The 57,671-nt window shown below is 32.7% G+C and carries 52 protein-coding genes (1 of these 52 running past the window's edge); 25 read left to right on the forward strand and 27 right to left on the reverse strand.

All coding sequences use genetic code 11. The features are described from left to right. The first annotated feature begins 69 nt into the window (after nucleotides 1-69). From Q0050_RS05090 to Q0050_RS05115, 6 genes are all read left to right on the forward strand, one after another. Nucleotides 70-864 carry a hypothetical protein gene (locus Q0050_RS05090; protein ID WP_298392964.1) on the forward strand — a complete coding sequence of 265 codons (795 nt, stop codon included), beginning with the start codon at nucleotides 70-72 and terminating at the stop codon, nucleotides 862-864. Nucleotides 865-939: 75 nt separating this feature from the next. Beyond that, the gene (ribH, locus tag Q0050_RS05095; protein ID WP_298392966.1) at nucleotides 940-1,437 is read left to right on the forward strand and encodes a 6,7-dimethyl-8-ribityllumazine synthase; all 498 of its coding nucleotides are present in this window, start codon (nucleotides 940-942) and stop codon (nucleotides 1,435-1,437) included. A 174-nt stretch (nucleotides 1,438-1,611) separates the two neighbouring features. Beyond that, nucleotides 1,612-3,465, forward strand: coding sequence for a DNA mismatch repair endonuclease MutL (mutL, locus tag Q0050_RS05100; RefSeq protein ID WP_298392968.1), 1,854 nt, complete (start codon nucleotides 1,612-1,614; stop codon nucleotides 3,463-3,465). Continuing rightward, the gene (locus tag Q0050_RS05105) at nucleotides 3,462-4,265 is read left to right on the forward strand and encodes a rhomboid family intramembrane serine protease (protein WP_298392970.1); all 804 of its coding nucleotides are present in this window, start codon (nucleotides 3,462-3,464) and stop codon (nucleotides 4,263-4,265) included. Before mutL ends, Q0050_RS05105 begins: the two co-directional genes overlap by 4 nt. Next, on the forward strand, nucleotides 4,265-5,131 hold the full coding sequence (locus tag Q0050_RS05110; protein ID WP_298392972.1) for a rhomboid family intramembrane serine protease: 867 nt from the start codon (nucleotides 4,265-4,267) through the stop codon (nucleotides 5,129-5,131). Before Q0050_RS05105 ends, Q0050_RS05110 begins: the two co-directional genes overlap by 1 nt. A gap of 98 nt (nucleotides 5,132-5,229) precedes the next feature. Further along, on the forward strand, nucleotides 5,230-6,276 hold the full coding sequence (locus Q0050_RS05115) for an endonuclease/exonuclease/phosphatase family protein (RefSeq protein ID WP_298392974.1): 1,047 nt from the start codon (nucleotides 5,230-5,232) through the stop codon (nucleotides 6,274-6,276). On the opposite strand, the gene Q0050_RS05120 is transcribed toward Q0050_RS05115, so the two are convergent. The 8 genes from Q0050_RS05120 to Q0050_RS05155 all read right to left on the reverse strand — a co-directional run bounded on the left by Q0050_RS05120 (nucleotide 6,277) and on the right by Q0050_RS05155 (nucleotide 13,870). Next, nucleotides 6,277-6,891, reverse strand: a complete 615-nt coding sequence (locus Q0050_RS05120) for a WbqC family protein (RefSeq protein ID WP_298392976.1) — start codon at nucleotides 6,889-6,891, stop codon at nucleotides 6,277-6,279. Between the two features lie 52 nt (nucleotides 6,892-6,943). Continuing rightward, on the reverse strand, nucleotides 6,944-8,530 hold the full coding sequence (gene lepB, locus Q0050_RS05125) for a signal peptidase I (protein ID WP_298392978.1): 1,587 nt from the start codon (nucleotides 8,528-8,530) through the stop codon (nucleotides 6,944-6,946). 64 nt (nucleotides 8,531-8,594) lie between these two features. Next, nucleotides 8,595-9,296 (reverse strand): 4-hydroxy-tetrahydrodipicolinate reductase, encoded by a 702-nt coding sequence (gene dapB, locus Q0050_RS05130; protein WP_298392980.1) that lies wholly within the window; start codon nucleotides 9,294-9,296, stop codon nucleotides 8,595-8,597. 49 nt (nucleotides 9,297-9,345) lie between these two features. After that, the gene (locus Q0050_RS05135; RefSeq protein ID WP_298392982.1) at nucleotides 9,346-9,906 is read right to left on the reverse strand and encodes a DUF5683 domain-containing protein; all 561 of its coding nucleotides are present in this window, start codon (nucleotides 9,904-9,906) and stop codon (nucleotides 9,346-9,348) included. Continuing rightward, on the reverse strand, nucleotides 9,906-10,805 hold the full coding sequence (locus tag Q0050_RS05140; protein ID WP_298392984.1) for a ParB/RepB/Spo0J family partition protein: 900 nt from the start codon (nucleotides 10,803-10,805) through the stop codon (nucleotides 9,906-9,908). The genes Q0050_RS05135 and Q0050_RS05140 overlap by 1 nt, the downstream gene beginning before the upstream one ends. A 3-nt stretch (nucleotides 10,806-10,808) precedes the next feature. Then, on the reverse strand, nucleotides 10,809-11,576 hold the full coding sequence (locus Q0050_RS05145) for a ParA family protein (protein ID WP_298392986.1): 768 nt from the start codon (nucleotides 11,574-11,576) through the stop codon (nucleotides 10,809-10,811). Between the two features lie 227 nt (nucleotides 11,577-11,803). Continuing rightward, nucleotides 11,804-12,685, reverse strand: a complete 882-nt coding sequence (locus tag Q0050_RS05150; protein WP_298392988.1) for an SDR family oxidoreductase — start codon at nucleotides 12,683-12,685, stop codon at nucleotides 11,804-11,806. A gap of 57 nt (nucleotides 12,686-12,742) precedes the next feature. Next, nucleotides 12,743-13,870 carry a methionine aminotransferase gene (locus Q0050_RS05155; protein ID WP_298392990.1) on the reverse strand — a complete coding sequence of 376 codons (1,128 nt, stop codon included), beginning with the start codon at nucleotides 13,868-13,870 and terminating at the stop codon, nucleotides 12,743-12,745. 118 nt (nucleotides 13,871-13,988) lie between these two features. On the opposite strand from Q0050_RS05155, the gene Q0050_RS05160 reads away from it, so the two are divergent. From Q0050_RS05160 to Q0050_RS05190, 7 genes are all read left to right on the forward strand, one after another. Continuing rightward, on the forward strand, nucleotides 13,989-17,231 hold the full coding sequence (locus tag Q0050_RS05160) for a VIT domain-containing protein (protein WP_298392992.1): 3,243 nt from the start codon (nucleotides 13,989-13,991) through the stop codon (nucleotides 17,229-17,231). A gap of 776 nt (nucleotides 17,232-18,007) precedes the next feature. Continuing rightward, nucleotides 18,008-19,300, forward strand: a complete 1,293-nt coding sequence (locus Q0050_RS05165; protein WP_298392994.1) for an O-acetylhomoserine aminocarboxypropyltransferase/cysteine synthase family protein — start codon at nucleotides 18,008-18,010, stop codon at nucleotides 19,298-19,300. Between the two features lie 157 nt (nucleotides 19,301-19,457). Further along, nucleotides 19,458-20,462: an alpha/beta fold hydrolase gene (locus Q0050_RS05170; protein WP_298392996.1), complete on the forward strand. Its 1,005-nt coding sequence runs from the start codon at nucleotides 19,458-19,460 to the stop codon at nucleotides 20,460-20,462. Then, complete coding sequence (locus tag Q0050_RS05175; RefSeq protein ID WP_298392998.1) at nucleotides 20,449-21,549, forward strand: aspartate kinase; 1,101 nt, start codon at nucleotides 20,449-20,451, stop codon at nucleotides 21,547-21,549. Before Q0050_RS05170 ends, Q0050_RS05175 begins: the two co-directional genes overlap by 14 nt. Nucleotides 21,550-21,965: 416 nt before the next feature. After that, entirely contained in the window at nucleotides 21,966-23,357 is a 1,392-nt protein-coding gene (locus Q0050_RS05180; RefSeq protein WP_298393000.1) for an RtcB family protein, read from the forward strand. A gap of 159 nt (nucleotides 23,358-23,516) precedes the next feature. Continuing rightward, a complete protein-coding gene (gene prfH, locus Q0050_RS05185; RefSeq protein ID WP_298393002.1) occupies nucleotides 23,517-24,218 on the forward strand; it encodes a peptide chain release factor H in 702 nt (233 codons plus the stop codon). Between the two features lie 33 nt (nucleotides 24,219-24,251). Next, nucleotides 24,252-24,791 carry a hypothetical protein gene (locus Q0050_RS05190; RefSeq protein WP_298393004.1) on the forward strand — a complete coding sequence of 180 codons (540 nt, stop codon included), beginning with the start codon at nucleotides 24,252-24,254 and terminating at the stop codon, nucleotides 24,789-24,791. Nucleotides 24,792-24,838: 47 nt separating this feature from the next. Here the strand turns inward: Q0050_RS05190 and scpA are convergent, their stop codons facing one another. The 4 genes from scpA to udk all read right to left on the reverse strand — a co-directional run bounded on the left by scpA (nucleotide 24,839) and on the right by udk (nucleotide 29,574). Further along, nucleotides 24,839-26,968, reverse strand: coding sequence for a methylmalonyl-CoA mutase (scpA, locus tag Q0050_RS05195; protein ID WP_298393006.1), 2,130 nt, complete (start codon nucleotides 26,966-26,968; stop codon nucleotides 24,839-24,841). A 2-nt stretch (nucleotides 26,969-26,970) separates the two neighbouring features. Then, complete coding sequence (locus tag Q0050_RS05200) at nucleotides 26,971-28,347, reverse strand: methylmalonyl-CoA mutase subunit beta (RefSeq protein WP_298393008.1); 1,377 nt, start codon at nucleotides 28,345-28,347, stop codon at nucleotides 26,971-26,973. Between the two features lie 247 nt (nucleotides 28,348-28,594). Then, nucleotides 28,595-28,948: a septum formation initiator family protein gene (locus Q0050_RS05205; protein ID WP_298393010.1), complete on the reverse strand. Its 354-nt coding sequence runs from the start codon at nucleotides 28,946-28,948 to the stop codon at nucleotides 28,595-28,597. 17 nt (nucleotides 28,949-28,965) lie between these two features. Continuing rightward, nucleotides 28,966-29,574 carry a uridine kinase gene (udk, locus tag Q0050_RS05210; RefSeq protein WP_298393143.1) on the reverse strand — a complete coding sequence of 203 codons (609 nt, stop codon included), beginning with the start codon at nucleotides 29,572-29,574 and terminating at the stop codon, nucleotides 28,966-28,968. Between the two features lie 400 nt (nucleotides 29,575-29,974). On the opposite strand from udk, the gene Q0050_RS05215 reads away from it, so the two are divergent. Next, on the forward strand, nucleotides 29,975-30,712 hold the full coding sequence (locus tag Q0050_RS05215; RefSeq protein ID WP_298393012.1) for a hypothetical protein: 738 nt from the start codon (nucleotides 29,975-29,977) through the stop codon (nucleotides 30,710-30,712). A 1-nt stretch (nucleotide 30,713) separates the two neighbouring features. On the opposite strand, the gene Q0050_RS05220 is transcribed toward Q0050_RS05215, so the two are convergent. The 3 genes from Q0050_RS05220 to Q0050_RS05230 all read right to left on the reverse strand — a co-directional run bounded on the left by Q0050_RS05220 (nucleotide 30,714) and on the right by Q0050_RS05230 (nucleotide 33,961). Then, on the reverse strand, nucleotides 30,714-31,478 hold the full coding sequence (locus Q0050_RS05220) for a TIGR02757 family protein (RefSeq protein ID WP_298393014.1): 765 nt from the start codon (nucleotides 31,476-31,478) through the stop codon (nucleotides 30,714-30,716). Beyond that, a complete protein-coding gene (locus Q0050_RS05225) occupies nucleotides 31,471-33,171 on the reverse strand; it encodes a hypothetical protein (RefSeq protein WP_298393016.1) in 1,701 nt (566 codons plus the stop codon). The genes Q0050_RS05220 and Q0050_RS05225 overlap by 8 nt, the downstream gene beginning before the upstream one ends. 127 nt (nucleotides 33,172-33,298) lie before the next feature. Next, nucleotides 33,299-33,961, reverse strand: coding sequence for an ABC transporter ATP-binding protein (locus tag Q0050_RS05230; protein WP_298393018.1), 663 nt, complete (start codon nucleotides 33,959-33,961; stop codon nucleotides 33,299-33,301). A gap of 159 nt (nucleotides 33,962-34,120) precedes the next feature. Between Q0050_RS05230 and folE the strand changes: the two genes are divergently transcribed. Then, on the forward strand, nucleotides 34,121-34,792 hold the full coding sequence (gene folE / locus Q0050_RS05235; RefSeq protein WP_298393020.1) for a GTP cyclohydrolase I FolE: 672 nt from the start codon (nucleotides 34,121-34,123) through the stop codon (nucleotides 34,790-34,792). 49 nt (nucleotides 34,793-34,841) lie between these two features. Then, a complete protein-coding gene (locus tag Q0050_RS05240; protein WP_298393022.1) occupies nucleotides 34,842-35,165 on the forward strand; it encodes a hypothetical protein in 324 nt (107 codons plus the stop codon). A gap of 9 nt (nucleotides 35,166-35,174) precedes the next feature. On the opposite strand, the gene Q0050_RS05245 is transcribed toward Q0050_RS05240, so the two are convergent. The 8 genes from Q0050_RS05245 to Q0050_RS05280 form a co-directional block, all read right to left on the reverse strand. Next, nucleotides 35,175-35,489 (reverse strand): DUF6787 family protein, encoded by a 315-nt coding sequence (locus Q0050_RS05245; RefSeq protein ID WP_298393024.1) that lies wholly within the window; start codon nucleotides 35,487-35,489, stop codon nucleotides 35,175-35,177. 29 nt (nucleotides 35,490-35,518) lie between these two features. After that, complete coding sequence (locus Q0050_RS05250; protein ID WP_298393027.1) at nucleotides 35,519-35,944, reverse strand: DUF6146 family protein; 426 nt, start codon at nucleotides 35,942-35,944, stop codon at nucleotides 35,519-35,521. A 138-nt stretch (nucleotides 35,945-36,082) separates the two neighbouring features. Then, entirely contained in the window at nucleotides 36,083-36,439 is a 357-nt protein-coding gene (locus Q0050_RS05255) for a hypothetical protein (protein ID WP_298393029.1), read from the reverse strand. A 22-nt stretch (nucleotides 36,440-36,461) separates the two neighbouring features. Further along, nucleotides 36,462-36,857: a hypothetical protein gene (locus Q0050_RS05260; RefSeq protein ID WP_298393031.1), complete on the reverse strand. Its 396-nt coding sequence runs from the start codon at nucleotides 36,855-36,857 to the stop codon at nucleotides 36,462-36,464. A gap of 166 nt (nucleotides 36,858-37,023) precedes the next feature. Beyond that, entirely contained in the window at nucleotides 37,024-37,581 is a 558-nt protein-coding gene (locus Q0050_RS05265) for a DUF937 domain-containing protein (protein ID WP_298393033.1), read from the reverse strand. Between the two features lie 137 nt (nucleotides 37,582-37,718). Beyond that, complete coding sequence (locus tag Q0050_RS05270; protein ID WP_298393035.1) at nucleotides 37,719-38,672, reverse strand: D-2-hydroxyacid dehydrogenase; 954 nt, start codon at nucleotides 38,670-38,672, stop codon at nucleotides 37,719-37,721. A 57-nt stretch (nucleotides 38,673-38,729) separates the two neighbouring features. Further along, nucleotides 38,730-39,800 carry a 3-phosphoserine/phosphohydroxythreonine transaminase gene (gene serC / locus Q0050_RS05275; RefSeq protein ID WP_298393037.1) on the reverse strand — a complete coding sequence of 357 codons (1,071 nt, stop codon included), beginning with the start codon at nucleotides 39,798-39,800 and terminating at the stop codon, nucleotides 38,730-38,732. 167 nt (nucleotides 39,801-39,967) lie between these two features. After that, nucleotides 39,968-41,026 (reverse strand): acyl-CoA reductase, encoded by a 1,059-nt coding sequence (locus tag Q0050_RS05280; protein ID WP_298393039.1) that lies wholly within the window; start codon nucleotides 41,024-41,026, stop codon nucleotides 39,968-39,970. Nucleotides 41,027-41,171: 145 nt separating this feature from the next. On the opposite strand from Q0050_RS05280, the gene Q0050_RS05285 reads away from it, so the two are divergent. Beyond that, nucleotides 41,172-41,522 carry a 4Fe-4S dicluster domain-containing protein gene (locus Q0050_RS05285; protein ID WP_298393041.1) on the forward strand — a complete coding sequence of 117 codons (351 nt, stop codon included), beginning with the start codon at nucleotides 41,172-41,174 and terminating at the stop codon, nucleotides 41,520-41,522. 68 nt (nucleotides 41,523-41,590) lie between these two features. Here Q0050_RS05285 and Q0050_RS05290 read toward each other — a convergent pair whose 3' ends face one another. Beyond that, on the reverse strand, nucleotides 41,591-44,218 hold the full coding sequence (locus tag Q0050_RS05290) for a TonB-dependent receptor (RefSeq protein WP_298393043.1): 2,628 nt from the start codon (nucleotides 44,216-44,218) through the stop codon (nucleotides 41,591-41,593). Nucleotides 44,219-44,344: 126 nt separating this feature from the next. Between Q0050_RS05290 and Q0050_RS05295 the strand changes: the two genes are divergently transcribed. Continuing rightward, nucleotides 44,345-45,508 (forward strand): hypothetical protein, encoded by a 1,164-nt coding sequence (locus Q0050_RS05295; protein WP_298393045.1) that lies wholly within the window; start codon nucleotides 44,345-44,347, stop codon nucleotides 45,506-45,508. Nucleotides 45,509-45,558: 50 nt separating this feature from the next. On the opposite strand, the gene Q0050_RS05300 is transcribed toward Q0050_RS05295, so the two are convergent. Further along, nucleotides 45,559-46,101: a hypothetical protein gene (locus tag Q0050_RS05300; RefSeq protein ID WP_298393047.1), complete on the reverse strand. Its 543-nt coding sequence runs from the start codon at nucleotides 46,099-46,101 to the stop codon at nucleotides 45,559-45,561. A 227-nt stretch (nucleotides 46,102-46,328) separates the two neighbouring features. Here Q0050_RS05300 and ychF point away from each other — a divergent pair, with 227 nt between their 5' ends. The 7 genes from ychF (at nucleotide 46,329) to Q0050_RS05335 (ending at nucleotide 56,308) form a co-directional block, all read left to right on the forward strand. Beyond that, nucleotides 46,329-47,423 (forward strand): redox-regulated ATPase YchF, encoded by a 1,095-nt coding sequence (gene ychF / locus Q0050_RS05305; RefSeq protein ID WP_298393049.1) that lies wholly within the window; start codon nucleotides 46,329-46,331, stop codon nucleotides 47,421-47,423. A 106-nt stretch (nucleotides 47,424-47,529) separates the two neighbouring features. After that, nucleotides 47,530-48,204 carry a hypothetical protein gene (locus Q0050_RS05310; protein ID WP_298393050.1) on the forward strand — a complete coding sequence of 225 codons (675 nt, stop codon included), beginning with the start codon at nucleotides 47,530-47,532 and terminating at the stop codon, nucleotides 48,202-48,204. Nucleotides 48,205-48,330: 126 nt separating this feature from the next. Continuing rightward, nucleotides 48,331-50,190 (forward strand): DNA topoisomerase IV subunit B, encoded by a 1,860-nt coding sequence (locus Q0050_RS05315; protein ID WP_298393051.1) that lies wholly within the window; start codon nucleotides 48,331-48,333, stop codon nucleotides 50,188-50,190. Between the two features lie 10 nt (nucleotides 50,191-50,200). Continuing rightward, on the forward strand, nucleotides 50,201-51,316 hold the full coding sequence (locus Q0050_RS05320) for a PDDEXK nuclease domain-containing protein (RefSeq protein ID WP_298393053.1): 1,116 nt from the start codon (nucleotides 50,201-50,203) through the stop codon (nucleotides 51,314-51,316). 14 nt (nucleotides 51,317-51,330) lie between these two features. Next, a complete protein-coding gene (locus tag Q0050_RS05325) occupies nucleotides 51,331-51,747 on the forward strand; it encodes a hypothetical protein (RefSeq protein ID WP_298393055.1) in 417 nt (138 codons plus the stop codon). Nucleotides 51,748-51,810: 63 nt separating this feature from the next. Further along, the gene (locus Q0050_RS05330; protein ID WP_298393057.1) at nucleotides 51,811-54,525 is read left to right on the forward strand and encodes a DNA gyrase/topoisomerase IV subunit A; all 2,715 of its coding nucleotides are present in this window, start codon (nucleotides 51,811-51,813) and stop codon (nucleotides 54,523-54,525) included. 109 nt (nucleotides 54,526-54,634) lie between these two features. Further along, nucleotides 54,635-56,308 carry a formate--tetrahydrofolate ligase gene (locus tag Q0050_RS05335; RefSeq protein WP_298393059.1) on the forward strand — a complete coding sequence of 558 codons (1,674 nt, stop codon included), beginning with the start codon at nucleotides 54,635-54,637 and terminating at the stop codon, nucleotides 56,306-56,308. A gap of 150 nt (nucleotides 56,309-56,458) precedes the next feature. Here Q0050_RS05335 and Q0050_RS05340 read toward each other — a convergent pair whose 3' ends face one another. Next, nucleotides 56,459-57,316: a TerC family protein gene (locus Q0050_RS05340; RefSeq protein WP_298393061.1), complete on the reverse strand. Its 858-nt coding sequence runs from the start codon at nucleotides 57,314-57,316 to the stop codon at nucleotides 56,459-56,461. 41 nt (nucleotides 57,317-57,357) lie between these two features. Then, a protein-coding gene (locus Q0050_RS05345; protein ID WP_298393063.1) for a DNA topoisomerase IV crosses the window boundary here: on the reverse strand, nucleotides 57,358-57,671 show its 3' portion. It continues 61 nt past the right edge of the window; 314 of the gene's 375 nt are visible here — the last part of the coding sequence; its start codon lies off the right edge, out of view — the gene reads right to left on this strand; its stop codon occupies nucleotides 57,358-57,360.

Genomic DNA, 57,671 nt, shown 5'->3' on the forward strand with positions numbered 1-57,671 from the left:
AATATCGACAAAAATCGCTTTTAATTATCAATAAAAATTTTATTTTTGCGCACACTAAATTAAATTTAAATGGCAACTTATAATAAGAGAGGTTACAAAACACCAAAAGAAAAAGAAGAAAAAGTAGACGCTAATTTTATTGAAGATACTCCAAACATTGATGCTAATGACAGCACAACTGCAAAAGCGTTTGATGCATTAGACGAAACTGCTTCTAGAACTGAAGATTTTGTTGCTAAAAACCAAAAATATATTTTAGGTTTCCTTGGAGCAGTTGCTTTAGTGACTATTGGTTATTTATCTTATCAAAGATTTATAGCTGAGCCAAAACAAGTTGATGCAACGGAAGATTTATTTGTAGCACAACAAAACTTTCAATTAGCTACTGATGCAACTGATGCTAAAAAACAAGATTCTTTGTATACATTAGTACTTAAAGGTTCTGAAGGAAAACAAGGTGCGCCAGGTATTGCTGACCAATATTCAGGAACTGATTCTGGAAATATTGCTAACTATTATGCAGGAATTGCTTCTTTGAATTTAAAGAAATATGATGATGCAATTAAATATTTAGAGAAATTTTCTTCTAAAGATGCCTTTTTAGGTGCAATTGCTACAGGAGCAATTGGTGATGCTTATGCACAAAAAAATGATGCTCAAAAGGCATTAGATTTATATGTTAAAGCGGCAGAGCAAAACATTAATGAGTTTACAACTCCAAGATATTTATACAAAGCAGGTCAAACATCTTTGGCTTTAGGAAAAAAATCTGATGCTTTGAAATATTTTACTCAAATTAAAGAACAATACGAAACAGCTCCAGAAGCGCAACAAATTGATGCGTTAATCGGAATGGCTCAATAATTAGTATTCAGTATTCAGTGTTCAAATGGCAGTTTGTTGTTGAACACTTTAAACTGAGCACTGAACACTAGTAAAATGGCTACAGCTAATAAAAATTTATCTAATTACGATAAAAACACAATCCCAAATGCGAAGAACTTTCGGTTTGGGATTGTTGTTTCAGAATGGAACGAACACGTTACCGAAGGATTGTATAATGGTGCGATTGAAGCATTGTTAGATTGTGGTGCTACAACTGAAAATATAATTCGTTGGAATGTTCCAGGTAGTTTTGAACTCGTTTATGGAGCACAAAGAATGATTGTAACTCAAGAAGTTGATGTTGTAATTACTATTGGTTGCGTTATTAAAGGTGAAACGATGCATTTTGAATTTGTATGCGAAGGCGTAACTCAAGGAATTAAAGATTTAAATGTTCAAACCGATGTTCCAGTGATTTTTTGTTTGCTTACTGATAATAACGAACAACAATCAATTGATAGAAGTGGAGGCATTCACGGAAATAAAGGAACGGAAGCTGCCATTGCAGCAATAAAAATGGCTGAATTAAGAAAGAAATCTGAAAATAAATAAATTAAATCATTTATTTTTTATAATCTAAAACCTACTTTTCTATGCAGTAGGTTTTTTCTTTTTTAATAAGTCGTTAACTATAATAAACAATAGAATTTGCTTAAATTTGCTAACTTTGGTTTGTTAGCGGATTTTGCTAATTACCAAATACCAATCTCTGAATACTCAATAAAAATGTCAAGCATAATTCAATTACTTCCTGATCATGTTGCTAACCAAATTGCCGCTGGAGAAGTTGTGCAACGTCCAGCTTCTGTAGTAAAAGAATTGTTAGAAAACGCTGTTGATGCTGGCGCTACTGATATCAAGTTAATTATAAAAGATGCCGGAAAATCATTAGTCCAAGTCATTGACAATGGCAAAGGAATGAGTATTACCGATTCTAGATTGTGTTTTGAACGTCATGCAACTTCTAAAATTCGTCAAGCGGAAGATTTATTTTCATTACATACCAAAGGTTTTCGTGGTGAAGCTTTAGCATCAATTGCTGCGATTGCTCACGTCGAAATGAAAACCAAGCAAGATCAAGACGAATTAGGAACACATATAATAATAGAAGGAAGTAAATTCATCTCACAAGAACCTTCTGTTTTGCCAAATGGAACATCGTTTGCTATTAAAAATTTGTTTTTTAATATTCCGGCGCGACGTAATTTTTTAAAGTCCGAAACAGTTGAATTTAGACATATTGTTGATGAGTTTCAACGTGTAGCATTGGCGCATCCTACAATTTATTTTACAATGTATCACAACGGAAGTGAAATGTTTAATCTTCCTAATTCTAATATTCGCCAACGAATTGTCAATGTTTTTTCTGGTAAAACCAACGAAAAATTAGTTCCTGTTCAAGAAGAAACCGAAATCGTGACAATTCAAGGATTTGTCGGAAAACCAGAATTTGCTAAGAAAAATCGTGGTGAGCAATTCTTTTTTGTAAATGATCGATTTATTAAAAGTGGTTATTTGCATCACGCCGTTATGGCTGCTTATGAAGGTTTGTTACCTAATGGCTCGCAACCTACTTATTTTATTTATTTAAATGTGCCGCCCAATACTATTGACATCAACATTCATCCTACCAAAACTGAGATAAAATTTGACGATGAACACGCCTTGTATGCTATTTTGCGTTCAACTATAAAACACAGTTTAGGTCAGTTTAATGTGGTACCAACTCTTGATTTTGATAGAGATCCAAATTTAGACACACCTTATCAATATCAAAATAAAAAGGCTGATTATCCAACTATTCAAGTCGATAGCACTTATAATCCATTTGCAGAAGAAAAGCCTTCAAAACAGTTTTCAGGTGGTACTTCTTATAGAAAACAAGAAGTTATTGGATCAAGTTGGGAAAGTTTGTATGTTGGTTTAAAAAATGATATTGCCGAAGTGGAACCTTTTGCCTTTGAAAATGAAGAAGTAACTGCATCATTATTTGACGAGAAAGAAGAGGAGCAATCGGTAAAACGAACGTATCAAATCCACAAAAAATACATTGTAAGTCCGATAAAATCTGGAATGGTTATTATTGACCAAGGTCGAGCGCATCAACGTGTTTTATATGAACAGTTTTTGACTAATATGACTGTAAATCAAGCGTCAAGCCAGCAATTGTTGTTTCCTTTACAATTATTTTTTTCAAATAATGAAATGAAGTTGCTAGCCGAATTACAGCCTTCTTTAATCAATACTGGTTTTATATTTGAATCTTTTGGTGTGGATTCAATTAACGTATCAGGTATTCCTGTGAATACTACTGAAAGTGAAGTTTCTATAGTTTTAGAACAATTATTATCTGATTTACAAGACGGAATTCCGGATAGTAGTTTTAGTCAAAATGATACTATAGCTAAATCTATGGCCAAAAGTTTAGCCGTAAAAACCGGAACTTATTTAACCGAAAAAGAACAAGAAAGTTTGGTAAATAATCTTTTTGCCTGCAAAGAACCTAATGTTTCTCCCTTTCATAAACCTACTTTCATCACGATGCGTGTGGAAGATATTGATAAACGATTTGCCTTATGATGAATATAACTCCTGTTGTTAAACAACTATTGATTCTTAATATTATCTTTTTTATTGGAAGTCAAATAGTGCCCATTGCAGATACTTATTTTGCTTTATACTATTTTGAAAACCCAATGTTTAAATTTTGGCAACTTTTAACTCATATGTTTATGCACGGCGGAGTTTCTCATATTTTCTTTAATATGTTGGCTCTGTTTTCTTTTGGTAGTGCTTTAGAACATTATTGGGGCGGAACGAAATTTTTATTTTTTTATATTTCTTGCGGATTAGGTGCGGCTTTGTTGCACACAGGTGTGAATTATATAGAAATACATTCGCTATTAAATTCCGTATCTGAATTAAATCTAACAGAGGCTGATTTAAAAGTGTTATTGAATTCTGACTTTCGAAATGTTTTTGACGATAATGGAAAAATGTTACCATCAAATTATCAAGTTATTTTAGATAGAGTTAAATGTACGCAGGAACAATTTGACATAATTGCAAACGCTAATATAATTTCAAGAACGCCTGCGGTTGGTGCATCAGGTGCTATTTATGGATTGTTAGTAGCATTTGCATTTATGTTTCCTATGGCTGAATTGGGTATAATGTTTATTCCAATTCCTATAAAAGCTAAATATTTTGTTCCTGGTGTGCTTTGTGTTGATTTATTTTTAGGATTAAAAGGACAATCAATTTTTGGTGGCGGAAGTACAGGAATAGCCCATTTTGCTCACCTTGGTGGCGCACTAACAGGATTTATTATGATGTGGATTTGGAGAAATAATAAGTTTAAACATAATCGTTGGAACTAATGAGTAAGATATTTGATGATATAAAATTGCAGTATAAACTTGGTGACATCACCAATAAAATCATCTATTGGAATGTAGGTGTTTTTGTCTTGTCACTAGTGTTATTTTTTAGATTTACAGAATATAGATTTGTTTACCCAAATTGGTTGGCATTATCTTCCAATCCAGAGAATTTTTTGATATTTCCTTGGACCTTTTTTACATATGCTTTTCTGCATTCTGGATTTTGGCATTTGTTTTTTAATATGCTAATGCTTAATTTTTCAGGAAGATTGTTTTTAACCTATTTTACTCAGAAACAATTTGTTGGATTGTATGTACTTAGTGCCATTTTTGCTGGTTTAACATTTGCTATTTCTTATTTTTTAATGGGAATCAGTGCTCCAATTGTTGGCGCATCGGCTGCGGTTTTATCAATTTTGGTAGCTACAACAGCCTACCAACCCTTAATGGAAGTGCGATTATTACTAATTGGAAATGTGAAACTGTGGCACTTAACTGCAGTTATATTACTTTTAGACATAATGCAAATTTTGGTAGAAAATACTGGCGGCCATATTTCACATATTGCTGGTGCTGTTTTCGGAGTAATGTATATGAAATTACTTCAAAACGGAACTGATTTAAGTAACATAGTAACCAAAGTAATCAATTTTTTTGTTAATTTGTTTCAACCTAAAAAATCGGTTCCTTTTAAAAAAGTACACGTAAATAATACTAAATCTTCTACTTCAACCAAAAGTAAGATTGTAATAAAAGATAAAACACAACAACAAATTGATGAAATTTTAGATAAAATTGGTCAATCGGGATATGATAGTTTGACTGCCGAAGAGAAAGAATTTTTATTTAAAGCCGGGAAGTAAGTGTTCAGTATTTAGTATTCAGTAATCAGTGTTCAGTAATCAGTGTTCGGTTTTGCAGATTAAAAAAAATTAAATTAGTGTCTTTGCTGTAATGTAGTATGAAGAAACTTTCGTGGTTAAATAAAGTGATGTATTTTTTCAATATAGTTTTGACTGTATTGACTTTTCTTGCTTATGTTTTGCCTTTTTTAGCACCAAAGTTTTTTCCTTTTTTGTCTGTTTTGACTTTAATTTTACCATTGTTTTTGATCGTCAATGGCTTGTTTTTTTTGTTTTGGTTGGTTCAAATGAAGCGACAAATGATGCTTTCAGGAATTGTTTTAATACTTGGAATCACGTTTGTAAACAAGTTTTATAAATTCTCCTCGGAAGAAAAACAACCTGAAGAAAAGGATTTTGTAGTAATGAGCTATAATGTTCGTTTATTCAATCTTTTTCAATGGATACCAAAGGAAGATGTAGCTGATGAAATAAAGGAGTTCATAAACGATCAAAATCCTGATATACTATGCATTCAAGAATATTCCGAAACTGCTAATGTCGATTTACGTGTTTACAAGCATAAGTTTGTTTTTATGCAAGGCAATAAGATTAAAACCGGACAAGCTATTTTTTCAAAATATCCTATCGTTGATAAAGGTAATATCGAATTTCCGGAGTCGAATAATTTAATTGTATATGCTGATATTCGAAAAGGCAAAGACACCATTCGTGTTTATAATATGCATTTACAATCTATAAAAATATCGCCCGATGTTAATGAGATGCAAGATAATGTAGATGCAATAAATCAACAAAAGTCGCAATTAGTTGTAAAAAGAATTAGTGAGGCGTTTACTAAACAGCAGATGCAAGCCGAAATATTGATGAATCACAAAAAAAGCTGTCCACATCCGATGATTATCTGTGGTGATATGAATAATAGTGCGTTTTCTTACGTATACAGAAGTATAAAAGGAGACTTGAACGACTGTTTTGAAGAAACAGGAAAAGGTTTTGGTCAAACCTATAACTTCAAATATTATCCTGCGAGAATCGACTATATTTTTGCAGATAAATCAATGCAAGTCAAGACTTTTCAGACGTACCCAAATTTTAAAAATTCAGATCATTATCCGATAGTTGCTCGATTGATGATTGAATAATTAAAGCGGTTGTTTTTTTAAATAATCAAGTGCATAGCGACCTTCGTTAAAAAGTAAATCAACAATACTTAAGTTATTAATAAAACCATATTTGTCATCAAAAACTTGAGTATAAGGTTCGAGTATTGTTGGATCTTTTTTTCCGTTGGCCAAATTTCTAAAATCTTTATAATCTGTAACTTCGTGAAAATACTCTGTAGTTTCTTTATAGTCGAATGGCATTCTAAGACATTTAGAAATTAGATGCAAAGTATCATAATTTAAATCTTTAAGAAATTCATATTTTTTTTCAAATATCGGACTGATTTCGTCTTCAAAATATTCGAAAAACGGAGAACTACGATAGGCAGCATCAAGCGATTTAAAATGTTGTTTCTGCCAATTAAAATCATTTTCTATTCTTACATCTTTAGTTTTTTGATGCAATTCTTTGCTGTGCTTTACAGGTACATTTAGTAATTGAAGTCCATTAGGACTATAGATGTACATTCTGTTACGATTGGTTTGCTTCTGAAAATTGTCTTCCATTTCAAAAGTTATAGAATCGGCCTGAGCCATCGCAGCAAATTGACTTATTGATGGGAAATAAGTTGGATATAAAATTATATGATTCATTGTTTATGCTTTGTTGTTTATGGTTCACAAACTATGAACCATAAACTATAAACTATTCGGTTTTTTTAGCTTTTCTTTTTTTCCAAAAATATTCACCAACAAAGTAAATGGCTAAAAAGAATAAGAAATATTTAAAATAAGATTGTGGTTGTCCTTCGCCGCTAACCGTGGTAAAAACGCGATCCCAACGAATTTTATTCATAATTCCTTTTCCGTTAGAATCCCAACTCATCCAAATAAAAATTGGTTTTCCAACGATATGATTTTCTGGTGTGAAACCAAAATAACGTGCATCAAGTGAATTATGACGGTTGTCTCCCATCATCCAATAGTAATCTTGTTTGAACGTATAACTTGTCGCTTTTTTGTCATTGATATAAATATCGTTTCCAACTACTTTTAATTTATTTCCTTCATATTCAGAAATTAGAATTTTATAAAGTGGTAAATTTTCCTTGTTTAAAGCAACTGTTTTACCTGCTTGCGGAATATAAATTGGACCATAGTTATCACCGCTCCAAGGAAATTTACTTTCGTCAGCGCCATCGTGAAGTTTGTCTGGAAAAATATTGTCTTCACGACCTTTCTTAACATATCGGTTGATTGATGTTATTCCAGAAACACTTTTTAGTTTTTCTGCACCGTCAAATGTGATTGCGTGAATTATTAATGTATCTCTAAGTTCAGGATTATTGAAATGAAATCCGTCTGTAATTCCTAAATCTTTAAACACTGCATCAAAATCAGTACTTGATTTTGGGTCAAGAGTTACTTTATAGGAATATTGAGGTCTAGCTCGTTCTGGCATTATCAATTCTTTACCATTGATAAATACGATTCCATTTTTTATTTCAAGATTATCGCCAGGTATTCCTACACAACGTTTTACATAGTTCGTTTTTTTGTCGATAGGCTTGTCATAGCGCTTGTCTGCCGGACGATACATATGAAATAAGGTATCTCTTGGCCAATTAAAAACCACGATATCATTATTTTTTATTTTCTCAAATCCGGGAAATCTAAAATAAGGAAGTTGCGGAAAAGTGGTATATGATTTTGTTCCAATTAATGGTAATGTATCGTGTACCATTGGTGCTGCAACAGTTGTCATTGGTACTCGTGCTCCGTAATTTTGTTTGCTAACAAAAAGAAAATCTCCAATTAAAAGCGATTTTTCTAATGAAGACGACGGAATCACAAAAGGTTGAATAAAATAAGTGTGTACAAAAGTAGCAACTATTATAGCAAAAAGTAAAGAACTAATGGTATCAGCAGTTTGGTTTGTAGGATGTAAACTTCTATCTGCAATGTGTTGAACGTCTTGTGTATAGTTAATGTAATAAATGTAAAATCCTAAAGTTAAGATTCCTAAAAAGGTATCAGTTGTTGATCTTTTGCCAAAACTTCTTAAGGTTTCTACCCAAACAATTGGGAACATTATCAAATTAATAACAGGAAGAAATAACAAAAACGTCCACCAAGTTGGTCTGTTGATGATTTTCATCAAAACGATGGAATTGTAGATTGGAATAAAAGCTTCCCAAGATTTTCTACCTGCTTTTTCATACAATTTCCAAGTTCCTAATCCGTGAATTAATTGAACCACTAGGAAAAAAACAAACCATTGGTATAGTGTCATAACTTTTAGTTTAATTATTTGTAAGCGTAAAAACTTGTCAATTGTTCTTAACGCTCTTTTTTTTTTATTTTAAATTTAGTACATCGCGCATTGTAAAAACGCCTTGTTTTCCAACTAGCCATTCTGCGGCTATTATCGAACCTAAGGCAAATCCATCGCGATTGTGCGCTGTGTGTTTTATTTCAATTGTATCCACTTCTGATGCATAAAATATGCTGTGTGTGCCAGGAACATTTTCGATTCTCTTTGCATCAATTACTATTTCATCAGCATTCGGATTTTCAAGTGTCCAATTAGTATAATTTGAATTTTCAATTATTCCATTAGCCAAAGAGATTGCTGTTCCACTTGGCGCATCTAGTTTTTGTGTGTGATGAATTTCTTCCATCGAAACATTATATTGGCTAAACTTCGACATCATTTTAGCTAAATAATCATTTAATTCAAAGAATAAGTTTACGCCTAAACTAAAATTAGAACCATATATAAAAGCGCCATTTTGTTGTTCACAAAGCGCAACCATTTCGTCATAATGTTCTAACCAACCTGTGGTTCCACAAATTACAGGAATTCCGTTATGTAAACATTCAGAAATATTAGTAACAGCCGAATTGGGAACACTGAAATCAATTGCGACATCAGCATTTTGTAATCCTTCAAATGATGAAGAGCTCGATTTCTTTAATACAATTTCGTGTCCTCGTTCTAAAGCAATTCGTTCAATTACTTTACCCATTTTTCCGTATCCGAGAAGTGCTATTTTCATAAAGAGTTAGTTAGCTTGCGATGGTATTTGTTACAATTTTAAGAAAACTTTAAAGTTTTAACGTAACGCTAAGTCCTAAATTTTGTCGTGTAGTAAGTTCATTTCGGTATAAATCAGGCTTAACCGTTAGTTTGTCATTAACATTGAATTGCATTAAATGCGCATCAACATTAGCGTCAACAATATTAAGGATATAAAACAAGCCTGTAATCAGCATCGATAAATCACGATTTCTTTGATAGAATTTTTGAGCTGCAATTAATCGCGAATCGTCAAGAAATGAAAATTCATCTCCAGTATAACCTTCTAATCTTCTTTTGTAGGCATCGCGATATTGGTTGTATTTTTTATTATTATTGATATAAAAATAAATACTTGTTCCCATTGCACCATAAACCAAAGGAATTTTCCAATATTTTTTGTTGTAAGCTTGTCCAAGTCCAGGTACGATTGCAGAATAAAATGCTGCTTTAGCTGGCGCTAGCGGATTGATTTTAGATTCTTTGATAGAGTCTAAAGCTACCAATTCTTTACCTAGTTGGGTTTGACCATAAGCAGCCATACTTCCAAAAAGAAGTACAAAAAGTGTTATGTATAGTGACTTAACCACTAGCCGTTTATTAATTTTAAAATTCTATTAAAATCTTCTTCGGAATGAAAAGGAATTGCAATTTTACCTTTACCTTTTCCGTCAACTTTCACATCAACTTTAGCGCCAAAGAAATTTGTAAATGCCTTCTTTTGCTCTTCTCCAAGCGTAAAAGAACTACCTTTTGCCGCCTTTGCTACTGCTGGTTTTAGTCCATCTTGGTGTTTTTTTACAAGAGCTTCCGTATCACGCACAGATAGATTTTGACTTACGATTTTTTGATAAATATCGGTTTGAACATCTTGATCTTCGATATTAATCATCGCTCGTCCGTGACCCATACTGATAAAACCATCACGAATTCCGGTTTGAATTATCGGATCAAGTTTTAATAGACGCAAATAATTAGTAATAGTAGAACGTTTTTTTCCAACACGTTCACTCATTTGTTCTTGAGTCAACTGAATTTCTTCAATTAATCGTTGATAAGATAAGGCAATTTCTATCGGATCTAAGTCGTGGCGTTGAATATTTTCAACTAATGCCATTACCAGAGATTCGTTGTCGTTTGCAATTCTAATATAAGCAGGAATAGAGGTCATTCCAACTAATTTAGAAGCACGTAAACGTCGTTCACCCGATATTAATTGGTATTTATTAAAGTCTAATTTTCTAACAGTAATAGGTTGAATTACACCAAGTTCTTTAATAGATGATGCTAATTCTTGTAAAGCTTCTTCATTGAAATTGGTTCGTGGTTGAAACGGATTGATTTCAATGGCATCAATTTCAACTTCTAATATATTTCCAACAACCTTATCGGCATTTTTATCATCCACTGATTTAATATCGTTCTCTGGATCTTTTAAAAGTGCTGATAAACCTCTTCCTAAAGCTTGTTTTTTAATTGCTTTTGTCATAAATTAATTACTGTTTTTTTTGATAATTTCTTCTGCTAAACTCAAGTAATTGGTAGCTCCTTTACTTGTTGCATCAAATGCTATAATGCTTTCACCAAAACTTGGTGCTTCACTTAGCTTGACATTTCTTTGAATTATAGTTTTGAAAACCATATCATTAAAATGTTTTTGTACTTCTTCAACCACTTGATTTGATAGACGCAAACGTGAATCAAACATAGTTAAAAGTAATCCTTCTATATCTAAATTAGGATTGTGAATTTTTTGAACACTTTTTATGGTATTCAATAACTTTCCTAAACCTTCAAGTGCAAAATATTCACATTGGATTGGTATTACTACAGAATCGGCAGCTGTTAACGCATTCAATGTTAGTAATCCCAATGATGGTGCGCAATCAATTAGAATGTAATCGTATTCTTCTTTAACGCTTTCTAAGGCTTGTTTAAGCATGTACTCACGATTTTCTTTATCGACTAGTTCAATTTCAATTGCCACAAGGTCAATATGAGCAGGAATGACATCAACATTTGGTGAAGATGATTTTATAATTGCTTCAAGTGGTGTGTTACTATGTTCTAATATTTGGTAAGTTCCAATTTCTACACTTTCCACATCAATGCCCAATCCTGAACTCGCATTAGCTTGCGGATCAGCATCAATTAATAACACTTTTTTTTCTAAAACACCTAGAGATGCAGCTAAGTTAACTGAAGTTGTTGTTTTTCCTACACCACCTTTTTGGTTGGCTATTGCAATGATTTTACCCATTTATTTGATTCAAATTTTGAGTGGTAAAAATACAATTTTTTATGGTTTATAAAAGTGTTATTTGTTAACAATGTTGTAAATTTAAGTTTTCAGTATTCAGTTTTCAGTGTTCAGTACCTGACAGTCAGCAAATATTTTTTTAAAAAAAAGAAAAGTCAGAAAGAAAATTTCTAACTGACTTTTATGATAAAGTATTCAACTGAATACTGAACGCTACTTACTGAATACTATTTATTTCCTTTGTTTTTTATCAATGCTTCAAGCATATCCCACATTTCTTGCGGAATTTTTTCAAGAATATTGAATTGTCCTGCGCCTTGTAGCCATTCGCCACCATCAATAGTAACCACTTCACCATTAATATAGGCTGAAAAATCAGAAACTAAATAAGCCGCTAAATTGGCTAATTCTTGGTGATCACCAACTCTTCTTAAAGGAACTTTCTTGGCCATATCAAATTTTTCTGCCAAGTCACCAGGAAGCAATCGATCCCAAGCACCTTTTGTTGGAAATGGTCCAGGTGCAATCGCATTCATTCGAATTCCGTATTTTGCCCATTCTACAGCCAAACTTCTTGTCATAGCAAGAACTCCAGCTTTAGCAGTCGCGCTTGGTACAACATATCCTGAACCTGTCCAGGCATAAGTTGTTACAATATTTAAAACATTACAATTGGTTTGTTTTGCATCAATCCAATGTTTACCAAAAGCAAGAGTACAATTTTTTGAACCTTTCAAAACAATATCAATGATGGTATCAAAGGCATTTGCAGATAACCTTTCGGTTGGAGAAATAAAATTTCCTGCAGCGTTGTTAAGTAAAACATCAACACTACCAAATGTTTTTAAAACTTCGGCAAGCATAGCTTCTACTTGATCATAATGACGAACATCGCACTGAATTGGCAAACATTTACCGCCCGTTTCTTGTTCTAATTGAGCAGCCGTGGTTTTTAATTTTTCTAAATCTCGTGATGAAATAGCAACGTTAGCGCCTAATTCTAGAAAATATTTTGTCATTGCTTTACCGAGGCCACTTCCGCCACCGGTTACAACAATTGTTTTACCTTTTAACGCATCATCGCGTAACATTTTTGCTGAAAAATCCATTTTAGTTTGTTTTATGAATTGTAAATATAGAAAATAATTTATTATGCGCGCATAATATTATAATTTTAACAATCGATCGGTTGCTTCAATCAACATAGTTTCTTCTTTAGCAAAGCAAAATCTTATGCATTGTGTTTGATTAGCATCTGCATAGAAAGGTGAAAGTGGGATAGTGGCCACACCAAATTCAGTAAGTAATCGTTTAGTGAATTCTAAATCATTTTCATCTGAAATGGCTTTATAAGAGGCAATTTGAAAATAAGAACCTTCACACGGAAGCAAATCGAATTTAGTATCTTGCATCAAATTTCTGAAAAAATCTCTTTTTTGCTGGTAAAAACCTCCAAGTTCTGCGATGTCAACCACATCCATATAATCGTTGATGGCATATTGTGCTAAACTATTGACACTGAAGACCAAAAATTGATGCACTTTTTTGATTTCTATCATTAATTGTTCGGGTGCAATTAAATAACCAATTTTCCATCCGGTAATGTGAAACGATTTACCAACAGAGGAAACAATTATACTTTTGTCTTTTAATTTTTCTCGCTGATTTACCGATTTGTGTTTGTTTTCAAATGTAATAAATTCATATACTTCATCAGAAAGTACTAGAAGGTTCGGATATAAATCCAATAGTTTTTCTAATTGTAAAAAATCATTTTCTGTCCATATTTTTCCACTAGGATTATGCGGATTATTGATTATAATCATTCTGGTTTTGGCATTCATTGTTGCTGAGATGACTTCCCAATTGGGCGTAAAATCAGCGTTTAAATTAATGCGTTTTGGAATGGCATTGCACAACAGTATTGGCGTTTCGTAGCAATCATAACTTGGATCTAAAATGATTACTTCTTCATTAGGTTTTACAAGTGCTTGTATACTTGCAAATATACCTTCGGTTGCTCCAGCGGTTATTAAAATCTCAGTTAGCGGATTTACTTTTCTACCATAAGATTTATTTGTTAGCGTTGCAATTTTTTCTAATAAAGGAAGAAATCCAGCCATCGGAAGATATTGATGAATTTCTTCTTTTGACCATTTAGCTGCTAAGTTTTTAAGACGTTCGTCTACCGGAAAATTAGGGAAACCTTGAGATAAATTTATCGCATTGTGCTCTTTTGCCATTTGTGACATGACACTAAAAATACTTGTGGTTACATTAGGTAGTTTAGACATAGTTGTATTTAAATTAGTATAAAAGTAAAAAAAATCTTCAAGCTTTTCCAACCTTTTTATAAAATACACACTCTATTAATTTATAAACTTCCTGTGTCAGGAAATAAATGTTAGTAGTATGAAAAAATTAATTGTGCTTTCTTTTTTGTTTGTCGGATTTTTGGTTCAAGCCCAAAGTCCGATAGTTAATAGTAAAGGAAAAGATTCCGCTTTAGTTCGATTAAGTCAATTGAAAGTGTCTGTAAAAGTGGTTGGTAATATTGCCTATACTACCACAGAAATGCATTTTTTTAATGGCACAAACCGTCAAATGGAAGCTGAATTACTATTTCCGTTGCCCGAAGGCGTTTCGGTTTCGAGATATGCAATTGATATCAATGGTAAAATGCGTGAGGCTGTACCGGTAAATAAAAATAAAGGAAAACAAGTTTTTGAAGCCATCGAGCACCGTCGCGTTGATCCCGGATTATTAGAAAAAGTAGCAGGAAATACTTTTCGAACCCGAATTTATCCTTTGCTTCCCAATGGTGAACGTATTGTAATTATTGGCTATGAGCAAGAATTGAGTAGTTTGGACGCAACGCATTTAGGTTATCAAATGTTGAGTAGTTATCCAACCACTTTAGATGTTTTTGAATTGTCAATTGCTGTTCTTGGCGCATCGGCAATGCCAACAGTTACTAATGATGAAGGAGTTATTGCACTTGAAAATTTGAATCAAATGTATCAAACAACAATTACTAAAAACAAGTATAAACCTAAAGATAAACTTTTGATTTCTATTCCTATTCGTCAAGATATTCCTTCTGTTGTGGTTCAATCTGTTGCAGGTCAGCATTATTTTTATACGAATACTGTAGTTGATGCTGTTAGCAAAAAAAAGAAGCATCCCAATTCGATAGGGTTAATTTGGGATGTTTCTTTAAGTTGCCGTAAACGTGATTTAAAGAAAGAGTTATCGTTACTTGACGCTTATTTCAAATCTTTATCTAATGTTGAAGTAACGCTTTATTTTTCTGGATACGATTTTAATAAAAAAGCTACTTATCAAATAAAAAATGGTAATTCAGATGAGTTGCAATCGGTTTTAAAACAAGTAAAATATGATGGTGGTTCGCGTTTTTCAAAAATAAAATTTCCAATTCATGATGAATTTTTGTTTTTTACTGATGGGTTATCTTCATTAAGTTCAAACCTTTTGCCAACTACAAAAAAATCCGTTTATACTGTTACTTCTTCTGCAAGTTCAGATTATGCTTTTTTGAACTACAGTGCAATGAAAACCGGCGGAAGTTTCATCAATTTAAATCAACTTTCGGCAGAGGATGCTTTAAATAAACTGGTTTTTCAAAATCTAAAATTTCTTGGCATAAAAGAAAATTTTATGGTTACGGATTTGTATCCAATGGTTGGAACTCCAGTTTCTGGAAGTTTTAGTTTGACAGGTATTTCCTTAAAAGAGCAAAATCAAGTGGTTTTATTATTTGGATACGACAATACTCCAATTCTAGAAAAAATAATTACTATCAGTCCTCTTTCTAAATCAAATGCCGAAGTAAGTATTGAAAAACTTTGGGCTCAGAAAAAGATTGCTAATCTTGCTATTCAATACCAGCAAAATGCCGAAGAAATTGAGTCTTTGGGCAAAAAATATGGAATTGTAACTGATAATACATCACTAATAGTTTTAGAAAATTTATCTGATTATATTCAGTATGATATTGTTCCGCCATCTGAATTGAGACCCGAATTTGATCGTTTGATGAAACAGCAAATCGCAAATGCCGAAGCCAAAAAATATAGTAATTGGGAAAACGTAGCAAGTTATTATGAAGCTCTCAAATTATGGTGGGATAACGATAAAAAATATGCTAAACCAAAACCTATAAAGATTCAGAAACCAAAACCAGTCGTTGCGACTCCACCAAGAAATGTAAATTTTAATGGGATAAATCCGAGTTTTATTCGAGGTTTGGTTTACGATAATCAAGGTCCATTGCCTGGCGCAATTGTTATGGTTAGAGGTACAACAAGAGGCGTAAGTACTGATATTGATGGTAAATATGCTATCGATGCAAGAGAAGGCGATGTGCTTGTTTTTCAGTTCATTGGAATGGAAAGTACAACTATTGCTGTCGGAACCAGCAAACGTATTGACATTACTTTAAGAGAATCTGCTCGAGTTTTAGAAGAAGTTGTTGTTCAATCTATGGGAATCAATCGAAATACTGTAGCAAAAGATGAAGATGAAGACGATGTCGAGCAAAAAAATATGGTTCGTAGTTCTCAGCGCACGATTGTTTCTAAAGAGCTAACACAAGCGGCAAATCCTAATGCCACAACTACTTTATCTGATAAGGTTTCTGGATTAAATGTTACCTCTACAAATTCATGGGCCGCAGATTCATTGTCAAATGGAAGTTATCAAAATGGTTTTGTAAATAACGATCGAACAAAAGTTAACAAATGGAATCCTGATAGAATTTATCTTAAAGCTTTAGCCAATGCGCCAGCAGATAAAAAGTATGGTTTGTATTTAGAACTTCGCGAGGATAATGAAAATAATCCTAGTTTTTATTTTGATGTTGCCAATCATTTTTATGATTCAGGTGATAAAGTAACTGCGCTTGTAATTCTGAGTACGATAGCCGATTTAGGTCTAGAAAACCATCAATTGTATAAATCATTAGTCTATGTTTTACGTCAATGGAATGCTTATGAAGATGCTTTGCATGCTGCGAAACAAGTAGCAATATGGAGAATTCAAGAACCTCAAGCGCATAGAGATTTAGCTTTGACATTAGAGGATAATCAACAATATCAGGCTGCGTTTGACGAATTGATTAAAGGCTTAGAAGTCAATTATTATGCTGAAATGCGCGGACAATATGAAGGTGTTGAAGATATTATCTTGATGGATATTAATCGAATGATGGCCGAACATAAGAGTATAAAAACAGATAAATTAGACAAAAAGTATTACTCTAAAATGCCAGTAGATGTTAGAATTATATTAAATTGGAATCAAATGGATACGGATATTGATTTACATATAATCGAACCTACCAACGAGGAATGCTACTATGGACATCGTGATACTCAAATTGGTGCTCGATTTTCTAAGGATTTCACTCAAGGATATGGACCTGAACAATATTTATTGCGCAATGCTGTTAAAGGAAAATACATCATTAAAACCAATTATTTTGGTGAAAGTGCTTTAACCGAAAATGGACCAGCGACCGTAATGGTTGAAATTTATACGCGAAAAGGTAATGGTACAATCGAAAGAAAATTACAAACAATTCAGCTAGGAAAGGTACGAGAAAACCAAAATTTGGCGGAAATTTTGATCGAATAGTTAATTAGTTAGGTTAATTTTGAAAGCAGTCTTGAAGTAATTTTGAGGCTGTTTTTTTATTTTTTTATTGTTTCTAACTTTTAAAAAAATCAAAATCTTAATTTTTTTTCAAATTCTTTTGTCTTTTTTTTAAGCTAATAATTTATTTTTAAAATATAGCCTTAAGTGTTTATTTTACTGGTTTTTGTAGCAAAAAATTAATTTTAAAATACAATATTTTAATTGCTGATTTACAATGATACAAATGTTAAAGTTTAAAATATCATTTGGTGAATCCAAAAATAGTTCAGAAGTTTGCTTCATCAAAAAATAGAAAAAAATGAATTTAATTATTTGCAATATGTGTTGTATGATGTGGAAACTTCCGCAGAGGACTTCTATTGCATAATTTTAAATTTTAAAATATATACAATTAAACCTCTGCCAGTCGCAGAGGTTTTTTTTTGGTCTGAACTTTTTTTCAGATTTTTTGAAAAGATAAAGAAAAAAAATAAAAGATGCTGAAACGTGGTCAGCATAAAAAAATAAAATAAATGAACGTAATAGCTAAAAATATGATGATGTCTTGTATGATGATGTGCACAATGTGTTGCATCAGTAGTAGCTATTACCAAAAGCGGAAGACTTAATTGTAGTGTATATTTATATTCTAAAGTCCTTTTGGTAAGCCATCCAAAAGGACTTTTTTTATTAAATCGAAATTCATTTCAAATTACCATCAAAAGTTATCATCAAAATCTTAATACTTAATTCTTAAATCTTAATACTTAAAAATCATGAGCACACAAAAATTTGCAACCAACGCATTACACGCAGGACACGACGTAACAAAAAACGCAGGAACTAGAGCGGTTCCAATTTATCAAACGACGTCATACGTATTTAATGATTCACAACACGCAGCTAATTTATTTGGTTTGGCCGAAGCAGGATTCATTTACACCCGATTAAATAATCCAACTAATGACATTTTGGAGCAACGATTAGCAAAACTAGAAGGCGGAATTGGTGCTGTTGTAACCGCTTCAGGAACAGCCGCTATTGCAACTACTTTTCTAACATTACTAAAAGCTGGTGACCACATTGTAGCTTCCAATAGTTTGTATGGCGGAACTTATAATTTATTGAATGTGACCTTGCCAAGATTGGGAATCACAACGACCTTTGTAGATCCATCAAATCCTGAAAACTTTACAAAAGCTACACAAGAAAATACTAGGGTATTTTTTGCAGAAAGTCTAGGAAATCCAAAACTTGATGTCTTAGATTTAGAAGCCATAGCACAAGAAGCTAAATCTTTTAAAGTTCCATTTATCGTAGATAATACTGTGGCAACACCTTACTTACTAAATCCTATTAAATATGGTGCTGATATTGTTATTCACTCACTTACAAAATACATCACAGGAAACGGAACATCGCTTGGTGGCGTAATCATCGATGCAGGAAATTTTGATTGGAGTAACGGAAAATTCCCTGAATTTACTGAACCATCAGCAGGTTATCACGGATTAAAATATTATGAAGCACTTGGCGCAGCTTCCTTTATTGCTAAAGTAAGAATTGAAGGATTGCGTGATTTTGGCGCGTCTTTAAGTCCGTTTAATGCGTTTCAAACCATTCAAGGACTAGAAACTTTAGAAATTCGAATTAAAAAACATAGTGAAAATGCCTTGGCTTTAGCACAATGGTTACAAGCTCAAGATGAGGTAGCTTGGGTAAATTATCCAGGTTTGGAAACCTCAAAATACAAAGTTTTAGCTGATAAATATTTGCCAGAAGGTAAAAGTGGTATAGTTACTTTCGGTTTAAAAGGTGGATTTGAAGCGGCCAAAAAAGTAGCAGATGAAACCAAGTTGTTTTCATTATTAGCCAATATTGGTGATACCAAATCATTGATTATTCATCCGGCGAGTACTACACACCAGCAATTGTCAGAAGAGCAACAAGTTACTACTGGCGTAACTAAAGATTTGATTCGTTTGTCAGTTGGTTTAGAAGATATTGAAGATTTGAAAGCCGATTTAAAAGAGGTTTTCGTTAAGCTTCCGGTAGAAAAATTAGTTTAGGTTTTTGTTTGTTTTTAACTGTCTCTGATTTCGCGGTCAGAGGCAGTTTTAAAAAAAATGCTATGAAATCGCCACTTACTTGACGTTTGCGAAAGCAAACACCTATTATAAAAAAGGCGATACCATATGTAACCGCTCAAAAATAAAATCTGAACATATGAAAAAAAATTTAGAGAAAATAGATCTATTTAATTTTAAACTCGAAAACGGACTTCTTAAAAGCCACATTCCGTTGACGTATCAAATATTTGGTCAACCCATTGGAAAAGCACCTGTTATTATAGTGAATCACGCTTTAACTGGGAATTCTAATGTTGCTGGAAATTTGGGTTGGTGGAACGATTTAATCGGTGAAGAGAAAACCATTGACACCAATTACTACACCATTATTTCATTCAATATTCCAGGTAACGGATATGATGCTGTGTTAGAACATTTAATTTTAGATTACAAACAATTTACAATCCGTGATATTGCTAAAATATTTTGGGAAGGCTTATTTTCTTTAGAAATATCAAAGGTTTTTGCAATAATCGGTGGAAGCCTTGGTGGAGCTATAGCTTGGGAAATGGCTGTTTTGCAACCTAATAAATTACAGCATTTAATTCCGATTGCTACCGATTGGAAAGCTACCGACTGGGTTATTGCAAACGTATTGATTCAAGATCAAATATTAAGTAATTCAGATGATGCTGTTGCAGATGCTCGTTTACACGCAATGCTTCTTTATCGAACGCCACAATCAATAAATCAACGATTTAATAGAGTTCAAGATGATGCAACGAATATTTTTCAAATTGAAAATTGGTTATTGAATCACGGTAATAAATTAAAAAATCGATTTCATTTATGGGCTTATAAATTGATGAATCATCTTTTAAGAACTAATGATATAACTAGAAATCGCACTAATTTTTTAGAGGTTGCAAGCTCAATTCAAGCTAGTATTCATTTTGTAACTGTAGATACAGATTATTTTTTTATTGCTGATGAAAATAGAAAAGATTATCAAGTACTAAAAGCAGTCAAATCTAATGTCTATTTACACGAAATTATTTCCATTCACGGTCACGATGCTTTTTTAATAGAATACAATCAATTAGCTCAATTTTTAGCACCTATTTTTAACAAACAAAAACAACACTATTATGTCAACGCTTAGAATCAATATAGTCCTTTTCGGAATCGGAAATGTAGGAAGTACTTTAATAAATCAAGTTTTAGAAAGTCAGAAATTCTTTTTAGAAAAGAGAAATATCGAACTTCGATTTCCGATAATTACCAATTCAACTTTAGCTTTTTTCGAAAAAGATGGAATTAAAAACCAGTGGGAAGCTAATTTTGCACAATCGGCAATTCCTTTCAAAGTTGAAGATATTATTGATTATGTGAAAGAATTAGAATTAGAAAACATAATAGCTGTTGATGCAACGGCAAGTGCTGATATTTTAAAAAGTTATATTCCGTTGCTTCAAAACGGATTTAATATTGTTGCTGCCAATAAAAAAGCCAATACACAGCATTTAGACTTTTATAATGATTTAAGAAGAATAGCTAAGAAATTTGACAAATCATTTTTGTATGAAACCAATGTTGGAGCAGGGTTACCAGTGATTCAAACCATTAGCGATTTGTATTATTCAGGTGAAAAAATAACTAAAATTAGAGGTGTTTTTTCAGGTTCGTTGAGTTATATTTTTAATAGATTTTCAAATGAAAAAGAACCATTTTCAAAGATTTTGGTCGACGCCGAAAAACTTGGATTAACTGAACCCGATTCGAGAGAAGATTTATCAGGAACCGATGTAGCAAGAAAACTATTAATTCTTGCACGAGAGTTAGGACAAAAAGTGGAATTATCAGATATTAATGTAGCTTCATTATTACTTCCAGAATTAAATGAAAAACATTCGAAAGCGCAGTATGCTGTTAACAAATCATTATTTGATAAACCTTTCAATATTGCCAAAATTACACAAGCTGACAATCACACCTTGCGCTATGTTGGTGATTTAGATTTAGAGAAAAACCAATTAGAAGTAAAACTAATTTCGGTACCAAAAACAACTGCCTTAGGACAACTAAAAGGAGCAGATAACTTAATCGAAATTTATACTAAATCCTATGGTGAAATACCCATCGTAATTCAAGGTGCTGGAGCAGGAAAAGCGGTAACTGCAAGAGGAGTTTTATCTGATATCCTTAAAGTAGCAGAGAAAATTAAGATAAAAAATGAGGTTTGGGTTTAACAATATACATCAAAAAGCTACATTATCTGTGGCTTTTTTTGTGTAAAATATTTTTTTTCCTAAAAAATTAGGAAATTCAAAAAATAAAATTAAATATTTGCACTCGAAAATTAACAATAACCATTTAAACGAAGAAAAATGTTTGTATTCAATTCATTCTCACAAAGCTTCACACCGGTAGGAACTGGTGCAGCACTTCTTCGTGGCTTATTTCAATCATAGAAATTTACTTTTAAAAATATGAAAAAGCCCGAAGATATTTAGTTTCGGGCTTTTTTGTATTTATTCTAGACACTTCACAAAATTTTCCCGAACAAAGTTCATTTACTCTTTCCGTAATCGGAACGAGATGCCTTGCCGTTATTTTATGCTTTCGCAGAAATAATTGCACTCAAAAATAACAATGTTAAAAATTTATGGGAAATAAATTAACCGGAAGAGACCTAATAAAATTAGGCTTTCCAAAGAATAACAGTATCAATATTGCTTTAGGACAAATAAGCAGGTACCGTAAAAGAGAAAAAAAAGACAGTATCATTAACGAAGCCAAAGATGTGCTTTTACATCCCGAGAACTATAAAAACAACGGAACTTGGGGCAAAGTAGCCGAAGGATTGGTCAACCCAGTTCAAGTGCGAATGCATCAATTGCAAACCACACGTGCACCATTTTCAATATTTGGTGAAAACGAAATCGACGAACAAGCCAAGTTTCAATTGTATGATGCTTTAAAGTTGCCAATATCCGTTGCTGGAGCATTGATGCCCGATGCACATTCGGGTTACGGATTGCCAATTGGCGGAGTTTTAGCTACAGACAATGCGGTTATTCCGTATGGAGTTGGAGTCGATATTGGTTGCCGAATGAGTTTATCGATTTTCGATTTACCAGCGTCGTTCATCAAAGGAAAAGACCATCAGTTGCAAGCCATTTTGAAAGAGCACACCAAGTTCGGAATGAACGAAACGCACGCCATAAAAGCCGATCACGAGATTTTCTCAAGGTCAGAATTTCAAGACATTCCGTTGCTAAAAAGTTTGCAGACCAAAGCCTACAAACAGCTAGGAACATCTGGTGGCGGAAACCATTTCGTTGAATTCGGAATCGTTCAATTAGACACACCATTACCCGAGTGGAAGTTAGAAGCAGGAAGTTATTTCTGCGTTTTATCACACAGTGGTTCACGCGGAATGGGCGCCAATATTGCAAAACATTACACGTATCTGGCAACAAAACAATGTCCGTTACCCAAAAATGTACAGCATTTGGCGTGGCTCGATTTGAACACACACGATGGTCAGGAATATTGGTTGGCAATGAATTTAGCTGGCGATTATGCCAAAGCCTGTCACGATAACATTCACAAACGAATCGCCAAAGCCATCGGAAAGCGCATCGTGGTAACCATAGAAAACCACCACAATTTTGCGTGGAAAGAAATGGTAAACGGCAAAGAATGCATCGTTCATAGAAAAGGCGCAACACCTGCACACCAAGGAACACTCGGAATCATTCCAGGTTCGATGACTGCGCCAGGTTATATCGTTATGGGAAAAGGATATCCTGAAGCACTAAATTCTGCATCACACGGCGCAGGAAGATTATTTTCGAGAGCCAAATGCAAGGCAAATTTCACGCCAAGTCAGATCAAAAAAGTCTTAGCAAATCACGAGGTACAACTAATCGGAGGCAATGTAGACGAAGCGCCAATGGCCTACAAAGACATCAATAAAGTTATGGCTTTGCAAACTGAGTTGGTTACTGTTTTAGGAACATTCACACCAAAAATCGTGCGAATGGATAAATAAAAGTAGAATGTTTTTTTCTAGAAGCGAATGGCTTGGGCATTATCAGCCATCCATTTTCCTGCTTTTCGTTGCAATCTCGCCAAGAAAAATGGCGAGGATTTCCACTACAATCAGGGCTATTAGAAAAACCGTTTTAACTTTTGAAAACTTTTAAAAAAAATGGACAAAATAATTCAAATAACAGCAGGTCGCGGACCAGCAGAATGCACTTGGGTTGCCGCTCAAGTGCTCAAAAAAGTGTTGGAAGAAGCACACGAAAATCAATTGGAAGCCACAGTGCTACAACGAGAATCGGGACAAGAAAACGGAACAGTAACTTCTTCTTTATTAATGGTAAAAGGAAAATCAGTAGATCAGTTTATTGCATCTTGGTCAGGAACCATTCAGTGGATTGGTCAAAGCAATTTCAGAAAAATGCACAAACGCAAAAATTGGTTTATCGGTGTTTTTGAAATTGAGAGTTTACAAATAAAAACAATCTCAGAAAAAGACATTCAATACCAAGCGATGCGTAGTTCTGGCGCTGGCGGACAACACGTCAACAAAGTGAGTTCGGCAATTAGAGCAACACATCTTCCAACAGGAATAAGTGTGGTATCAATGGATTCGCGTTCGCAACACCAAAACAAGAAATTGGCAACCGAACGATTAATAGAAAAATTCAAAATTTCCGAATTGCAACAAATAAAGCAACAAGCCAGCAACCAATGGGAAAACCAATTGAATGTGCAACGTGGCAATCCAACACGAACTTTCAAAGGTTCTGATTTTAAAAAAGAAAAAGTAGTGAAAAGCTACAAATCAGAACGGCAAACCGCAAAAGCGGAATTAACAAAAAATATCAAACAGATTAGCGACTAATTACCAATCACTAATCACTAATTATTAATAAAAATGAAAACAGTTGATAAATACCTTTTTCAAGCCTTGGATAACTATCCGTATTGGTTGGAAGGAACCATCGAATCCTTAGATTACGCTTTGTCCTACAACGACAAAAACGTAATGGCTTTGTGTTTGTATGGTAGAATCCAAACTGAGCAATTGCACGATTATGAAGAAGCGAAACGTTATTTTCAAGAAGCATTAGCGATCGATATTCATGCGGTTGCAGTATATCCGTATTATTTGGATGCTTTACTTTTAAACGAAGATTACGACGAAGCATCCAAGCTAATTGATTTTGCTTTGACCATAAAAGGCATTAACAAAGTAGTAATTATGCTTAGAAAAGTATTCTTATTGGAACAACAAAGAGAATTCAAGAAAGCAGTTAAATTGCTAAAAGAGATTAAGCTTTTACTAACGGCAAACGACAATTCCTACGAAGTAGAAGAAACCGAAAAGCGACTAAAAGCTAAATTGGAATTGCTAAAACCAAAGAAAAAAGCAAAATCTAAAAAAGATGGTGACAAGAAAAAGAAGAAGAATTGATTTATACCTAACAGGTTTTCAAAACTTGTTAGGTTTTTTCTTTATATTTATTCTTCCATCAAAACTTCCAAAATACTAATCGCAGCTTCACTAATTTTAGTACCAGGACCAAAAACAGCAACAGCACCAGCATCAAAAAGGAATTGATAATCTTGCGCAGGAATTACGCCTCCAACAATTACCATAATATCTTCACGTCCGTATTTTTTTAGTTCTGCAATAACTTGTGGTACTAAAGTTTTATGTCCAGCCGCAAGAGAGGAAACTCCAAGAATGTGAACATCGTTTTCAACTGCCTGTTTTGCAGCTTCTTGTGGCGTTTGAAATAATGGACCAATGTCCACGTCAAAACCTACGTCGGCATAACCTGTGGCTACAACTTTTGCGCCACGATCGTGTCCGTCTTGTCCCATTTTAGCAATCATAATTCTAGGACGACGACCTTCTTTTTGGGCGAAGGCATCGGCTAGTTGTTTTGCTTTTTCAAAACTTTCGTCGTTTTTTATTTCTTTACTATACACGCCGCTAAAACTTCTAATTTGTGCTTTATATCTTCCGAAAACTGCTTCCAAAGCATCACTAATTTCACCTAATGTGGCTCTGTTTCTTGCTGCTTCTACTGCCAAATCTAATAAATTTCCATTAGAGTTTTTAGCACAATCGGTTAATTTTGCTAAACATTCGGCAACTTTAGTGTTGTCACGAGTGGCTTTTATTTGTGTCAAACGCTCAATTTGTTGCTTGCGCACCATATCGTTATCGACATCCAAAATCTGTAATGGATCTTCTTTTTCTAATCTAAATTTGTTAACGCCAACAATAATATCTTGACTGCTGTCAATTCTGGCTTGTTTTCTAGCCGCAGCTTCTTCGATTCTTAATTTAGGAATTCCTGATTCAATAGCTTTAGTCATTCCGCCAAGGGCTTCTACTTCTTCAATTAATGCCCAAGCTTTTTCAGCAATTTCAGCTGTCAAAGTTTCTACATAATAACTTCCAGCCCAAGGATCGACCGTTTTGGTGATTTTGGTTTCTTCTTGCAAAAAGATTTGGGTGTTTCTGGCAATTCTTGCTGAGAAATCGGTTGGTAAAGCAATCGCTTCGTCCAATGCGTTGGTATGTAAGGATTGTGTTCCTCCAAAGGCCGCAGCAGCTGCTTCAATAGCTGTTCGAGCCACATTATTAAACGGATCTTGCTCGGTTAAACTCCAACCCGATGTTTGACAATGCGTTCGCAATGCCAATGATTTTTCATCTTTCGGATGGAATTGTTTTAGCAATTTTGCCCATAACATTCTACCGGCGCGCATTTTGGCGATTTCCATAAAATGATTCATTCCAATTGCCCAGAAAAAGGAAAGGCGAGGAGCGAATTCATCGATTTTCATTCCGGTTGCTAAACCTGTTCGAATGTATTCTAAGCCATCGGCTAGAGTGTACGCTAATTCAATGTCTGCAGTTGCTCCAGCTTCTTGCATATGATAACCCGAAATTGAAATCGAGTTGAATTTTGGCATATATTTACTAGTATATTCAAAAATGTCAGCAATGATTTTCATCGATGGCGTTGGCGGATAAATGTAGGTGTTTCTAACCATAAATTCCTTCAAAATATCGTTTTGAATTGTTCCTGAAAGTAGGTTTGGAGCGACACCTTGTTCTTCGGCAGCAACAATATAAAATGCCATAATTGGTAAAACTGCACCATTCATAGTCATAGAAACCGACATTTCATCTAATGGAATTTGGTTGAATAATATTTTCATATCTTCAACCGAATCAATGGCAACACCAGCTTTTCCTACGTCACCAAAAACGCGTTCGTGATCAGAATCGTAGCCTCTGTGCGTTGCTAAATCGAATGCTACCGAAAGTCCTTTTTGACCTGCCGCAAGATTTCTTCTATAGAACGCATTACTTTCTTCGGCAGTTGAAAATCCTGCATATTGTCGTACGGTCCAAGGACGACGCACGTACATAGTAGCATAAGGTCCACGAAGATTGGGCGCAAAACCAGCACCAAAATCTAAATGTTCCAATTCTTGAATGTCTTCTTTGGAGTAGATTTTTTTTATATCAATGTTTTCGGCTGTGTGGAAAGTTTGTTCCTCACTATTGGTATTTGTATTTTGACTTTTGGAATTTGTCAAGGTGATGTGTTGTATGTCTTTTCTCATAGTTATGCTTCTTGAGATAATCGTTCTTGCTCTAATTTCTCAGCCAATCGTTTTTCAATAATAGGCGTAATTAGTGTTTTTCGCGGATTTTGTTTTACAAACGGATACAATTCTAAATCGTGCTTCATTCGATCATTTTTGTTAGGATACTTGTTGGTTCCTAATAAAATTTCTTTTCCGCTGTCGAATAGTTCTTGTTCTTTGTTGGCACTTTCACTGATTTTTCGCTGAATCGTTCCTTCGATTAATTGGCTGATGAGACCACCATTTTTTTCAATATCTTTGAATAATTCTAAAGCTTTATCTGCCAATTGTAGGGTTAAACTTTCGATATAATATGCACCATCAGCAGCATTATTTACTTTATCAAAATAACTTTCGTGTTTCAAAATTAATAGTTGATTTCTCGAAATTCTGTCACCAAACTCATTGTCTTTGTGATACAAAGCATCATAAGGAAGGTTAGAAATAAAATCAGCATTTCCGAGAATAGCGCTCATGCATTCGGTAGTGGTGCGAAGCATGTTTACATTATAATCGTATAATGTTTTGTTTCTTTTGGTTGGAGTGACTACAATTACGCATTCTAATTCGTGATTATACTCTTTTGCCAATGTTGAAAATAAAATTCGCAATGCACGTAGTTTCGCGATTTCAAAAAAGTAATTTGTTCCAACAGAAACTTCAATAGTTATAGAATGTTTTATTGCGGGAATTCTATTGAAATATTCATTTGCTTGGGATAAAGTGTATGCCAATTGCTGCACCATATTTGCACCCGAATTTTGATAAATTCCCGAATTAATATTTAAATAATTTATTGCCGATGAACCTGCAATTATATTTAGTTTGTCAAAATCATTTTCAAGATTTTCAAACCAATTTCCGTCTTTTGTCAGTTGAGCAATTGGGTCGATTTGTAAAATGAAGTTAGCTTTGCTTTGGGTTGCGTAATTATTTATTTTGGTTACTATATCGATTGAAAGGAAGGGCAAATAAAAAAAATAGGTAACGTTTTGCAGCGGAAGATTTTGCATCAAATCTGCAATTGAAATGTTTTCGTTTTCTATGGTAAATCGAATGCTTTCGGCACCGCGGTTTAAAGAATCTATCGCACGTTCATTAGATTTCTTTACATCGTGAACAAAGATGTTTTGTAGAATTTGAAAGGTGTTTTTAGTACTTACCTCAAATTTTTTTTCACTTGAAGATTCGTTTTCATCGCTGTGATAAAATGGTTTAACTTTGATGCCTTCTGGGCTTTCCCATACTAAGGTTTCATTGTAATCTGCGCCTTTGAGTTCGTATTGTATTTGCTGTTTCCATTGTTTGGAACTTACGCTTTCAAAATCGGTAAAAAGTGGTTTATTTGTGCTCACAAGTATAATGCTTTTTGATACTTCAAATTTAGTTAAAATTATCTTTTGCTGGAGATTTACCTTTGATTTTTTGCAAAATAGGTATATACTTTTTGGATGGTTAAATTCTACTACTGATAAATGATAAATTTGTCTTTTCGAATGAGTTTTTTTAGAACCGTGACATTTAGTTTAAAGTTCACAATCTAGCCCTGATTGCAGTGGCACGAAGTAGAACGCAAAGCAGGAATTGCCATTTCCAAAATGCCTACTGTTTCGCTTCTTCTAAACTGTCTTTGATTCTATCTTGTTCGATATCAATTATGTAAATATCCTCACTATCTTTTTTCATATAGTATTTCTCGCGAGCATATTTTTCGGTTTGACCAGGATTGTTGAGGTTTTTAATACTTTGTTGGTCTTTGGCAATTTCTTGTTGGTAGTATTCTTTGTTGTCTTCAAGTTCATCGATTTCGGCATTTAAAATGCGATGGTCTAAATAAGAATAATTGTCAAGAAAAAGCATCCAGACGATGAAAAATGCGGTAACCAAAGTGTATTTGCTTCCTAAGAATTTAAGAAACGGATAGTCACTAATTAAATTTTGAAACCAATTTTTCATTTGTATCTAGCTGTAAATTAGGTCAAGCGTTGGTTGATTACGGCACGAACTACATCAATAGCAACCGTATTGTATTTGTCATTAGGAATGATAATATCAGCAAATGCCTTGGTTGGTTCGATAAACTGTTGGTGCATTGGTTTTAATGTGGTTTGGTAACGGTTTAAAACTTCTTCCATATCGCGGCCACGCTCGGCAATATCACGTTTTAAACGACGAATTAATCGCTCGTCAGAATCGGCGTGAACATAAACTTTAATATCAAACATTTCACGAAGTTCGGGATTGGTTAAGATAAGAATTCCTTCTACAATCATTACTTTTCGCGGATGTGTTGAAATGGTATCGTCTGTTCTGTTGTGAGTTACAAATGAATAAACCGGTTGATTTATTGTTTCTCCGGCTTTTAACTCTTTTAAATGCTTTACTAAGAGTTCGAAATCAATGGCACGAGGATGATCAAAGTTGATGTTGCTGCGTTCTTCATAACTCATTCCTACATTTTGTTTGTAGTAAGAATCTTGAGAAATAATTCCGACTTCGGCCTCTGGAAGTTCGTTCATAATTTGGTGCACTACTGTTGTTTTACCTGAACCTGTTCCGCCTGCAATTCCGATGATAAGCATAATATTTTGTTGTGTTTTAATTTCGGCAAAAATAAGATAAAAATCGATTGCAACTTCAAAAATCAAATTCAATTTCAAAAAGCAATTTCAAAAAGCAATTTCAACTTCAAAAGTCAAGTTTAATTTCAAAAATTAGTTTCAAATTCAACAATTAATTTCTACCACTAAAATTAATTTATTGTAACACAGATTTGAGAAATTTGAGAAATTTTAATGATCTGTGTTTAAAAAAAACAATTTAAGACAATGCTATGTTGTTTGTTTTTAAATGATTAATGTTTTTCTTTTTGGTTTATTCCTTTTAATTTTTAATTCTATTTTCTTTATTTAACAAAAGATTATTGGATACTTATATTTTTATTTTGAATGTTTAAAATATCTTTAGTCAAATTAGTAAAAGATGAAGATAAACTACTTTTTGTTTCTATTGTTATGGGTTCAAGTTTCGAATTGTCAAACTGAAAAAATCATTTCGGGTAAAGTGGTTAATGAAAACTTTGCAATGGCGAAAGTTGACGTAATTAATATGACTCAGAAAACGGTTGTTGCTACTAATAACGATGGTGAGTTTAAAATTAAAGTTGCTGTTGGTGACAAATTAGTGTTGTTTGTAAACGAATTTAATAATTACAAAATAATTATCACTCAAAAGGATCTTGATGCCAATAATTTGCAGTTAAACTTATCAAAATTGCCCATTGAGCTTGATGAGGTTGTAATTTCAAATAAATTTACAAGAGCTCCAATTGTAACACAAGAAGATATCGATAAAATAACTTTGGACAAACAAGCCGCAGCTCCAAAAGTTATTGGCGCTTATGACGGACAAATTACAAATGGTGCCGATTTTATTAGAATGGGAAAGGGTTTAGCTAAATTTGTAAAAGGTATTTTTGGTTCCGATGAAAAAGACGTTAAAGCTGAAGTGATTCCTTTTAAGAATTATTTAGAAAATATTTTTGATAACAAATTTTATACCGATTCTTTAAAATTAAAGTATGAGGATATCACCGTTTTTAAAGAATACTGTGAACTCGATAAACAAGCAACAGTGTTAATGAAAGATGTTGATGAATTACGGATTTATGAATTTCTTATTGCTAAAAGTGATGCTTTTAAAAAAATGCGTAACTATTAATTTAAAACTTTTCGAAAACGCCCAAACCAAAGAGGGCAAAATCATATTTTACAGGATCATTTGCATCTAGTTGTCTTAAATTAGAATCTAGTTCGAAAAGTGCTTTGGCGTCGTTTTGTTTTCTTGAAAGTAATTCCAATTTTCGGGCGACATTTCCGGAGTGAACGTCTAAAGGACAAGATAATGCTGCGGTTGGAATGGTTTTCCAGATTCCGAAATCTACTCCTTTTTTATCGTTTCTTACCATCCAACGTAGGAACATATTAATTCTCTTCGCTGCCGAGTTATTTAGTGGATCAGAAATGTGTTTTTGTGTACGGTTTTGATGATCAATTTCAAAAAATACTTTCTTGAATTCAGAGATGCTTTTTTGCATTGAAGTTTCTTCGCAATTATTTGAAAAAACGGCTTCCAAACCATTGTGATTAGAATAAATATTTTGCAATCCTTTGATAAATGTAATCATATCAACACCATTGAAAGTGCGATGCACAAAATTTTCTAACTTTTCGAGTTGATATTCTTGATGATTCATTACAAAATCGAAAGGCGAATTCCCCATAAAATCCATCATTTTTTTGGAGTTGCTGATGATCATTTTTCGGTTTCCCCAAGCGATTGTGGCAGCCAAAAATCCTGCAATTTCAATATCTTCTTTCAATGAAAATTGATGCGGAATTTGTATTGGATCACTTTCGATGAAATTAGGATTGTTGTACAACTCGACCTTTTCGTCAAGAAAAGATTTTTGCTCTGATTTAGTCATTTTCTTTTATTTTTTTGGCATAAAATCCGTCTTTTATTTCGCTGGTCCTTAGCTGCGGAATGATTTTAAAATATTTTTCGAAATACTTAATTTGGTCTTTGTTTACGCAAGGAAGCATCCCATTTCCGCTTGCCCAAAAGAAATCGTTTTGAATAGGTGAGTTGTACTTTATATTTCCTAATTGAATGACTTCAAATGAAGTGTTGTTTTTGGTATTTTGATGTGGAAAAACAATATTCTCTGTTGAAAAATTACTGAGTTCCATCATAAATTTATAATTCGAAAAACGGTTCAATTTGACTGGAACAAATAGAATGAATAGTGTGGGAACGAGTGAAAGTAATAAAAGACTATTGATGATAACTTTATTTCTAACTAAAGTAACAAAGCAAAACAATCCAAAAAACAATATAAAATTCATAAAAAATCGATACTGAGGCGATGTTGCAAATAGGAGAATTAATTGCAAAATCATCAATAGATATAATATCCAAACTGCTTTTTCATTTTGGAATTTATAAATAATTAAAGGCGAAATAAGTAGTAATAATACGCTCAACTTATTAAACAAACCATTAAGTTTTGGTAGTGATAACCATCTTAAAAATAAATCAAAGGCCGACATAGAATTGTATTGTGGTAAATCGACGAAGTAACCATAATATTTTAATTGATCGTAATAAAAGTTTTCTATACTATCAGGAATGGCATAGTCTGTCGTCAAAAATGTAAATAATTTGGACGGAAATATGGGCGAACCACAAATTATCATATTTTTAGTTACAAAAAGTACTAAAACAAGTACTGAAATAAGGAACGATTTTGATAAATTCTTGTAGAGTATTCTGAAGTTTTGCACAAGTAATACAATTGGAATTAATACAAAAGTTAACGTTGTGTTTTTGATATAAAGCGTAAAAAGTATTAGAGTTACAATCAAATTAAAAACTTCAATAGTACATTTTTTATAATTTTCTAAAAAGTAAAAAAAGATAATAAACGACAAAACATAAACCGGAATATCAGGCGATGGTGCACTAATAAATTGAAATAAAAAAATACTTGTTATCGGAAATAAACCTATCAAAAGATAGTTAGCGTTTTTGTTGTCGTAAAATTCTTGAAGTTTTTGAACAGAAAAAAAAGTTCCTAAAAGAAGTACAAATCCGCTTAAATCATTAAAATTAGAATATAAAAAAGAAAAATTAAATGCGCTTTGCGTGATGTGCCAGCCACTGACTTGTCCAAGAAAAAAATGCAGATTTACCAATCCTTTTACAAAACCATATTCGTTAATCCACTTGATGGTTTGAATGTAATAAGATTCATTATCAATTACATACGGAATGGAACTGCATTGCGCAACAATCATTAAAGTGATTGTGAATAAAAAGATTTTTAGCGTTTTTGATAGTGAATATAGTTCAATCCAAAAGTTTTTATAAATTTCAATAATTTCCTTTTGGAATTTGAAAAAGAGTAAAAGATTTAGAACTAAAAGTACTCCATGAAATTCAATGTTGATTCTACCAAAAATTGCCCAAACGCTCGCAAGAATGGTAACAGAAAACAATCCTAAAATTAATGTAATCGAGAAATTTTTATTTTTCAATCCAATACATCTATCTAATCCAAAACCAAGATTGATTGTGGTGAAGAGAATATAAATCCAAGATAGAAGTATTAGAAGCATTTAAAAAGTTTAGAGGTTTAGAAGTTTAGAAGTTTAGAAGTTTAGAAGTTTAGAAGTTTAGAAGTTTAAAAGTTTAAAAGTTTAGAAGTTTAAAAGTTTAGAAGTTTTTTTGTTACTTGACATTCTACTACTTACTTATATGACCATCGACCATAACTAATTTTCTATCGGCCATATTGGCTAATTCTTCGTTGTGGGTCACAATTACGAAGGTTTGTCCAAATTCATCACGAAGTTTGAAAAACAATTGATGTAAATTTTCTGCCGATGTGGTGTCTAAATTTCCCGAAGGTTCATCGGCAAAAATTACAGCTGGTTTATTAATCAACGCTCTAGCAACTGCAACTCTTTGTTGCTCGCCACCAGAAAGTTCACTTGGTTTGTGGTCCATTCTGTGAGATAATCCAAGATATTCTAATAATTTTTTGGCTTCGATTTCAGTGGCAGTCTTTTCTTTACCACCAATGTAAGCTGGTATGCAAACGTTTTCTAAAGCTGTAAATTCTGGTAGCAGTTGGTGAAATTGAAAAATAAATCCCAAATGTTGGTTTCTGAATTTAGATAATGATTTATCATTCATTTTCAAAATTTCCTCATTATTGATAAGTAATGATGTGCCGTTTTCAAGAGATGGCTTGTCTAACGTTCCAAGTATTTGTAACAGCGTAGTCTTACCTGCACCCGATGCACCTACAATAGATACGATTTCTCCTTTTTCAATATGTAAATCAACACCTTTAAGTACTTGTAAACTATCGTAAAACTTATGAATATTTTTGGCTGTTATCATGCTTCAATTTTTCACAAAGTAACAAAGTATTTTATAAATTTTGGTTGTTATAGATTTTTTTTATCGTTGAATAAATAATAAATAAAAGTTAAAGAAAACTATTTGTTTAAATTTTTCGTAGATTTGTTAAACAAAATAATCCCATAAATAGAATTAGCCATGAACACATTAATTGAAAAAGAAATTTACGAATTGATTGGCGATAATCATCAGATGACATCGGCAGAAACTCCTTTACGACCTGATGCATTTGACAAATCAGATGCTGACAAAATGCAAACCATCGAAAAGCATTTCCATATTATTATGGAAGAAATGGGATTGGATATGACTGACGACAGTCTACAAGGAACGCCTCACAGAGTTGCAAAAATGTTTATCCAAGAAATATTTTCAGGTTTAAATCCTGCTAATAAGCCAAAAATATCTGTTTTTGATAACAGCTACCACTATGACAAAATGTTGGTAGAAGCTAACATCAGTTTCAACTCTACTTGCGAACACCACTTTTTACCAATTGTAGGAAAAGCGCACATTGGTTATGTTTCAAGCGGAAAAGTTATTGGTTTATCTAAATTGAATAGAATCGTAGATTATTATGCTCGTCGTCCGCAAGTGCAAGAACGTTTGATTATGCAAATTTACAATGAATTGAAAACGGTTTTAGAAACTGACAATGTTATTGTAGTTATGGAAGCAACGCATTTATGTGTTTCAAGTCGCGGTATTAAAGACGAATCAAGTTACACTTCAACCATTCAATATGGAGGAATTTTCAATGAAAAAGAAAATAGAAACGACTTTTTCAATATGATTAACCAACCTAAATAATTTGGCATCAGATTTGTATTATCATTTTTAAATTTAAAAATATTTAGAAATGATAGTACAAACGGATGTATGTTCCAACGAAAAAAACAAACAAAGAAATTTATTCTTAGGAATTATGCTTGATTTGTTTGGAATGTTAACCTATTTAGTTCCGTTTTTTGGAGAACTTGCCGATACGGTTTGGGCACCAATTGCAGCATTGATGTTATCAAGAATGTATAAAGGTTCGATTGGTAAAGTAGGTGGAATTATAGAATTTTTGGAAGAAATTTTACCTTTCAGTGATTTTATTCCAACATTCACATTAACTTGGATTTATACTTATGTCATAAAAAATCAAGGAAATACACAAAACTTAAAGGAACTTCAATAGTTCCTTTTTTTATTTTTCAAAAAAATCGGCGATAAAACCTAGTTTGACACTTCGAAGCATTTTCTTTTCAAAAGCCCAAAAGAATTTAAATTGACCGAATAAGAATCCGAAACTAACAAGAAGAATTTGATAAACCGGGAAAATCATCAAAATGTATAACGGATAAAACATCCAAAGCGAAGTACTACTTTTGGTAATTCCAAAAAAAGAAAGTATTGGTTTAGCAATTAGTGCTGATGTTGAACCTGTAACGGCAAATACAACAAGAATGACAAAAACTTGCCAATCTGATGTAATGTTCCAGCGCTCTTTAAAACTTCCCATTTTTGAAATAAAATACAAATTTACTCAATTTATGGACGTGGCACAAATCCGGCGAGTTGTTGTTTGTTGGTTATTTGAAAATAAATGAAATAGTTATAAATTAGATAATTGACTTCATAACCATATTTGGTATTATTATCATAGTTAATTTGCATTTCATATAATCTACTGTCATATTGTTGTGGTTGCAAAAATCTTCGGTTCCATTCAGAAACATAGATTTGATTTCGGCTTTCCAGGTAATTTTCAGTGTAATAACCTCTTGGTTTGGCAACACTATTCAACCAAGACGTAAATCCGCCATCAATAATAATTACTTCATATTCAAGTTCTTCATTAGCAATTCTAATTGTATCTGAAACTTTTGTGTTGTCGGTTGTAGGAACTGTTTTGGAAGTTGTGGAACATCCAATTATTATAAAAAGTAGCGTAAAAACGTAAAGTAGATTTTTCACGATTTAATTTTTTATAAAGTTACTAAAATTCAATTTATTGTGATTCTATTTTTAGTTGTTTTAACAATTTTTTGAATCTTTTAGTATTTTGTCTTAAATAAAAAAAGTAGCAATGTGACAAAGATGTTATGTTTAGATTTAGCCTTTGTCTTCCTCTAAATCGTTGTGATTGTCGCCACCAATGCTATAGTAGTTGTTTTCCTCATCTTCGCTACCAATGTTTTCCAAATCATCGTCTAGTTCAGCTCCAGGAACATCTAAATCTTCACCTGTTTGATCTTGATTGAAATCTTGTTCATTTAATTCAGAGGTATTATCAATTTTTATGAAGGGTTTCTTTTTAGAAATATCTTCAGGATCAATATCAAATTCTTTTTCAAATTTGTTGTAAATATCGTCATCCTTTGGATATTGCGGATAGCCAGGAAATTTATCTAGTTGTTCATTAGCTTTTTTTGGAAAATGAGCTACATCTTTTTTGGGATTCTTTTTCATTAGTTTTGTTTTTAAATCGTGGTTACATTTTGAATTCTAAACGAGTAAAATAATCTTTAACAAAATGTTGTTGCTCTTGGTCACTCATTTTATCAGCATTTTTAACTTTAATTATGATTTTGCTATACTTTGAATCAGATTTTAAAATATTGAATAATTCTACTTTTGCCTCTGTCGGACCAAAGAGCAAAACTTCATCATATTTTTCAATTTCAGAAGCAATATTTTTGTAAAAAGCAGCGTGTTTATGTTGCTCTTTGTTATGCATTTCACTTTCACTGCGTTGCAAAGTTTCTTGTTTATCCTGAGATGAAAAATCGGAAGTTATGGTTTTGGTTTCTTTAACTTCAGAAGAAAATTCGATTAAATAGGCATTGGAATGGTTCATCCAAATTCCAAGTTTTTTTGATGTTTTCATTGTTTTGTTTTTACTTTTAGTAGTAATAGTAACAACAAAATTGAGGATAAACAGCGTTGTTTTTGTTACAAAAAAGGCTTTAATGATTGCAAAAATCTCACATTAACGTAAAAAAAAACCACCACTAAAAAAGTGATGGTTGCTATTTAAAAGAAGTTCTTTTAAATTATTTTCCAAAAAGTTTTCCTAGTAAACCACCAAATCCACCCGATTTTTTTGAAACTGCTGCAATAGCATCGCTCATTCCAACTTGTCCGTCACCATCTTGGTCTAAGCCAAATTGACCGCCATATTTAGAAACGGCATCCATTAATCCGCCACCATTTCCACCAGAAATAGAGCTTATTAAATCGGTGATGTTAAATCCAGGTTGATTTGGATCTTTAGCTTTGTTGAGTAATCCACCTAATATTTGTGGAATTAAACCACCAGCAACGCTTCCAGCAGCTTCAGAAGATAAACCGAATTTTTCTCCCAAATTTCCTGTTACTTTTCCAGTTAATTCTTGAACTACTGGATTGTTCATATCGATTGGAGTTTTACCAGAAAGTAATCCTGCTAAATCACCAACATTTCCGCTAGCAACCATATCTTTTAAACCGGAAAGGATTGATCCTCCAGCTTCTTCCATAACGGCTTCATTTTGTTCGTTTGGTACTGCAGGATTATTGATTACTGCTTCACCACCATATTGTTTTACTAATTCTGTAAGTTGTTCAAACATAGTTTTTTATTTTAAGTTTTAACAAAGGTATAAAAGTTTAAAACCATTTTTTTGAAATGTACTATTTATTCTACAAAAAAAAATCCAAATCTCAATGTTACTTCAGATTTGGATTATATTTTTTTTACAAAAAAGGATTACTTTTTTAATAAGCCAATAATCTGTTCGGCTAATTCCGTCCCGATTCTGTCTTGTGCTTCAAGTGTTGCTGCGCCAATATGTGGCGTTAATGAAATTCTTGGATGCATTAAAATTTTAATTTCAGGTGTTGGTTCGTTTTCAAAAACATCTAATCCTGCAAAAAGAATTTTGTCATTGTCTAAAGCTTCAATTAAAGCAACTTCATTAATTACTCCACCACGAGCACAATTTACGATTCCAACATTTTCTTTCATTTGAGCAATTTCATTTGCATCAATTACATAACCTTCTTGCGCAGGAACGTGAAGTGTAATAAAGTCAGAATGTTTGAACAAATCCTCTAATGGTTCTGTAATAATATCAACATTAATGAATTGACCCGTGTAAAAATCAACTCTAATTTCGGCATTGCTTAAAAATTTATCTGCTGCAATAACTTTCATTCCAAGTCCAAGTGCCATTTTAGCAACCGCTTGACCAATTCTTCCAAAACCTATAATTCCCAACGTTTTGCCTCGAAGTTCGATACCACTTGCGTAAGCTTTTTTCAAACCTTCAAAATTAGTATCACCTTCAAGAGGCATATTTCTATTCGAATCGTGCAAGAAACGAACACCAGTAAATAAATGTGCAAATACCAACTCGGCAACACTTTCTGACGATGATGCAGGAGTATTGATTACGTGTATTCCTTTTGCACGAGCGTATTCAACATCAATATTGTCCATTCCAACGCCACCACGACCGATGATTTTTAAATTTGGACACGCGTCAATAATATCTTTACGAACTTTGGTTGCACTACGTACTAAAATTACATCAACATTATTGGAATTGATGAAATTCGCCACTTGTTCTTGAGCTACTTTGGTAGTAATTACTTCAAATCCACCTTTTTCTAAAGCTTTGATTCCGCTTTTTGAAATTCCGTCGTTAGCTAATACTTTCATAATTTGGTTTATGAGTTTAAAAGTTGGAAAACTCAATTAAATTTATTTTTTATTTTTTTATATTTTAGTTTCAAGCTCTTTCATTACATCAACTAAAATTTGAACACTTTCCAATGGCAAAGCATTGTACATTGAAGCACGATAACCTCCAACAGAACGATGGCCAGGCAACCCAGAAATTCCTGCTTCTTTCCACATTTTGTCAAAAATAGGAGCGTGGTTTTCATCGTTTAGTAAAAACGTTGCGTTCATAACACTTCTATCTTCAACGGCTGCAGTTCCTTTAAATAATGGATTTCTGTCGATTTCTGTATATAATAAGTTGGCTTTGGCTTCGTTGGCTTTTTCAATTGCTACAATTCCGCCAAGGTTTTTCAACCATTGCAAAGTCAAAAGCGATGCATAAATAGGAAAAACAGGTGGCGTATTGTACATACTTTCTGCTTTGATATGTTTTTCATAATCGAGCATACTTGGAATATATCTCCCAGATTTTCCTAAAATTTCTTCTTTTACTATTACTAATGTTGTTCCAGCTGGACCCATATTTTTTTGAGCTCCAGCATAAATCAAATCAAATTTTGAAAAATCTAAAGTTCTTGAAAAAATATCCGAACTCATATCACAAACTACAGGAACATTTGTATTTGGAAACGACTTCATCTGTGTTCCAAAAATAGTATTGTTGCTCGTACAGTGAAAGTAAGAAGCATCTTCAGGAATACTAAATCCTTTCGGAATATGATTGTAATTTTGCTCTTTAGACGAACCTACGACTATCGTTTCGCCAAAATGTTTCGCTTCTTTAATTGCATTATTTGCCCAAGTTCCAGTGTCTAAATAAGCTGCTTTTCCATCAGTTTTCATTAAATTATAAGGAACCATTAGGAACTCTAAACTAGCTCCACCAGCTAAAAATAGCGCTTGATATCCTTTTCCTTCTAATCCTAAAAGTTCTAAAGCTAGAGCTCTTGCTTCGTCCATAACGGCAACAAAATCTTTGCTTCTATGAGAAATTTCTAAAATAGATAAATCGGAATTGTTAAAATTTAAAATGGCTTCTGCTGATTTTTCAAATACTTCTTGTGGAAGAATACAAGGTCCGGCGCTGTAGTTGTGTTTTTTCATTTTATTCTGAATTTATTTCAGAATTTTTTTTCTTCTGAAATCGTGTAAAATTTTAAAGCGCAAATTTCGTGAATAGCTAATGAAATTGCGATTAGAATTTGACAATAATAAACCCTTGTTATTAACGAAATCGTTTTAGTTTATAACAATTTTTGAGAATAATGCAGTTAAATCTGTTGAAGAAATGCTAAAGTATCAACGTTATCAGCATAATCCCATAGATTTGGTTTTTGAGTTTGCCCAAACGCAATGGAACCTGAAATTAAATCATTAGAAACAATGCATTGAATTTGATCTGCATCATTTTCTAAACGTGATTTTATCTCATTCAGATTGTCATAATATTCATAAAAAACAGACGAAATAGGTGAAGAATAACTGGTGTCTTCTTTTATTGTAAGAAATTCATTATCTAATAATTTGAAATTGCTCATTAAAAAAACGGCTTTGTTATAATCATAATTATTAGAATATTTTTCGTAAAATATGACGTCTTTATATTCGTAAATAGCTTTAAAGAAATTTTCAAAATTGTAGTCTTTTGGAACAAATAATTTAGAAACATTACGGCAACCCAAACCAAAGTATCTAAAAATATCTTCGCCTAGATTTACCAAATCCTCGTGTGACTCATTTCCGGTTAAAATGGCAACCGAATTTCTATTTTTGCGAATAATACTGGGTTTATCTTTAAAGTAAAATTCGAAGTATCTCGCAGTATTATTACTTCCGGTTGCTATTACGGCATCAAAATTTTCTAATTTTCCTTCTGTAAATGTTATGTACTTTTCTAATTCAGAATTTAGAGAAATTAAATACTTGGCCAAAAAAGGCAATAGTTTTTGATCGTTTGAAGATGTTTTTACCAAAACTTTATGACCAGAAACGATAACCGATAAAAAATCGTGGAAACCCACTAGTGGAATGTTTCCTGCAAGAATTAATCCAACGGTTTTTGTATTGATTGTAGAGAAATCATAATTTAATAACCATTGGTTCAAATTTTCTTCTGTCAGAGCGTTTGCCCAAGAGTTTATAGCAAAATATACATGTTCAGGTGTAAACCAACCATTATGGGATTGTGAAAGATCAATCAAATTTACAAAATCATCATAAAATAGATTGTTATTTAAAACCGCTTCCTTTTTGGTGTTATTATCTAACGAAAATTGGCTTAAAAACTTTCCTAATTCTACAAAAGCGTTAATTTTTTCTTTTTGTAACATTTGTTTATTTGTATATGAATGGTTTTGATTGTAATTTTGCACAAAATTAGTAATAAGTAAATAGTAATAAGTAAATAGTTCAAAAAGTTATATGTTTTTTTTAAACTCATAAACTTTTAAACTTTTAAACTCATAAACTTTAAAGATGGCAATTATAATAACAGACGAATGTATTAATTGTGGCGCTTGTGAGCCAGAATGTCCAAATACAGCAATATATGAAGGCGCAGATGATTGGAGATGGAAAGACGGAACGAAGCTACGAGGAAAGGTAATTCTTCCTGATGGTACAGAAGTTGATTCTGATGCGGCACAAACTCCAGTTTCTGACGATGTTTATTATATTGTGCCAGGAAAATGTACAGAATGTAAAGGTTTTCACGAAGAACCGCAATGTGCTGCAGTTTGCCCAGTAGATTGTTGCATTCCAGATGATAATCACGTAGAAAGCGAAGAAACACTTTTAAACAGACAATCGTTTTTACATAACGAATAGTTTACTTTATTTTGAATAAAAAAAATCCTGAAAATTTAATTTTCAGGATTTTTTAGTTTAGGGATGTTTTAGAATCTAAATCCTAAACGAGCATAGTAGTAAGCGCCACTAAAACCCATTTGAACAGAATCCCAATATCCACCAGCTTCTGTGTTACCTTGTTCGTCTTGTTTGTCTGGATAAACATTAAACAAGTTATTACTTCCGATGCTTAGTTTTAAGTCTTTAGAAAGTTTAAATCCTAATGTTAAATCGGTTACCATTTTGGCTGTGTAAATATCTTCTTCATCTGCATAATCTATTAAAATTACTTTGCTGAAACGTGTAAAAGCTAATCCTGCATCAAACCATCTTTTATTGTAATTGAAATTTAAACCAAATTTATTGTTTGGAGCTGATGCTAACAAAAATGCTTTTTCTCTTTTTCCAAAAAAGGTACCTTGGTCTAAGTTTCCATTTTTGATATTATTAATTTCCATATCATTAATGTTTCCAACAAATGTTATTCCTAATTTTGAGTCAGAAAATGATTTTTTCCAAGCAAAAACAAAATCAACTCCTTTAGTTTTTGTATCCACTCCATTGGTAAAAAATTGAGCTTCAGAAACGCCTAGGTTAAATGCTGATGCATCAAAATATCCTGTTAAAACAATTCTATCTTTAACATTGATAAGGTATCCATCAATTGTTGCTGTGAAATTTCCAAAACTAGCGGTTAATCCAAGTGATGCGTTAACTGCTTTTTCTTCATTTAATTTTTTGATTCCAAAAGCTCTTGTTACTGTTGAATTATTAGAAGCTAATAAAACTTCTGTAGCACCAGATGAGTTAAAGTTTGTAAATTGTAAATTGTAATAAATTTGTGCCAATGATGGTGCTCTAAATCCTGAACTAACAGAACCTCTTAAATTAATTTTATCAGAAATTTTTAATCTTGAAGCTAATTTTCCATTTAAAGTGCTACCAAAATCGCTGTAGTTTTCAAAACGAGCTGCAGCACTTACCAAGAAACTATTAGTAATATCAAATTCTGAATCAGCATATAATGATAAATTAGTTCTAGATTTGTCTACCACATTTTTTGGAGAATATCCAGGAAATCCTTGTGATCCACCAGGTCTTGGATTTCCAGAATCTGGATCAACCGGAATGGTTTGTGTCGTTGGATCTGTAACTACGTTTCCATTGACATCATAAGTAGAATAAGAACCTTCTTCACCTGCAAAAATTTGAAATGCTTCGGTTCTATATTCTGTACCAAACGCAAGATTCATTCCGTTCAATACCGATTTAAAGTTTTTAGAAAAATCAAGATTTAAAGTATTTTGACTTAAACTGTGTCCACCAGCATCAAATTCAGTAGGCGAAGCATTTTCTAAAGAAGCGTTTAGTGTGCCTTTTATTAAATAATGAAAATTGTTTTTACCATAGGTATTGCTTAAGTCCATTTTCCAACCATTTCTTTCCGTTCTAAATCCTGCAGATATTGAGTTGTCAATGATGGTTGATGTAATTCTTGGTGTATAGCCACCAGGATAAATAGATTGAACTACGCGTTCGCCATCATTTCTAGTAAAAGCATAAGCATCGGTATCTCTATAATTTCTTCCTCCAAAAACATAAAAACTTGTTTTATCAGATACTGGAATCGATGCATTCGTAAAGAAATTAAAACCATCAATTGAAGCTTCACCAAAACCTTTTCTAAAATCGTAGCTTGGTCTAAGTGTTTTATTTTTTGTTAAATATTCGGTAGTGCAATTAGCATAACCGCCTTTTTCGCCAATTTTTACACCATAATTTGCATTAATCTTCATCGAACCACCATCAAATGCTTGATTTTTTCCATAAGTATTTCCGTTACCATTTTGGTCTAATCTAAAACCTTTAGTATTTGGTGTTCCTGGTAAAAAATCACCTTCGGCATTTGTATTGTAAGCACCATAAGTAATAGATCCAGTAAATTCGTTTACATTGTCATTTAATACAATATTTATCACACCAGCAATTGCATCTGAACCGTATTGAGCTGCTGCGCCATCGCGTAAGATTTCAATTCTTTTAATAGAACTTGCTGGAATAGAATTTAAATCAGTACCAGTATTTCCTCTACCACGTGTTCCAAATAAATTAACTAATGAAGATTGATGTCTTCTTTTTCCGTTGATTAAAACCAAAGTTTGGTCTGGTCCTAATCCGCGTAACGACGCTGGGTCAATGTGGTCAGCACCATCAGAACCTGATTGTTTGCTTGCATTAAATGATGGTGCTACGTATTGTAGCAATTCATTAATTTCGATTTTACCACTTTGCGTCGTAACCGCCTTAACATCGATTATATCTATAGGAACAGCCGAGTTGACTACTGTTCTTTTAGAATTTCTTGAACCAACGATTTGAACTTCATTTAGCATTTCACCTTCTTGAAGAACTACGTTGATCACGTTTAAATCTTTGGTGTTTTTTTCAGCCGTTTGATATCCAACGTAAGTAAAAATCAAAGTGGCGTCTTCTTTGACTTTAATTTTAAAAGAGCCATCAACCTCAGTTGAAATTCCATTAGAGGTTCCTTTTTCGACAACATTTACGCCGATAAGCGGTTGGCCATTGCTGTCTTTGACCGTTCCAGATACTTGTTTTTGTGCAAATAAAATGGAACTCGAAAAAATTAAAAATAAGAGTGTAATTTTTTTCATAAATATAAATTTGGTTTAGGTTAGTTTAACAAATATATATAAAAAAGCATATTTGTTTAAGTATAATTCAATTAAATGTTAAAATATGTAATTGTTTATTACATTTGTATATCAATTTATTTGAGGATGAAGTATTTATTTACAATTACTTTTTTACTTTTTTCTACTTATCTACTTGGTCAAGAGGTAGAAAAAACAATTATACTCAAAGATGAAACTTCTAATTTGCCTATTGAAGATGCATCAGTCTTAGTTTTAAAATCTAAACAACTTAATTTAAGTAATACTGAGGGTAAAGTTAGTTTTGTAATTAAAGGAATTTCCACGATTCAAATTACGCATACATCTTATATTTCTCAAACAATACGTTCGACCAGTTTAAAAGAAAAGGAAACCGTTATTTATTTGAAAAGTAATTTCAATAAATTGGATGAAATAATTTTAACGAAACAACATCCTCAAAAAATATTGGCCACATTAATTGAAAATTCATCTAAAAAACTTACTATTCCAGCCAGATTAAAAGTCTATGCTAGAGAGTTTTTTAAACTCAATGGAGCTTATTCTAATTACAATGATGGTTTGATGAATTTCCAACTTTCAGGTAAGCCAAATGATTTTAAAACTACCATTTTGGTAGAACAAAACCGATCTTTTGGATTAGTTGATGAGTCGATTAATGACGAGCTTGTTGGCTATAATCTGAATAATATTATGCAGAATTACTATAATTTTAAGTATCTAAATCCATTGTTAGAGCCGAGAGCTAAAAAGGAATTTGATTTTTTAATCAAAGCTCATCCAGTAAACGAAGATTATTATGTAATGACCGCAATTCCAACCGATAATAGCGCAGCGATGTTAGACGATTACGCCATAGTTTATGATAGAAAACGAAAGATTATTATTGAAGTAAGTGCTGCAATTTCACCCACATCAATTGCTAAAGCTAAAGATAGCAATGGAAAAAATGGCAAAACGATTTACAAGTCATTTTTTAAAACAATGTATCGGTTTGATTCTAATTACTATTATTTAATTAGTTCAAAAGAGGAGATTGGCTATGAAAAAATTTTCAAAAAAAAGACAACCGATATTGAAGTCCGAAATTACTTTGTAACTACTAATTTTAGTAATCAAAATTATAGTTTTAAAGAAAGTGAAGTTTTTAAAGATAAAACCTTATTCAATAAAAAGAATACCATTCTAAGTAATTATTGGGAACTATCTGGTTTAGTTGCTACAGAAGAAGAAGAACAAATCATAAAACAGGTTCAAGAAACCGATTAAAAAAAAATCCTGAATGTTGAAGTTCAGGATTTTTTTGTTTGGGTCAAATCTTATTTTACAATTTCAAATTTCTCTCTTTTTAAAGCATCTGTTTTAACGTCATAGGTTTCTAAAATAAAGTTACCATCAGCATCATAAAATCCAACTGCAACTTTATTATCAGTTACATAAATATAGTTGTTATTAGATGTTTTTCTTAAAATTCCTTTTGAACTGTTGTCTATCGAATTCAAAGTATATCCCGATTTGTCTGATTGCATTTGGTATTTTTTACCTTCAAACATATAATAAGCAGAACGTTCTACATTTACTTCTTGAACAACGCCATCAAGTGTTACTTTGGTAGTTTTTGTTACTTCTACTTTATTGTCTACTACTTGTGGTATGTTAATGGTATTTGCTTTTTCTTCGCCTAACTCAACCTTCTGAACTTCTTTGGTATTTACCGTTTTTACTAGTTTCTTTTCGCCTTTAGAATCTTTAATAGTTGTTACAGTTGTTTTGGTTTCTGATTTTACATTTTCAGGCGTTTGAGCAAAAAGTGTCGTCGAAAATAAAAATAAAGCGGTCATTGTTAAATTTATAGTTTTCATAATTCAATTATTTAAGTTATCATTATTATTGTACAAAGTTATCTAGCAATCAATTATTTGCTGTTACACAATTTTATTTATCATTTACACAATATTTAAGTTGATATGATTTATCAGATGACAATATTTTTAAATTAAAAACTATATTTGCACTCTTTTAAAAATAAAACTTATGATGGAACGGTTTTGCGTTTCATTTTACCTATAAAAAATAATATTTAAGAAATATGAAAGCAGGAATTGTAGGATTACCAAACGTAGGAAAATCAACTTTATTTAATTGTTTATCCAATGCTAAAGCGCAAAGTGCTAACTTTCCGTTTTGTACTATAGAACCTAACATTGGTGTGGTAAACGTTCCAGATCCAAGAATCAACCGTTTGGAGGAATTAGTAAAACCAGAACGTGTGCAAATGGCAACTGTTGATATCGTTGATATTGCAGGATTGGTAAAAGGAGCAAGTAAAGGTGAAGGTTTAGGAAATCAATTCCTTGCAAATATTAGAGAATGTAACGCAATTATTCACGTTTTGCGTTGTTTTGACAATGATAATATCGTGCATGTTGATGGAAATGTAAACCCAATTCGTGATAAAGAAACGATTGATATCGAGTTGCAATTAAAAGATTTAGAAACAGTTGAAAAACGTTTAGAAAAAGTAAATCGTGCAGCTAAAACTGGAAACAAAGAAGCGCAAACAGAAAAAGCACTTTTAGATAGAATTCGTGAAACGTTGTTGCAAGCAAAATCTGCAAGAACTGTTGAGCCACAAAATCAAGACGAAATCGAATTGATGGAAGATTTTCAATTAATTACAAACAAACCGGTATTATATGTTTGTAATGTTGACGAAAGTTCAGCAGTAAACGGAAATAAATATGTAGATCAAGTTCGCGAATTAGTAAAAGATGAAGATGCTGAAGTTATCATCCTTTCAGTTGGAGCAGAAGCTGATATTACTGAATTAGAAAGCTACGAAGAGCGTCAAGTTTTCCTGGAAGATATGGGATTGACTGAACCAGGTTCGGCAGTATTAATTCGTGCAGCGTACAAATTATTAAAACAACAAACATATTTCACAGCAGGAGTTAAAGAAGTTCGCGCTTGGACCATTAACGTTGGCGATACAGCACCAAAAGCAGCTGGAGTAATCCACACCGATTTTGAAAAAGGATTCATCCGTGCTGAGGTTATTGCATTTGAAGATTATTCAGCATTAGGTTCAGAAGCGAAATGTAAAGAAGCTGGAAAACTAAGAGTGGAAGGAAAAGAATATATTGTTAAGGATGGTGATGTGATGCATTTCCGTTTTAATGTGTAGTTTTTAGAGAATAGATAATAGAATATAGAAAATAGACTAGCCGCAAAAGAGATTTTGCGGTTTTTTTTTGGCACAACATTTGGATTGAAAAAAAAAACTCTTCCCAATGAAAAAATTAGTTTTCTTATTCGTTTTACCTGTTTTGATATTTTCTTGTAAGCAATCTACAAGTGAAGCTATTCCTGATGGAAATAATTTTTACTTTGAAAAGCCTCAACCTATTAACGATTCAGAGTTGAGTTCCTTTCCAAATAAATTTAAAGGAGTTTATATGTCTGAGGATTCACTTTTTTTGAATATTACAAATAATATGATTTTTTCAGAAAGAGAATATAAATTCAGATTTCATAAAAATCAATTAGATTCTTTAAAGGAATATTTTGATGTAGTCGATGGTAAATACATTTCAAAAGATGAAAAAGAAATTTATAATTCTAAAAAAGTTGGAGATTCAATAGAATTTTTATCTAAAAATATTGATACTATTTTTCAGCTTTCAGATACGCAAAAAGCAAAAGGAATTAATGGATTTTTAGTTCTAAATCAAAGAGATTCAATTTATTGGAAAGTTAAATTGATAAGTTTGAATAATAATGCTTTAACTATCAAACAATTATATTTTGATGATGATCTAAAAAGAATAGATTCTATTACAAAAGTTCATTCTAAAATGATTGACTCTGCTAGTTTTGTAATTTCACCAAAAAGAAGAGAATTTACGCAGTTTTTCAAATTGAAAAAATTCGGATTTGACCAAGAATACAGAAAGATTTCTAAATAATCTGCAAAATCTCTTCTCTATTTTCTTACTTAAAATTGTCAAAAACATTCTTAATAACTTTGACAGATATCATTTTAAAAACAGCTCGAAATGCACTATATTAGCTGAAAATCGATACATTTTAAAATGGCTCAAGAAACACAATATAACGAAGACAATATACGCTCACTCGATTGGAAAGAACACATCCGAATGCGTCCCGGAATGTACATCGGGAAACTCGGTGACGGTTCGTCTCCAGATGACGGAATTTATATTTTACTAAAAGAAGTAATCGACAACTGCATCGACGAATTCGTTATGGGTGCAGGAAAAGTTATCGAAGTAACCATAAAAGATAAATTAGTAACCGTTCGTGATTACGGTCGTGGAATTCCATTAGGAAAAGTCGTTGACGTAGTTTCCAAGATGAATACTGGTGGAAAGTATGATTCGAAAGCTTTTAAAAAATCGGTTGGTTTAAATGGAGTTGGTACCAAAGCTGTAAATGCTTTGTCCAATTATTTCCGTGTAGAATCGGTTCGTGACAACCAACAAAAAGCAGCCGAATTCTCGGAAGGAAATCTTAAATTAGAAGAAGAAGTTACCGAAACCACAAAAAGAAAAGGTACAAAAGTGGCTTTCATTGCTGACGAAGCTATTTTCAAAAATTATAAATACCGTAATGAGTATATTATCAAAATGCTCAAAAATTATTGTTATCTAAATCGTGGATTAACAATATATTACAACGGTGAAAAATACCTTTCAGAATTTGGATTAAAAGATTTATTAGAAGAAACAATTACGGAAGAAGATATGCAATATCCAATCATTCACTTAGAAGGTGATGATATCGAAATTGCGCTAACGCACAGTAAATCACAATATTCCGAAGAGTACCATTCGTTCGTAAACGGACAAAATACAACACAAGGTGGAACGCACTTAAACGCATTTCGTGAAGCCATTGTAAAAACCATCCGTGAATATTACAACAAAGGTTTTGAAGCTTCTGATATCCGTAAATCCATCGTTTCTGCGGTTTCTATAAAAGTAGAAGAGCCAGTTTTCGAATCTCAAACCAAAACCAAATTGGGTTCTAACGATGTTGGTCCGAATGGTCCGACGGTTCGTACTTTTATTCACGATTTTATTACAACCAAATTAGATAATTTTTTACATAAAAATCCGGAAGTTGCCGATTTGCTTTTGCGCAAGATTTTACAAGCCGAACGCGAACGTAAAGAACTTTCAGGAATTAGAAAATTAGCCAAAGACAGAGCAAAAAAAGCAAGTTTACACAATAAGAAATTGCGCGATTGTCGTGTGCATTTAACCGATGCTAAAAATCCAAGAAGTTTAGAAAGTACGCTTTTTATTACCGAAGGAGATTCGGCTTCGGGTTCGATTACCAAAAGTCGTGATGTGAATACACAAGCCGTTTTCAGTTTACGTGGTAAGCCTTTGAATTCTTATGGAATGTCGAAGAAAATTGTCTACGAAAACGAAGAGTTCAATTTGCTTCAAGCTGCATTAGATATTGAAGAAAGTATCGAAGATTTGCGTTACAACAATATCGTAATTGCCACCGATGCCGATGTCGATGGAATGCACATTCGCTTGTTATTGATTACGTTTTTCCTTCAGTTTTTTCCTGAAATGATTAAAGAAGGACATTTGTATATTTTGCAAACGCCATTATTCCGTGTGCGAAACAAAAAAGAAACCATCTATTGCTATTCAGACGAAGAACGAAGAGATGCCATAGAAAAACTGAAACCAAAACCAGAAATTACTCGATTCAAAGGATTAGGAGAAATTTCACCTGATGAGTTTAAACATTTCATTGGAGAAAGCATCCGTTTAGATCCTGTGATGTTAGATAAAGCTACATCTATTGAAACTTTGTTAGAATTCTATATGGGTAAAAACACACCAGATAGGCAAACGTTCATTATCAATAATTTGAAAGTGGAATTGGATAAGGAATTGGTAGAGAAATAAAGTTAGAATTTTGTCAAAAGAACTTCAAAATAAAGAGTTATTCCAACAAGTCGTTGTGTTATTGCAAAATGCACAACAACAAGTTTTGCGTACGGTAAATTCAACAATGACCTACACGTATTTCGAAATTGGAAGAATGATTGTCGAAGAGGAACAAAACGGAAAAGAACGCGCCGAATACGGAAAGCAAATCCTAAAAGGACTTTCTCAACAATTGACAAATGAGTTTGGAAAAGGTTTTTCTGTGATTAATTTGGAAAATATGAGGAAGTTTTTTTTGATTTATTCAAATTCGTCGTCACTGATGAGGATTTTGGATATTGTAAATGCTTCTTTTCAAATTCCCCAGTCAGTGACTGGGAATTTAGATATTAAGATTCCCCAGTCACTGACTGGGGAATTTGAAACTCAAAAAACGCAGACACTGATTTCGTTTTTCAAATTGACTTGGACACATTATACTTTTCTAATGCGAATTGATGATGAAAAAGAACGAAGTTTCTACGAAATTGAATCAGAGAAACACAATTGGAGTGTACGTGAACTAAAACGTCAATATGATTCAGCTTTATATGCACGATTGGCTTTAAGCAGAGATAAAGAAGGTGTTTTAAAATTATCAGAAGAAGGTCAGATTATTGAAAAACCAAAAGACATTATAAAAGATCCTTACATTTTAGAATTCTTAGGATTACCAGAGTTAAACAATTATTCTGAATCTGAATTAGAACAAGAAATAATCAATAAATTAGAACATTTTCTATTAGAATTAGGTGAAGGTTTTGCCTTTGTAGCACGTCAAAAACGAATCACATTTGATGATAAACATTTCTATATTGATTTAGTATTTTACAATCGAGTTTTAAAAAGTTTTGTTTTAATCGATTTAAAAATTGGCGAATTGAAACATCAAGATTTAGGACAAATGCAAATGTATGTCAATTATTATGACAGAGAAATGCGATTGGAAGGAGAAAACAAAACCATCGGAATTGTACTATGTCAAAACAAAAGTGATTTGGTTGTAGAATACACACTACCAGATAATAATGAGCAAATTTTCGCAAGTAAATACAAAACAATTTTACCAAGCAAAGAAGATTTAATAAAACTGATAAAAGGATGATAATAAGGTGTTTAATGGTTATTTTAGTTTTAAGTTTTATTTCTTGTAAAGATGTAAAGCCAAATTACAAATATTCATTCTTTAATGATGTGGATAAGATAGAACATATCACTTTTGAAGAAAATGATTTTATTCAAAAAATGACTTCAAAAGATGCTACTATACCTAAAATTATTTCTTCAAAAATTATATTAAAAGAGAATTTTGAAGTTTTATTTGAATTATTATCGAAAAAATATGATAATTGTACTTTGATGAAATGTTACAATCCAAGAGATATTTTTTATTTTTATAAAAAAGGTAAAAAAGTAGGCTTTTATGAATTTTGTATAGAATGTGGAGGAAGTAGAACTTCTAAAAATTTAGATAGTTTACCAACCTTTTGTCAAGAAAAAGGAGTTGATTTAGACGAGATATTAAAAAATAATTAAAAAATTTAAGTTTAGTAGTCTACAACTTTTAAACTTCTAAACCTTAAACTTTTAAACCTTCATATGAAAGACGAAGAAGAAGATAACATTAACGAAGAAGAAACTAACGACGAGTTAGACGATTCAACCAATGACGAAATTGCTGACGAAGGCTTTGAGGACATAGTTTCTAGAGGCGGAAATCACTTTTACGAAAACGACGAAAATCCAGAAGACACCATTACCAAAGTTACAGGAATGTATAAAGATTGGTTTTTGGATTATGCTTCCTATGTAATTCTTGAGCGTGCCGTACCTGCGATTGAAGATGGTTTCAAACCAGTGCAACGTCGTATTATGCATTCATTGAAAGAGTTGGATGACGGTCGTTACAACAAAGTTGCGAATGTCGTTGGACACACGATGCAGTATCATCCTCACGGTGATGCGAGTATTGGAGATGCTATGGTGCAAATTGGTCAGAAAGAATTGTTGATTGATTGTCAGGGAAACTGGGGAAATATTCTAACAGGAGATAGTGCTGCAGCTTCGAGATATATTGAGGCACGTTTATCTAAATTCGCTTTAGAAGTTTTGTATTCTCCAAAAATCACCGATTGGGGTGTTTCTTACGATGGTCGTCGTGCCGAGCCGAACAATCTTCCAGTAAAGTTTCCTTTGCTTTTGGCTCAAGGTGCTGAAGGAATTGCGGTTGGACTTTCGACTAAAGTTTTGCCTCACAATTTCAACGAATTGATTGATGCTTCGATTAAAATTTTAAAAGGAAAACCTTTTACATTATATCCAGATTTTCAAACTGCTGGAATTGCCGATGTTTCCAATTATAACGATGGTTTGCGTGGCGGACGTGTTCGTGTTCGTGCCAAAATTTCGCAATTGGACAAACAGACTTTGGTGATTACTCAAATTCCGTTTTCAACCAATACATCGACTTTGATTGATAGTATTTTGAAAGCTAACGAAAAAGGTAAAATCAAAATCAAGAAAATTGAAGACAATACAGCTGCCGAAGTTGAGATTTTAATTCACTTATTTCCAGGAGTTTCTCCAGATAAAACGATTGATGCTTTGTATGCGTTTACGGCTTGTGAAACCTCTGTTGCTCCTTTGGGTTGTGTGATTGAAGATAACAAACCGTTATTTATTGGTGTTTCTGATATGTTGAAAATTTCGACGGAAAGAACGGTTGATTTATTAAAGAAAGAGCTCGAAATTCAATTAGAAGAACTTAAAAACAAATGGCATTTCTCGACTTTAGAAAAGATTTTCATTCGTGAAGAAATGTATATTGATTTCAAATTGTATTCGGATAGAGAATCGCTTTATAAATATATGTACAATCGTTTTGAGCCTTTCAAAAAATCATTTGTACGTGAAATTGAAGATGACGATTTGCAGAAATTAACCCAAATTCCGATGATTCGTATTACGCGATTTGACTCGGATAAAGCGGATGATTTTATTGCCAAATTGGAAGACGAAATGAAAGAAGTGCAACATCATTTAGATAATCTAATTGATTTTGCCATTGATTATTTTGCTCGTTTGAAAGAGAAATACGGAAAAGGTCGCGAACGTCAAACGGAATTGAGAAGTTTTGAAAATATCGAAGCTACGAAAGTGGTTTTAAGAAATACAAAATTATATGTAAACAAAGAAGAAGGTTTCTTTGGAACAGGTTTGAAAAAAGACGAGTACGTTGCTGATTGTTCTGATATTGATGACGTTATCGTTTTCTTACGCGATGGGAAAATGATGATTTCTAAAGTTGACGACAAGAAATTCGTAGGAAAAGATATCATACACATTGATGTATTTGACAAAAATGACAAACGTACCATTTACAATATGATTTATCGTGATGGTAAAAATGGTTCTACTTTTATAAAACGTTTTAATGTTTCAGGTGTTACTCGTGATAAATTTTACGATTTAACACAAGAAAAACCAGGTTCACAAACTTTATATTTCTCTGCTAATCCAAATGGTGAAGCTGAGGTTGTAACGATATTATTGCGTCAAGTTGGAAGCGTGAAAAAACTAAAATGGGATGTTGATTTCACTGACATTGCCATAAAAGGTCGTGCTTCTCGTGGAAATACAGTTACCAAATATCCAATCAAGAAAATTGAATTGAAGGAGAAAGGAATTTCAACTTTACGTCCGAGAAAAGTTTGGTTTGATGATACAGTTCAGCGTTTGAATGTTGATGGAAGAGGCGAGTTGTTAGGCGAATTCCGACCAAATGATCGTTTGTTAATCATCAATCAATCTGGAAAATTGAAAACCATTATTCCAGAACTGACTACGCATTTTGATGAAGATATGATTGTGCTAGAAAAATGGAATCCGAAGAAACCTATTTCTACAATATATTATGATGGAGAAAAAGAGCGCTATTTCATTAAACGATTCTTGGTTGAAAACGAAAATAAAGAAGAAGTTTTCATTACTGAACACGAAAAATCACAATTAGAAATTGTTTCAACCGATTGGCGTCCAGTGGCGGAAATTGTATTTGCGAAAGTAAAAGGCGTTCAAAAAGACAATCAAACCATTGATTTAGAGCAATTTATAGCAGTAAAAGGAATCAAAGCTTTGGGTAATCAATTGACTACTGATAAATTGAAACAAGTAAATCTTTTAGAATCGTTACCATACGAAGAGCCAGTGGAAGAAGTTCCAGAAGAAACGCAAATTTCAGGCGATGAAAGTGCTTCCGAAGATATTCAAACTGAATTAGACGACGACGGACAAATTACGTTGTCTTTAGAATAAACTCGACCTGCAAGGTTTCATAAGCCTTGTAGGTTTTTTTATTTGATAAATCATTTTTATTTCAAAACAACTCAACTAATTTCACTTCAAATTTTACTAAAAAAAAATAATGTCAACATTTCTATCCGATATTGAGATTGCTCAAAATGCAACTTTACAACACATTAGAAAAATAGCCGAAAAAATAAATATTCAAGAAGACGATTTAGAATACTACGGAAAGTATAAAGCCAAATTGCCTTTAGAATTACAAGCTGAAAATCCAAAAGGAAAACTTATTTTGGTTTCTGCGATGTCGCCAACTAAATATGGTGAAGGAAAAACCACAATGACTATTGGGCTAACAGACGGTTTGAACTACATTGGAAAAAAAACAATTGGTGTTTTGCGCGAACCTTCACTCGGACCAGTTTTTGGTTTGAAAGGCGGCGCTGCTGGTGGCGGATATGCTCAAGTTGTTCCAATGGAAGATATTAATTTGCATTTTACAGGTGATTTTTCGGCTATTGAAAAAGCTAATAATTTACTTTCAGCAGTAATTGATAATAATCTTCAAAATCCGAAGTTTTCTTTGAATTTAGATCCAAAATCTATTGCTTGGAAACGTGTTATGGATATGAATGATCGTTCACTTCGCCAAATAATTATTGGAGTTGGAGCAAAAGCTAACGGAACGATGCGCGAAGATGGTTTCAACATTACTCCAGCATCAGAAGTGATGGCGATTCTTTGTTTGTCGAAAGATTTAGAAGATTTGAAATTTAGATTAGGAAATATTTTTGTTGGAAAAACTTTTGAAGGGAAAGCGATTTTTGCTCGTGATTTGAAAGTAGTAGGAGCAATGGCAGTTTTGCTAAAAGATGCTTTGAAACCGAATTTAGTACAAACTTTAGAAGGAAATCCAGCTATTCTTCACGGTGGACCATTTGCAAGTATTGCACAAGGTACGAATACAGTGATTGCTACTAAAATGGGACTTTCTCTAGGCGATTATGTAGTTACCGAAGCAGGATTTGGAGCCGATTTGGGTGCTGAAAAATTCTTTCATATAAAATGTGGACAAAGCGGATTGAAACCTGATGCTGTGGTTTTAGTTGTCACGATTCGAGCAATTAAACATCACGCTGGTTTGAATGCAGAAGATTTTAAAACGGAAAATGTGGCTGCAATTGAAAAAGGATTCTGCAACTTAGAAAAGCACATTGAAAATATTCAAAAGTTTGGAATAAATCCTGTGGTTTCTGTAAATGCTTTTCCTGATGATACACAAGCTGAATATGATAAATTGAAAGCATTGTGTTTAGCAAAAGGCGTTACTGCAATTGTAAGCACAGCTTTTGTTGATGGCGGAAAAGGTTCGGCTGAATTAGCTGAAAAAGTAGTTGCTGAAATCAACAAAGATGAAGCAAATTTTAGACCATTATATCAAAAAGAAGATTCAATTGAACATAAAATAAATACGATAGCGAAAGAAATTTATGGGGCAAGTTCGGTTGAGTTTTCTCCAAAATCGAAATCACAATTGAAGATGATTAATGATCTAGGTTTTAATGAATTTCAAATTTGTATGGCAAAAACACCTGCAAGTTTTTCTGACAATGAAAAGATAATTGGACGTCCGACGGATTTTACTATTACGGTTCGTGAGTTTGAAATCGCTAGTGGTGCCGGATTTATTGTTCCGTTACTTGGAGATGTTATGCGAATGCCTGGTTTGCCAGCAGTTCCAAATGCTGAAAGGATTGATATTGATAATGATGGTAAGGTAATAGGATTGTCTTAGAAATTTTGAATAAATAATCAATACAAATACTAGTTAACCCTGATGGGAATGAAAATAAAAAATGCCTTGATTGTTTCAAGGCATTTTTTTATTGTAATGGACAGCAGGAATAGGGTTTTGTGATAAACCCCAAACGATTCGTTCCTAAAATTAATTAGTAATATCGCTATCTTCTAATTTTTTGTCTATGATTTTGCTGTTGTTTAATTGAACAGGTTTTTTGCTGCTTTTCTTCATTTTTAAATTTAGGAATTCTACAAAAAGTGAGAAGAAAATCGCAAAATATAAATATCCTTTTGGAATGCTATGAACTTCAACATCATTACCAAATTTGAAATTTGCTAAATGCGAACCTTCTGCTAAAAGCATAACTCCAATAAGAATTAAGAAGGAAAGTCCAAGAATTTGAATCGTTGGATGTTCGTTTACGAATTTAGAAACTGGTCCAGCAAAAGCTAACATTACAACAATAGAAAGTACGATTGCTAAAATCATAATTTCGATTGCTCCAGCAGGTCCAAAACCTTTTGGTGGTTCGGCAGAACTTACTAAACCAATTGCTGTTAAGATACTATCAAAAGAGAAAACGATGTTTAATAATGCGATTTGTAAAATTGCAGCTGATAAGCTATTGCTTGCTTTTCCGTTGGTTGATTCTTCTTCACCTTCTAATTTGTGGTGAATTTCTGAAACCGATTTATATAACAAAAATAAACCTCCACCAAAGATGATTAAACTTTGTCCAGAAATTCCACCAGAGAAAAATCCGAAATCAAAATCATAAAAAGATTTTTTTAATCCCATAACCCAAGTGATTCCGAAAAGTAAGATAATACGAAATACCATTGCTAATAATAATCCAATTCTTCTGGCTTTTGGTTGATCTTCTTCACGAAGTTTTCCCGAAACGATAGATAAGAAAACAATGTTGTCAATACCAAGAATGATTTCTAAAAATGTTAAAGTTAAAAGTGCAATTAATGCATCTGTGGTAAATAATACTTCCATTAGTAAGTTTAAAAAGTTAAAGTTAAAGTGGTTTTACGGAATTAATTGATTTTTGTTACAGTTCCTATTTGTTTTTTTGATTCTCCAACAAAAGAATATTCAAAAGTATAGGTTTTTCCTTCGGTTGAAATGAATCGCATAGAAATTGCTTTTTGTTCAGCCATATTTCTTGGATGTAATTTTTTTAGAATAAATTCGTAGTCGCTTACCCAACGAACTGATGCAGTATCGGTTCTTCCTTTATAGGTTTCTATTTGTAATTTATCGGTTCGTTCAAAAGTTGTGATTTCTTTTTTGCCATTAACTTCTTGCACAAATTCAAATTTACCTGTTTTAAATTCTTCTGGATGGCATT

Source organism: Flavobacterium sp. (assembly GCF_027483985.1).
Lineage (GTDB): Bacteria > Bacteroidota > Bacteroidia > Flavobacteriales > Flavobacteriaceae > Flavobacterium.

Excerpts from the sequence above, each read along its gene's own strand:
- lepB (WP_298392978.1), bottom strand. The coding sequence starts at position 8,530 with ATGACACTATACCAATGGTTTGTTTTTTTCCTAGTGGTTCAATTAATT.
- Q0050_RS05265 (WP_298393033.1), bottom strand. The coding sequence starts at position 37,581 with ATGTTTGAACAACTTACAGAATTAGTAAAACAATATGGTGGTGAAGCA.
- Q0050_RS05120 (WP_298392976.1), bottom strand. The coding sequence starts at position 6,891 with ATGAATCATATAATTTTATATCCAACTTATTTCCCATCAATAAGTCAA.
- dapB (WP_298392980.1), bottom strand. The coding sequence starts at position 9,296 with ATGAAAATAGCACTTCTCGGATACGGAAAAATGGGTAAAGTAATTGAA.
- Q0050_RS05340 (WP_298393061.1), bottom strand. The coding sequence starts at position 57,316 with ATGGAAGTATTATTTACCACAGATGCATTAATTGCACTTTTAACTTTA.
- Q0050_RS05255 (WP_298393029.1), bottom strand. The coding sequence starts at position 36,439 with ATGAAAAAGAATCCCAAAAAAGATGTAGCTCATTTTCCAAAAAAAGCT.
- udk (WP_298393143.1), bottom strand. The coding sequence starts at position 29,574 with ATGCTTATCATCGGAATTGCAGGCGGAACAGGTTCAGGTAAAACAACA.
- Q0050_RS05225 (WP_298393016.1), bottom strand. The coding sequence starts at position 33,171 with ATGCTTCTAATACTTCTATCTTGGATTTATATTCTCTTCACCACAATC.
- Q0050_RS05115 (WP_298392974.1), top strand. The coding sequence starts at position 5,230 with ATGAAGAAACTTTCGTGGTTAAATAAAGTGATGTATTTTTTCAATATA.
- mutL (WP_298392968.1), top strand. The coding sequence starts at position 1,612 with ATGTCAAGCATAATTCAATTACTTCCTGATCATGTTGCTAACCAAATT.
- folE (WP_298393020.1), top strand. The coding sequence starts at position 34,121 with ATGAACACATTAATTGAAAAAGAAATTTACGAATTGATTGGCGATAAT.
- ychF (WP_298393049.1), top strand. The coding sequence starts at position 46,329 with ATGAAAGCAGGAATTGTAGGATTACCAAACGTAGGAAAATCAACTTTA.
- Q0050_RS05170 (WP_298392996.1), top strand. The coding sequence starts at position 19,458 with ATGAAAAAAAATTTAGAGAAAATAGATCTATTTAATTTTAAACTCGAA.
- Q0050_RS05230 (WP_298393018.1), bottom strand. The coding sequence starts at position 33,961 with ATGATAACAGCCAAAAATATTCATAAGTTTTACGATAGTTTACAAGTA.
- Q0050_RS05335 (WP_298393059.1), top strand. The coding sequence starts at position 54,635 with ATGTCAACATTTCTATCCGATATTGAGATTGCTCAAAATGCAACTTTA.
- Q0050_RS05295 (WP_298393045.1), top strand. The coding sequence starts at position 44,345 with ATGAAGTATTTATTTACAATTACTTTTTTACTTTTTTCTACTTATCTA.
- Q0050_RS05190 (WP_298393004.1), top strand. The coding sequence starts at position 24,252 with ATGAAAACAGTTGATAAATACCTTTTTCAAGCCTTGGATAACTATCCG.
- ribH (WP_298392966.1), top strand. The coding sequence starts at position 940 with ATGGCTACAGCTAATAAAAATTTATCTAATTACGATAAAAACACAATC.
- Q0050_RS05325 (WP_298393055.1), top strand. The coding sequence starts at position 51,331 with ATGGTTATTTTAGTTTTAAGTTTTATTTCTTGTAAAGATGTAAAGCCA.
- Q0050_RS05245 (WP_298393024.1), bottom strand. The coding sequence starts at position 35,489 with ATGGGAAGTTTTAAAGAGCGCTGGAACATTACATCAGATTGGCAAGTT.
- Q0050_RS05330 (WP_298393057.1), top strand. The coding sequence starts at position 51,811 with ATGAAAGACGAAGAAGAAGATAACATTAACGAAGAAGAAACTAACGAC.
- Q0050_RS05155 (WP_298392990.1), bottom strand. The coding sequence starts at position 13,870 with ATGTCTAAACTACCTAATGTAACCACAAGTATTTTTAGTGTCATGTCA.
- Q0050_RS05105 (WP_298392970.1), top strand. The coding sequence starts at position 3,462 with ATGATGAATATAACTCCTGTTGTTAAACAACTATTGATTCTTAATATT.
- Q0050_RS05205 (WP_298393010.1), bottom strand. The coding sequence starts at position 28,948 with ATGAAAAATTGGTTTCAAAATTTAATTAGTGACTATCCGTTTCTTAAA.
- Q0050_RS05090 (WP_298392964.1), top strand. The coding sequence starts at position 70 with ATGGCAACTTATAATAAGAGAGGTTACAAAACACCAAAAGAAAAAGAA.
- Q0050_RS05310 (WP_298393050.1), top strand. The coding sequence starts at position 47,530 with ATGAAAAAATTAGTTTTCTTATTCGTTTTACCTGTTTTGATATTTTCT.
- scpA (WP_298393006.1), bottom strand. The coding sequence starts at position 26,968 with ATGAGAAAAGACATACAACACATCACCTTGACAAATTCCAAAAGTCAA.
- Q0050_RS05165 (WP_298392994.1), top strand. The coding sequence starts at position 18,008 with ATGAGCACACAAAAATTTGCAACCAACGCATTACACGCAGGACACGAC.
- Q0050_RS05285 (WP_298393041.1), top strand. The coding sequence starts at position 41,172 with ATGGCAATTATAATAACAGACGAATGTATTAATTGTGGCGCTTGTGAG.
- Q0050_RS05260 (WP_298393031.1), bottom strand. The coding sequence starts at position 36,857 with ATGAAAACATCAAAAAAACTTGGAATTTGGATGAACCATTCCAATGCC.
- Q0050_RS05180 (WP_298393000.1), top strand. The coding sequence starts at position 21,966 with ATGGGAAATAAATTAACCGGAAGAGACCTAATAAAATTAGGCTTTCCA.
- Q0050_RS05110 (WP_298392972.1), top strand. The coding sequence starts at position 4,265 with ATGAGTAAGATATTTGATGATATAAAATTGCAGTATAAACTTGGTGAC.
- Q0050_RS05300 (WP_298393047.1), bottom strand. The coding sequence starts at position 46,101 with ATGAAAACTATAAATTTAACAATGACCGCTTTATTTTTATTTTCGACG.
- Q0050_RS05270 (WP_298393035.1), bottom strand. The coding sequence starts at position 38,672 with ATGAAAGTATTAGCTAACGACGGAATTTCAAAAAGCGGAATCAAAGCT.
- serC (WP_298393037.1), bottom strand. The coding sequence starts at position 39,800 with ATGAAAAAACACAACTACAGCGCCGGACCTTGTATTCTTCCACAAGAA.
- Q0050_RS05150 (WP_298392988.1), bottom strand. The coding sequence starts at position 12,685 with ATGGATTTTTCAGCAAAAATGTTACGCGATGATGCGTTAAAAGGTAAA.
- Q0050_RS05175 (WP_298392998.1), top strand. The coding sequence starts at position 20,449 with ATGTCAACGCTTAGAATCAATATAGTCCTTTTCGGAATCGGAAATGTA.
- Q0050_RS05215 (WP_298393012.1), top strand. The coding sequence starts at position 29,975 with ATGAAGATAAACTACTTTTTGTTTCTATTGTTATGGGTTCAAGTTTCG.
- prfH (WP_298393002.1), top strand. The coding sequence starts at position 23,517 with ATGGACAAAATAATTCAAATAACAGCAGGTCGCGGACCAGCAGAATGC.
- Q0050_RS05160 (WP_298392992.1), top strand. The coding sequence starts at position 13,989 with ATGAAAAAATTAATTGTGCTTTCTTTTTTGTTTGTCGGATTTTTGGTT.
- Q0050_RS05280 (WP_298393039.1), bottom strand. The coding sequence starts at position 41,026 with ATGTTACAAAAAGAAAAAATTAACGCTTTTGTAGAATTAGGAAAGTTT.
- Q0050_RS05240 (WP_298393022.1), top strand. The coding sequence starts at position 34,842 with ATGATAGTACAAACGGATGTATGTTCCAACGAAAAAAACAAACAAAGA.
- Q0050_RS05145 (WP_298392986.1), bottom strand. The coding sequence starts at position 11,576 with ATGGGTAAAATCATTGCAATAGCCAACCAAAAAGGTGGTGTAGGAAAA.
- Q0050_RS05220 (WP_298393014.1), bottom strand. The coding sequence starts at position 31,478 with ATGACTAAATCAGAGCAAAAATCTTTTCTTGACGAAAAGGTCGAGTTG.
- Q0050_RS05290 (WP_298393043.1), bottom strand. The coding sequence starts at position 44,218 with ATGAAAAAAATTACACTCTTATTTTTAATTTTTTCGAGTTCCATTTTA.
- Q0050_RS05140 (WP_298392984.1), bottom strand. The coding sequence starts at position 10,805 with ATGACAAAAGCAATTAAAAAACAAGCTTTAGGAAGAGGTTTATCAGCA.
- Q0050_RS05315 (WP_298393051.1), top strand. The coding sequence starts at position 48,331 with ATGGCTCAAGAAACACAATATAACGAAGACAATATACGCTCACTCGAT.